Raw genomic sequence first — 57,671 nt, 5'->3', positions numbered from 1 at the left:
CCGTAGGTGTTTTTAGCCATGCCAGTAGAGAAACAGGCCTGACCGAACAGAGCCGCCTGCTGGTCTCCGGCAACACCACCGATCGGCACCTGCCGGCCGAAGAACAAATCCTCCTCGGTATGTCCGTATATCTTGCTGGAGGGTTGGACCTCCGGCAGCATGTTGCGAGGAATATCCAGTATACGGAGCAGTTCATCATCCCAATCCAATTTATGGATGTTATACATCAATGTCCGAGAGGCATTGGTGTAATCGGTCACATGCACCTTTCCACCGGTCAACTTCCAGATCAACCAGGTGTCGATGGTACCGAAAAGAAGTTCGCCCCGTTCGGCCTTTTCCCTGGCACCATCCACATGATCCAAGATCCATTTCACCTTGGTCCCGGAAAAATAAGCATCCATTAAAAGCCCGGTCTTCTGGCGGAAGGTATCTTCAAAGCCCTGGTTTTTCAACTCCTCGCAGATGTCGGCTGTCTGGCGGCTCTGCCAGACGATGGCGTTGTAGATCGGTTTTCCTGTCTGTTTATCCCAAACTACTGTCGTTTCCCGCTGGTTAGTGATTCCGATCCCCGCCACTTGATCCGGTTGCACATCGCTTTCTTGGAACACGCCTTTCAGCACGTTTTGCGTCGATTGCCAAATTTCCTCCGCATTGTGCTCCACCCAGCCCGGCTGCGGATACAACTGATGAAACTCCTGTTGACTGACCCCCTTGACCTGGCCTGAATGGTTAAACAACATCGCCCGGGTACTGGTAGTTCCCTGATCAATCGCCAACATATACGTTTCTCTGCTCACGGCTCTTCCCCCTTTACAATCCTCCGTGTTGATTATTCCGCCTTATACCCTAACATGAACGAAAAACATTCGGTTTTACGCTTTGTCAGCTTGCGGAGTTTCTCTCTTGTCCTTCGCCCGCCTGTCCTGCGGGAATCTCATCCTTGGACTGAAGGTAGCGGCGAACCAGCTTGTCGTAGATCACCCCACCCAGCAGCCCGCCGATGATCGGACCCAAAATCGGCACCCAGAAGTATCCACCGGGACCAGGTAGGGCGATAGAATCCCACCCCGCCACCCAGGCGAACAACCTGGGGCCGAAGTCCCGGGCCGGGTTGAGGGCAAAACCGGTCAAGGTACCAAAAGAACCTCCGATCATGGCAACAGTCAGCCCGATCACCAACGGACCCAGGTTACGCAGATCCGGCAACGAGGGATTTTTATCATCCACCACGGCCAGGATCACGATCAGGAGAATCGCGGTGATAAAAACCTCCACCAAAAAGGCATCAAAGTTGGACAAGTAAGCTGCTGGGTAAGTCGAGAAGATTCCAGCAGTCTCCACACTCTCCGCCGATCCCCTTACCATATTTTCCGCCTGGGCAAACTGGGCAAACCCACCCCGGTATAGCCAATAGACCAAACCAGCACCAGTAAAAGCACCGGCCAACTGAGCGACGATATAAGGCATCACATTTTTCCAGGGAAACCCCCTCAACATGGCCACGGTAATCGTAACGGCCGGGTTGATATGGGTCCTGGAGACGGCGCCCGTTACATATATGGCCATAGAAACAGCCAGTCCCCAAACAAAGGAGATTTCCCACTGACTCAATTCCGCATTGTTTAGAACCATCTGTGCGACACTTCCACATCCGATAAATATCAGGATAAAAGTGCCGACAAACTCAGACAGACACTGCCCCCACAATTTCCTGTCCATCGTACCATCCCCCCGATTCTCCTTTTTTCCAGATGACGCGGTAGAAAGGCGCAAAAAAGGCCGCACTGACCCAATGAACATCTGTCGAACTTGTACGATGTCTGGGACAGTACGACCTCTCTCCACGTCTCCGGTCGCTTGACAGCGTTTTCACGGTTATTATACTTGAGGGTTATCGGTCAGGCAAGACCTTAAAAAAATCCCTGCCTGAAAAATCTGCTTCTTTCTCGCGTCCTTTCCGCAATTTAGCGGGACTTCATGGCTGTGTTCTTGGGAACCAGCGAGGCCAGCGCCTGCTCGTACTCATCCCGTAACTCCCGTACCAAGTCGGATACCGGCATTTTGCGCTTCACCCGATTCACACCTTGCCCCGCCGACCAAATATCTTTCCATGCCTTCGCCCCGGATGCTTCCATCTTGGAAAAGTCTATTGTTTCCTTCTTTTGCAGTTGATCGGGGTCAAGACCTGCCCGCTGGATGCTGGGCAAAAGATAATTGGCATGAACGCCGCTAAAGGCGTCAGTATAAATCAAATCGTCCATGCTGGATGTCGTCAGCATGTCCTGGTAATCTTCACTGGCCATGCTTTCGGAAGTGGCGATAAAACGCGTTCCCATATAAGCCAGATCGGCACCCATCGCTCTAGCGGCCAAAATGTCCTCCCCGTCGGAAATACACCCGGCGAGGATGGTGATTCCATTCCAAAACTCCTTAACAGCCCCCATAAAAGCAAAAGGATTCAATGTCCCTGCATGTCCACCCGCTCCGTTACATACCAGAATCAACCCATCCACACCGGTGGCAGCCGCTTTTTTGGCATGTGACAAGTTGCTGACATCAGAGAAGACTAGCCCGCCGTACTGGTGAACAATCTCCACCACCCGATTCGGTTTTCCGAGGGAGGTGATCACGATCGGGGGACGATATTTTTTGATTAATTCCACATCTGCGTCATACCGCTGGTTGGTCCGATGGACGATCAGGTTGACCGCCCAGGGCGCAATGCGCTGATCGGGATGACGATCCCGGGCCGCAGCTAGATCCTCGGATATCCGTTTCATCCATTCTTCCAATTGTTCCGAAGTACGGGCATTCAACAGCGGGAAGGACCCAATCACCCCGGCTTTGCACCCTTCGATCACCAATTCAGGACTAGAAACGAGAAACATCGGCGCGGCAATGACAGGCAATTCCGTCTGATCCGCAATCATTGCAGGCAATCGACCAGCCATTTTTCCCATCCTTTCTTATGTTGCTTCGAGTCCATGATCCACCCACACACGATGAAATCCAACTTTAACTAGTTTGACAAGGTAGATTTTTGTAACGGAAGGGCACTTCCATTCTATCTTATAATTGTTCGACTTGCGAGAACTGCTTTTTTGAGCTGGTCCTCAAACCATGTATATCCCCTTAAACAATGGTTACACTTGCTTTAAAAACAACGGATGAGGTGATCCTTTGCAACGGGAAATAGCCGTCCAGGTTACCGGCATTCTACAGGACGGGCACATCGTCTTTTACGATGGCAGCCGCCGGATCGGAGAGATGGTCATGGATCCGGACCGAATTCAACTGGAGACCGGATATCAGCTCAGTCAAAATAAAATCTACTCCGTGGTCTCGAAACCAACCCGTGACCCTTTTCAGCAAGGATACGTCGACAGTTGTGATTTGGGATGGTGTTAGGCCCATGGAGAAAACCCCGGCGAACTGACATTCACCGGGGTTTATTATTTGTTTTCGGCCCAGAAGCTCAGCTTGGTCCATTTGAACGTAGTAATTCCTACCCGTCCTCAGGGACCGCTACTTCATGAACACACGATACATTCTAAATACAGTAATTCCAACATTCTTTTATATTTGCAAATAACCGTTTTTCTTTTAGACGTCCCGGCATACAAAAACTTGAATTAACATCTAATAATTCCGAATTTCACTCGTGATTTTCACCCCAAGATCTGTGGAACTCACAAAATAATGCACGACCTCCTTACATTTCCGGTAACAGTTAGTTGAGGGTTCTTAATCTGTTCAGCCATTCTCCTGAAAAGCAAATCGCTTGATCGTAAGAAGGGATTTGGGCTGATCTGTCGAAAAAGGCTTGTCGGAGATCCCCCATTGGAGGACTTCCTATTTGGACATCATCTGGAGTGTGATTTATGGATCCATTGACCCAAAACCATTGGAAACGCTGGATGGATTACTCGGATTTGGACTCGGATTTGAAGCAGGAGCTCCATTCTCTCCACGGGGAAGAGTTGGAGAGCGCCTTTTACCGTTATCTGGACTTCGGCACTGCCGGGATGCGAGGATTGATCGGCCCGGGCACCAACCGGATGAACCGGTATACTGTCCGCCGCACGACGGAGGGGCTGGCCCGGTATTTAGAATCAGGCACGAACAGGGAGCGGGAGCGAGGGGTGGTGATCGCCTTTGATTCCCGACTAAAATCCCCTCAATTTGCGGAGGAGGCAGCCGCTGTGCTGGCGACACACGGAATTCGCGTTCATCTGTTTCCTTCCCTCCGCCCGACACCCTTTCTCTCCTTTGCTGTTCGCCATCTGGAGGCGGCTGCCGGGATCATGATCACAGCCAGCCACAACCCTGCCGCCTACAACGGTTATAAAATGTACGGGGAGGACGGCGCTCAGATGCCCTCTCACAAAATGGAGGCGATTCTCCGGAATATCGAAGCGATCCAAGATGAATTGACCATCCCTGTGCTCTCCCCGGAGGAGGGACGGGCCCAGGGCTGGATTGAAACGCTAGGGGAAACCGTCGACCAGGCCTATATGGAGCATCTCCTCCGCCTCTCTTTAAGGGGAAAGCGGGAAGCAAACCAAGCGCTGCAGGTGGTCTTCACCCCCCTGCACGGCACGGGGAACCTCCCGGTCCGCCATGTATTGGAGAAACTGGGGTATACAGGACTGTACATCGTTCCGGAACAGGAACATCCGGATCCAGCCTTTTCCACGGTTGCTACCCCCAACCCGGAGGAGCCCGCCGCTTTTGCACGGGCACTGGAATACGCCCGCAAGCGGGAAGCTGACCTGGTGCTGGCCACCGATCCCGATGCCGACCGGTTGGGGATTCGGGTGAAAAGCCGCTCCGGAGATTACCTTCCGTTCAATGGAAACCAAATCGGGGCATTGCTCCTGTACTATTTGTTGACAGAGCGGAAACAACAGGGCACTCTTCCATCCAATGGCGTCATTGTCCAGTCCCTGGTCACCTCGGATCTGGGCCGTTCCATCGCCCATTCCTTCGGTGTTGCTGTGGATGAAGTATTGACCGGGTTTAAATATATCGCTGAAAAGATCGCGGAGTACGAAAGCGATCGCCGGTACCAATTCCTATTCGGCTATGAGGAAAGCGGCGGGTATCTTTTGGACGGTTTCGTCCGGGACAAGGATGCGATCCAGGCCGCGATGCTCATCTGTGAAGCAGCCGCCCACTATAAAGAACGAGGCCTCACCCTGGATGAGGTGTTGCACCGGCTTTATGAGGAGCACGGCTGGTATCGGGAAACCCTCGCCTCCTTCACCTTTTCCGGAAAAGCCGGTCAAGAGCGAATGACGGCGATCATGGACCGCCTCCGGCACCGCCCTCCGAAACGGATCGGAGGCCTGGCCGTCCGGAAACAAAAGGATTACATCCAGGGCCTGGACGGGTTCCCTCCGACGCAAATGCTGAAATATATCCTGGAGGATGGCAGCTGGATCGCTGTCCGGCCCTCCGGTACGGAACCTAAAATCAAACTCTACCTCAACACCGTCGGCCCCTCGGAAACCACAGCGCAAAACAAGCTGAACCGAATCCAGAAGGACATGCATGACTGGCTGGAAGCGTAAATCCATTCCCTTTCAAACGATGTTAGCCTCACCATCTTCTGTCCTAAGATTGGCCCGATAGCTGTATTTTAGGAAGTCTGGCCGGAACAGGAAGGAAGTAGAGGAAAGTGAGGAGGAAGGCTACCCCATGGCTATACAGCCACAAATGACGGTGACAGTTATCATCGAGGCATGACCGGAAACCAAGCTTTTTCAGCTGACCTTATCAAAGCCATTGGAGCAGATGATGTCAAAACAAATTGCCTCGTAAGGATTTGAATCAAAACGTAGGCAGTTCAGGGTTAACATGTATTGAGGCAGGGTGAAAGCTCAAACCAAGCCGGGAGTAGGTAACTCCCAACGAGAATATGAAAAATGCCGACCCTGCTTAAAGGATCGGCATTTTTCAATCCACTTCCGTACGCATGGTATATATGACACATATCTCGGATGACGCAACAAACTCCGCCTCTTCGGCAAATACGAACGGCGGCCTTTACCCGAAGCCGTTCCGACTGCACCCACAGTGCACAAATCTCGCCCCGCTCCGCTCCTCGGTCTCGCTTTGGCGGGACAGGACTGCTTTCTTTCAAAATAGGACCGAGATTTCCCCAAAGAGGCGCTATAGTCTATATAACCGGATAATACGGTTCATATCGTGGGTTAAAGTAATAGGGCGGTCTCTGACCGATTTTGGGCATGGACCATGTATAAGGATTTTCATCATATAACAACGGTACCTTTTCATCGGAGTGATGGATCAACAACAAAGTTACTCGGGGATCGAATGGACAGTATTGCAAAACGGGCAACCTCCTTGGTGTATTTATTTACATCATCCTATTCCATATCAGGAGAAATGAGCCCGTACTCGGGTTGGAAAATTCATTTAGACCATGCACGGCAAAGGCCCTGTGACATAAAGTAACTCAAAAATCGATGCCTCTGAGAGGAGATTGTCCATGTCACAGAATTATCGTCATCAGAAGAAACCCTCTGAGCAGCAAGGGTATCCGATGTATCCCCATTACGGAAAAATCACACGTTACCAAGATGTTCCCATCACGGTTCCAGAGCAACGCCAGCTTCGCCAACCCGGTGTAGAAAAATGTATGGTCCCCCCGCCTATCATCGAAAATCCCCATTATAAGGGAAGCGGAAAATTGAGGGGGAAGGTCGCTCTCATCACCGGTGGTGACAGCGGGATCGGAGCAGCAGTGGCCATTGCCTTCGCCAAAGAAGAGGCTGATGTCGCCATTTCCTATTTAGATGAGCATGAGGACGCAAATCGGACCAAAACGAGAATCGAAGAACTGGGTCAAAGCTGTTTATTGTTGCCCGGTGACTTAAGGGAAAAACAACAATGTATCCGCATCGTGGAAGAAACCATTCAAACTTTCGGGCAACTTCATGTTCTCTGTAACCATGTCGGAATCCAGTTTCAGCAATTAAACTTGCTTGATATTACTGATGAACAGTTCGATGATACCTTTAAAGTCAACATTTACTCTCATTTCTACACCACCCGGGCAGCCCTTCCGCACTTAAAAGCCGGCAGTTCCATTATCAATACGTCTTCCATTGTGACGTATGCCGGTAATAAACAATTGATTGACTACACCGCGACAAAAGGGGCGAACATCGGTTTCACCCGTGCATTGGCAAACAATCTCGTCGATCAAGGGATTCGAGTAAACGCCGTCGCACCTGGACGCGTATGGACCCCCCTGATCCCGTCCAGTTTTTCTGCAGACGAAGTGACCCTGGTCAATAATCCAATGGAGCGTCAAGGTCAACCATTTGAACTTGCCCCTACTTATGTTTATCTCGCCTCGGATGATTCCCGTTTTGTAACCGGTCAAACACTTCATGTGAACGGAGGGGAATGGACGTCCTCCTGATCCCATTCCCGTCCCAACCGCCCGCCACCCGCCTGAACCACTTAAATGGAAACATCCCCGCGCCAGATCTCGTTAGTGGTTAAGAGATCCATATCAAGGGGGTTATTCCGTGAAAAAAGGTACGCTTTTGGCACTGATCGGTTTATTTATGTTGGCAGCGGTCTTGCCGCAACCGGTTTCCGCTGATGCGGTCACCGGAGAGACCGTGGTCACTCTGGGCGCCGATTTGACACCGGCACAGGAGCAGTCCGTCCGTCAGGAGTTTGGTGTAGATGCTAACGTGGAGAGCATTGAAGTGGGGATTGAGGATATCCAGCAATATCTCCACGGCAAAAGCTCCACCACAAGTGGTTCCGCCGGCGGAGACAACAAAGCCTACTCCTCGGCCAAAATCACCCTGACCGATTCCGGAAACGGGATCAATGTACAGGCCAATAATGTGACCCAGGTGACGGAACAGATGTATGCCAACGCCTTGCTCACCGCCGGGGTTCAGGATGCCGACGTTCAGGTCACATCCCCGAAACCGGTCACCGGCACGGCCGCATTGACCGGCATCATGATGGCCTTTGAAAAAGCAGCCGATCAACAGATCAGTCAGGAACAGCGTCAAGTGGCCAATGAAGAGATGAAGCAAACCTCCCAGTTGGGGCAAAAGATCGGCGACAAGGAAAAAGCAGCACAGTTTATGACCCAGGTGAAAGACGAAATCGCCAACAAGCAACCTAAGAGTGAAGAAGAGGTGCGAGACATCATCGTCAACGTGGCCGGAGATCTGAACATCAACCTCAATGATCAGGATATCCAAAACATCACCCAAGTAATGTTCCAATTTTCCCAGCTGAATATCGACTGGGATTCCCTCGGTAACCAACTGGAAAAGCTGAAAGGCAGTTTGGGCGAGTTAGCCCAGTCGGAAGAAGCCCAGGGCTTTTTTGATAAAATCCTGGCCTGGCTCTCCGACCTGTTCAGCTCCCTCAAAAGCAGCTGAACCATTGAAAAAGACTCATAGGTCAAGTTAAATAGACGAAACTAATAAGAGGATATGATGTTCAATATATGAGCATATATCCTCTTTTCTCACACATATTAGAGGTGAAGTAAAGCATTTTTATTACTTGTAAATGGGGTGTGTCCATTATGGTTGGAGTAGAAATTGATATGGTTGTGAAAGATAGCTTAAAGGCATTGGAATTATACGAAAATATATTTGATATCGAGCGTGTGGAGGTTTCAAACTTACCTCGTGGTGAAAATGAGGTAGTTTTTATCCTATATGATGTTCGCTTTCATTTGTTAGATGAAAACCCAGAATTCCATTTGATCGCACCAAATCCTGACGACCCTAAAACTAGTTGGGTTAATGTTGCTGTCTCAGACATTAAGAAGACCTATGCAAAGGCGATGGATTTAGGTTGTACAGAGGTGCAACCGGTGACTGAGATTTCTGACTTCGGAGTATCGAACGCCATATTCATGGACCCCTTTGGTTATATATGGATGCTGCATCAAGTACATAAAGAGGTTAGTCATGAAGAACGTATACAGCTTTGGAAGGAAAAAAGGGAGAATTAACCATGGGTGTATTATAAGCTCAAAAATGGTATCCAGAAATCGGTTCTTTAACTAATGGGTGTCGTTAGTGAAAGAAAAAAGGACATAACATATTAGTCATATAAAATATGTTATGTCCTTTAATTTAGGTCTTTGCTTTAGTGGTTGTCTGTCGGACGGATCCAACCTCATTCAGATAGCCGGACCGGAATAAAACCATCTTCCGATAATTCCGTCGGAGAGATGGGATCAGTCCCCTTGGTCTTACTCCTTCAGCCGTTTGCGCAGCTGTTCCCCGTCTTCCTCAAAACCGGGTTTGCCCAACAGCGCGAACATATTCCGTTTATAAGCTTCCACTCCCGGTTGATCGAAGGGATTCACCCCCATCAGATGACCGCTGATGCCACAAGCCTTTTCAAAGAAGTAGACCAGTTCACCGAAATAGTAAGCATTCGCCTCCGGGACGCTTACCACCAAATTGGGCACACCCCCGTCGGTGTGGGCCAGCAGTGTCCCCTGGAAGGCGCTGTGATTCACTTCATCCATGGTCCGTCCAGCCAGATAGTTGAGTCCATCCAGGTTGTCAACATCTTCCCCAATGGTGATCGACTCCGCCGGTTGATCGATCCGTACCACCGTTTCAAACAGATCCCGGCGTCCTTCCTGAATATATTGGCCCATGGAATGCAGATCGGTGGTGAAGTTGACCGATGCCGGGTAGATACCCTTCTGATCCTTCCCTTCACTCTCCCCGAAGAGCTGTTTCCACCACTCGGAGAAAGTTTGCAGGGAGGGTTCATAATTAACCAGCAACTCTATCGTCTTCCCTTTGCGGTACAGGAGATTGCGCACGGCTGCATACTGGTAGGACGCATTCTGCTCTAAATCAGCTGTACCGTAGATTTGGGCCGCCTCCCCAGCCCCGGCCATCATCTGATCGATATCGATGCCGGCGGCAGCGATGGGCAACAGCCCGACCGCCGTTAGCACAGAGTAACGGCCCCCCACATCGTCGGGAATGACGAAGCTTTCGTAGCCTTCGGTATCCGCCAATTGCTTCAGGGCGCCTTTTTGTCGGTCCGTAGTGGTGTAAATTCGTTTTTTCGCCTCTTCCTTACCATATTGCTGCTCCAACCACTCTTTCAATATACGAAAAGCGATCGCCGGTTCCGTAGTGGTGCCGGATTTGGAGATCACATTGAGACTGACCCGCTTCCCTTCCAGTTGCTCCAGGAGATGGGTGAGGTAAGTGGAGCTGATGTGATGACCGGCAAAATAAATCTCCGGTCCCTGCCGCTTCTCCTTCGGCAGTTGGTTATAAAAGGTGTGGGTCAGCATCTCCAGCGCCGCTCGGGCCCCCAAGTAGGAACCCCCGATCCCGATCACCACCAACGCATCGGAATCGGAACGGATCTTTTCCGCCGCCTGCTTGATGCGGGCAAACTCTTCCTTGTCAAAATTCCGGGGCCACTCAATCCAACCCAGAAAATCGCTGCCGGCACCGGTTCCATGATGAAGCAGTTGATGGGCCGTTTGAACGGCCGGTTTCATCTGTTCGAGCTCATGCCCGCCGAAAAAATTGAGGGCATTGGAATAGTCGAATGTGAGTTGCTTGGCCATGTGGGTCCCTCCGTTTGTATGTATGATCCTATTTTAAGGACCTGGTCCGGATACCCATTCATTTTACTGAATCCGAGAGGCAAATTCAAAAAGATGGGCCCTGTATCATCGATGGGCGCCGGTTGCGAGACATGTTATAATCGAAATCGCATGCCGATACAGCTCCTAATCTGTCACCCATCGCCGTCTTCATCGAAGGAGGAACACCGAAAAGTGAATGAAGTCCAAACCATTGCTGTGATTTCCGCGATGCGGGAAGAATTGGCTCCTCTAAAACAACGCCTCAACATCGAGGAAGAAGGTATAAAGGGCGGCTTTCTTCTGTCGATCGCCCATTTCGAGGGTCTGCGCGTCATTTTGGCCGTCTCCGGCGTCGGTAAAGCCAATGCCGCCGCCTGTATGCAGCAGGTCATCACATTGTACCGGCCTTCTGAGGTCATCAATATCGGAGCCGCTGGTTCCTTAAACGATCGCCTGCAGGTGGGCGCGATGGTCCTGGTGAGCGAATCCCTTTATCACGATGTCGATTGTACCGGGGTCGGTGAAGCACCGAACACCCTGCCCCGCATTCCCCGAGTGATCCCTTCGGATTCGGGACTGATCCAGCAGCTAAGCCAAGTGGCGGCCAACCTGGACCTCTCCTGTCACACCGGACGGATCGCTACCGGAGACACCTTCGTCTCCGACGGGGAACGGCGAAAATCGATTCGTAAGCAAACTGATGCGGAGCTGGTGGAGATGGAGACCGCCGCCTTCGCCCAGATCGCCTATCTGAACGGCATCCCCTTTGTCTCCGTTCGCTCTGTCTCCGACAACGCCGACGGTGAAGCGGAAATTTCCTTTGAAACCTTTCTGGCAGAGACTTCGGAGCGGAACGCCCGCTTGCTAGATACCTATCTGTCTGTCCAAGCGCAACAATTGCAACCGGTCTCTTGATCCCATCCCGATATAAGGAGTGAACCTCGATGACCGATCGCTACAATGTAGAATCCTTTAATCTGGACCATACCCAAGTCGCTGCCCCCTATATTCGGGTGGCAGATGTCAAAGAGTTAAACGGAGAAACCATCACCAAATTTGACCTCCGTTTCACCCAACCCAACGAGCGGTTCATCCCTACGGATGCCCTGCACTCCCTGGAGCATCTGCTGGCGGAAAACAGCCGTAATCACAGCGATGATGTGGTGGACCTATCGCCGATGGGCTGCCGGACTGGCTTCTACCTGATCATGCACGGGAAAAAGTCACCGGAAGAAGTGGCTCGACTGATCACTCGCACCCTGAAAGACATCCTGGAAGCGGATCAGGTGCCAGGCTGTTCCCCCGTCCACTGCGGCAACTACCGGGATCATGATCTGGAAGGAGCCAAGCGGTGGGCCCGCCGCTTTCTGTCTGTGGCCGAGGAGGATCTCCTCAAGGTTTTCCGCTCCGATTATCCGGAAGAACGCTTACACCATCTGCCGGACTGGCCCCGTCGTTCCGACGTTTAACAAACCAGCCCTTTAAAGGGCCGGTTCTTTTGTCAGGGACAATCTGCATAGATTATCAAAGAGACTTTTGATAAGGGGGATGCGGATTGTTAACCCTGGAAGAAAGGCGCAAAGTGAAACGAATTCGTCGGAGCCTGACCAAACTGCAGCTACAGGTGGCTGCCCACGAAGGCGATTTGGATCCCTCTGACCTCCGCATAGCAGTAGACAATCTCTGCCGGGCGGCGGAAACCCTCGCCGATATGCATCTAGAAACCAGCCGCTTGGTCGACCCCATCCGCTATGTGGAGGAAAAGCTGAACACCGTCCGCAACACATTGGTGCATAAGCAATTGACCAAATAATCGCCGGCCCCTCACAGGGGGCTTTTTTGTATAACATAATTGGTGTCACCTGACCTGGCCTCATCTTTTAAAGATGATCGTCAAACCACAGACCGATGTCCGTGGCTTTATGGCCCATAATTTGAGAAAGAAGATTTCACCACATTTAAAAGGATGTGATAAATTGAGCGAAAATAAAAACAAAATTTTACTCAATAGTCTTGTTATTTTTTATATTTTAACATTAATTATCTTTTTCGTTGGTAAAAACAGGATAGTGAGCAAATATCACTTAGATAAAGGGCCATCGAAGGATAGTGGATTTCATGTATTACTAACCTGGGTAGACACCTTCGCTATATTGTTTATTATTCCTCTTGCAGTATGGGCTATATGGGGTTCTTATCGCCTGTTTCGCAAACTTAATCCCCAAAATCAAAGATTAACCACGACGTTTGTTATGATTGGTGTCGTTCCCGTAGTTGGTATAGCTTCTTACATACTTTACTGGGTTTTTATCTTAACCTTCTATGGGTTCGCTCCTTAAGTGATTCAGTAAACCACACCTTTACCCCCTAGTGTAAAGCCCCTTGAAGGAAGTTATAACTCGGTATGAGCGGATATAAAGAGCTTTAAACCCTTGTCCATGTTCGCTTAAAATAGCAGGGGATTATAGACTTTTCAAACAGTTTAACGCTTCTTCCTCGGAAATTTCACCACGCCAGTGTTGAATCGAAATATCGAGCACTTCCTTTGAGGGCTTTTGTCCTTCAGCTCCTACTGAAACGCGAGCATAGCGAATTCCTTTTTTAATTTTTGCTCTTGATCGTGGTTCTGCCCAGACGCCTTGACGGCGAGAATAAAACTGCTGGAGGAATATTTATGTCGTTTCTGTTGTCTCACCCGGTTTTTATATTTGTTTTCGGAGGATTGATAATCCTCTCCCTAACCTACACACTTTATCGGCTTTTTCCCTCTCGAAAAACTCCGAAATATATACCATCCTTTATCTGTTTGGTATTTGAAATTTACCTGGTCGTCCATGCGTTCCCCTTTATATCCCGGGGATGGGAAGGTATGGGTTACCTTATGTTAAGCATTGCTAACTTTTTTATTTTACTCGCAGGCTTTATTAGCGCTAAAGTCTTTGAGCACAAACAAGACTACAGTTAAAACAAACACCCCTCTATCAAGAGGGGCGTTTGTTTTTAACTGTCAGCATAAATCGTGTTTAGAAACAACCCAATCATCCCATAGATATCATTCAGTCTTAATCGCACCCGCCACAATCGGCCCATCCAAAGTTCACATAGGACGATCATGCCACCGGCAACATCTTATGGATGAATCAGAGGGTACACCATAATCGTCACCACCTCCCTTTTCATAATGCCTATATCCTAGAGATCCTATAGTTTTTCCTACGCAAATACCTTATTCACAAAATTACCTTGACAGACAAAGTAATTCGTCTTACCATGTATTTGGGAGGGAAAAATATGAAAACGGCGATTTCAACCGACCTCATTCGGGGGCATACCGATGCGATTATCTTAAACTTATTGCGTCAAGGTGACAGTTACGGCTACGATCTCTACAAAAAAATTGCGATGTTGAGCGACCATCAATATGAGTTAAAAGAGGCCACCCTTTATACCGCTTTTCGTCGATTGGAACAAGAGGGTTATATCGTTTCCTATTGGGGGGATGAAACCCAAGGCAGCCGGCGTAAATACTATCGAATCACCGATGAAGGAAAGGTTCACTATCAAAAGCGGGTCCAGGACTGGGATGTCGCCAAAGAGATCTTGGAAAAGTTGATCAAAGGAGGCCTTTGCGATGAGTAAAAAGAATCGTCGGATGGAAAAGAGAGTTGAGGAATATATTGAGAAACTATTTTCTCACGTGGGGGAGAGCCAACAGCTATTCGATCTGAAAGAAGAATTGGCCACCAATATGAAGGAGAAGATCGCCGATTACCTGTCCCAAGGAATGGATGAAGAACAAGCCTTCAAAGAGACGATCGCTTCGATGGGGGATTTGAGCGGGCTGGTGGAGGATATGCGTCAGCTGGGACAGGATCAAGCGAAACAAGCGGTCTATTCCACCATGACCGCACGTATTTCGACAGCCGGCATTGTGGCTGGGGTGTTATTGATTCTCTTCGGTGCTTTTACTGCCAGCATGTTGTATTTCATGGATCTGCCCGCCGTCGAAGTTACCTCAAACGGCATCTTTATAGTGGCTGGCGGTGCATTGCTCACCTACAGCCTGTTGACGAGAGAGACTGCCAAAAAATACGCGATGAATAAAATCCGGGCGGCCTTGTTTGCCCTTTCTGTGGGACTTCTTCTGTTCAGCCTTTTCACCGGAATGATCACCCGTTTCGCCACCGGTGAAACCTACGCGGCGATCGCGTCCACGATGGTGTTTTTTCTAACCGGGGCCGGATTATTTTTATACCTCACGCTCACCGGCACCCAACGTCGCAAGACATAACATCGGAGTGAGAAGATCATGATGCAAGCGGTAAAGGAACAATGGCCCCTTATTCTCGGTCTCAGTGCGCTGGCGATGGTGAGACCTTTGATGAGCATCCTCGGGTGGCTGGAGGCTATCGGACAACCGACCGCCAGTATCGCGGTGACCCTCATCATTTCCGCGGTATGGCTCGTCGTTGTGCTGTCTCTACGCGTCCACCGCCCCCTGGTCACGTTGACATGGGTGGGGGTCGGTTACGGACTCCTGGCCATCATCCTCAGCGCGGTGCTTTCCCCGTTGATCACCGGCCACCTGCAAGGTCCGATCACCAACCCCTTTGCCGTCGTCAGCGTCCTGATCACAAACGGGGGTTGGGGATTGCTGGTCGGCTCACTTGCCGCACTCATACGGCGCGGAAAAACAGAAGGTCAAGGAGAGCGCTAGAAAGAGAGAAGATCCACGTCGGTCTACACGCTCAGAAAGACGATCTCACGAAAAATGAAAGCCCGCTTCCCCGAGCATGGGCGAAGCGGGCTTTCAATCACTCGATTACCGAGCCAACCCGAACAAGGGTTGGACTTCCTTCAGCGCTAATGACCATCAAACTGAACTTGTCCATCAGCGATAAACTGGATCTCTTCCTGTTCCGGTCGGGGGAACATACGGGCCGTAAACACCTCTTCCCCTTTATTGACAATAATTTCGATGGAGGATGTGTCCAGAAAGATGTGCAGGCTTTGTACCGATCAAGCGTACAGATTCTCTCCTCCGGCTCCGGCCGGATGAAACTTTTCCCAAAATGATTTCTTGCGCCATTTTTTTGTGCTGTTTCTTTATTTCTCACCCTTTTTTCATTACTGTGGAATCGATTCCATAGTTGGCGAAAAAAGATGAAACCGCCTCCATTTTATAGAGTTTAAAGCCACAATACACTATCTCGTTCAATCAGTCTATATCTCATCACTTTTCTTACTGGCTTGCTTCCCGGATGTTGGATGTGGTGCAGAAGCAATCGAGCGGCCTCTCTTCCGGTATCGGCATTTTGAAAGTCGATAGTAGTCAACGCCGGGTCAAGGTATTGGCCGATGTTTGAATTCCCGGTCCCGACAAGGGCGATATCCTCTGGGATCGAAAAGTGCTGCTCTTTTAAATACTGCATCGCCCCGACGGCAATCGTATCCGTTGCGGCAAAAACCGCGGTCGGCAGGTGGACCGATTGTTCTCGGATCGATTTCATCGCCTGATAACCGGAATCAAAATCGAAATGGGCTTCCGCCGTCCATTCTTCTTTGATCTCCAATCGATGGGCTTTCAAGCTGTCCAGATAACCTTGCTTTCGCAAATAACCCACCGCATGATCCTCTTCTGTTACACCGATAAACCCGATCCGCTCGTGGCCTTGAGCAATCAGACGGTCCGTCATTTCTCTGGCTGCCCCGTAGTCATCATTGACGACGATGGATACATCGGGGATCTCTTGTCCGATGGCGATCAAAGGGATATTAAGCTGACGGATTTCATCTGTGAGACGGCGGTTTCGATTGGTAGCGAACAAAATCATTCCATCCACTTGCCGGCTCTTTAGTAGGTTAATATTTTCAATTTCCTTCTCTTGCTTCAGGTTTGTATTGGCCAAAATGATCTGGTAACCTTCTTTGGCTAATTCATCATTTAAGGCATTCACCGTGCGAATGGACGCTTCCGTGTTCAAGCGAGGCAGAACCACCCCGATCACATTGGTCCGCTTGGTTCGAAGGGATTTGGCGTGCTCACTAGGTACATACCCCGTCTCTTCTATAATTTTCAACACACGTCGACGCACTTCATCACTGACATAACCATCATTTAACACCCGCGAAACCGTGGAGCTGGATACATTGGCTAATTTGGCAATTTCTTTGATCGTGGTCATCTATTTGTTTCCTCCGACCATGATAACGTTTCCTCCATTTAAGTTAAGCCAAATCTAGCAAGCAAAGCAAGACCCCAAAGGGCTCATTCATTTTGATGTTCCCAATCCTCCCTCTGACCCCACCCATCCGATATAGATCAGTGGCATAAAAAAGTGGCCGTGTTGAGCCGCTTGACGCTAGAATAGTTATTCCGTGATATGGATAAAGTTGCTCACTTCCGAGGCGTTGATGGTCCGTTTGGAAAATCCGTAGTCTACTTCCCAGTTGTACTCTTCTACCGTCACCTGATCCCCGTTCACCTCGGTGACGTAGGCGACGTGACCGGCGCTGCCCACTCCCTGGGCTCCTGGGTTCCACTGAGCGACAGCTCCGACGGCGGGTTGATCATTGACGAGGAACCCGATCTTCCGAGCGTTGTCATCCCAGTTGCTGGCGTTACTAAACTTGCCGCCTTTCATCGTGTTGGAAAAATCAATCCCGTCCTGGTTGAGACGCCAAGCCACAAAAGAGGTGCATTGTCGGTTGTAGAAGCCCCAGGGATCGATGCCCGATGTACTGGCATCCTTGAAGGGATAAAGAGAGGCGGACACCTGAACCACTTTCTTGAGGGCCGCTTTCAATTGTTGTTCCCGCTCTCCCAAATGGTCTAATCGGGCTTCTTTTTTCTCCAGCTTGGTGTTGATTTTTTTATACTGTTTTTGGATGTCCTTCGCCTCATGCTGCTGTTTATCTTTCAGATTATGAAGCTTTTTGCTCATTTGAACCCGTTTCTGCCGAGCTTGTTCGAACTTGCGAAAGTCGGCTTCGTCTTCTTTGACCAGCAAGCGGAGAAGTTCCAGCCGACCTAAAAACTCTTTGATGGAGTCCGCTGCCAACAAACTCTCCAGGCCCGCATCTTCCTTACGGTAAACCAATTTGACACGGTCCTGGTATTGCTTTTGGTGATATTTTAACTTGCTTTCATTTTTCTTCATTTTTTTGCGGAGGGTGTCGATGCGATCACTGGTTTGGGAGATCTCTTTCTCCATCCGGATCGCTTTCTTTTTTAGCGGGTCAATCTCTTTTTTTAATTTTCGGGTCTCCTTTTCCACATCCTCCTGCTTTTGGCGCAGGTCTTTGATCTCGGCTTTGGTTTCCTCTTCCGCGTGAACCGATGTTACAGGAGTTGAGGTCCCAAGCACGGTGATAGCGGATAGGATCGCAATCCATTGATTCTTCACTGGTTTCCTCTCCCATATCAAGCAGTCTCTTTTTTCTCTCTTTATGTGTTCGATAGACGGATTTCTTTCCCATTTCTGGGTGAGATACTGCCATTTGAACGCCTGCCCGATTTTATAACATAGTTCTCCCGGTTTCGTCCAACCTGGAACAGCTTCCAATTTTTTCGTCAAACATGGTATGATGTCGACGGGAGGGAGAGCGATGAAACTATTTATATCCGCTGATATGGAAGGGATTTCCGGCATTCACGATCCTTCACACATCTTGCCGGGCACCGGTCACAATTATGAGCGGGGCCGGTCCTTTATGACCCGGGATGTCAACACCGTCGTCGAAGCGGCGCTGGATTTCGGAGTGAAGGAGGTCGTGGTAGCCGACAGCCATTTTGATGGCAACAATCTGTTGTCAGAGTCGCTTCATCCTGCGATCCGGCTGATTGCTGGATTTCCACGCCCCGACTTTATGATGCACGGGCTGGATGAAACATTCGACGCCGCTTTTTTTGTGGGATACCACACCCGTCACGGAGCCCCAGGCGTGCTCAGCCACACCATCTCCCCAGTGGTGCGCAACTTGTATCTCAATGGAAAAAAAGTCGGCGAGTTTGGGTTAAACAGCGCTTTTGCCGGCATTCTCGGGGTTCCGTCCTGCCTGGTGTCTGGAGATGATCGCATCGCTGAGGAAGCCCGGGACTGGGTCCCTGACATCCGGACCGCTATCGTTAAGACGGCGGTCTCCCGAACCTCCGCTGAACTGTTCTCCCCTGAAAAAAGCCGGGACGTGCTGCGGCAACAAACCATGGAAGCACTCTCCGCCGTCGGCAAAATCCCTCCGGTCCAGTTGTCGGAACCGATCGAGGTCAAAGTGGAGTTTGCCCACAGTGGACAGGCAGAGATGGCCGCTATGATGCCGGGTACAACTCTTCATCCCGGGGAGTCAGCCGTTTCTCTCACCCTGGACAACCCCCGCCATCTGCTCTCCTCGGTGCGCGCATTGCTGACCGCTTCCGGTGATCTGGAACTGTTTTGATCGGTGACCTTCTCACAAGGGACCAACAATAATGGGATCCATGCTTATCCAGCCCACCCATAAAAAGAGACTAAGGGTCCTCCTTAGTCTCTTTCACTCTAAAAGGTCCACTCTCTATTAAGCTCCCCAAAACCGCTGCACGATCTCCCGCTGTTCTACCTGATTCCGATGAGCCGTCAAGAGGCTGACCACGACATAAGCAATGAGAGAGAGCAGCACTGGGAGCACCACTCCGTGCATCCCCAAGGGATCAGGCCAGAAGCGGCCGAACAAGAGATAGGTACCGACGCCGATCACAATCGAGGCTAGAGCCCCGTTTGCATTCCCCTTTTTCCAATAAAGGCCCAGCACGATCGGCCACAGGAAGGCAGCTTCCAAGCCCCCGAAGGCGTAGAGGTTGAGCCAGATCAACAATTCCGGCGGACGGATCGCCATCACGAACATCAGCAGTCCCACCACAGCGGTCACGGTGATGCTGAGTCGTCGCAAGTTTTGTTCCGTCGCGCGGGGACGGAGATAGTTGAGATACAGATCTTTCACAATCGACGAGCTGACCATCAGCAGCAGCGAGTCGACGGTAGACATGATCGCCGCCATCGGCGCAGCCAGGACCAAGCCTGCCACCCAAGGCGGCAGCACCTCCAGGGCAAGCAAAGGCATCACCATATCCCCCACTTCTACTCCGGGGATCACCACCCGGGCGAACACCCCGATCAAGTGCATGCCCAACATAATGATGCCAACCACAACGGTGCCGATCACCATCGCCCGGTGCATGGCTCGGGAATCTCGATAAGACATGGCCCGGACCGCTACCTGGGGCAGACCGACCACACCGACTCCCACCAGGATCCAAAAAGAGGAAACATAGAGCGGAGTTAACGACCCATCAGCTCCGTAAGGAGTGATCAGCCTCGGATTTTCTTCCGCCAGCTGATTGATGATCTGTGACACCCCACCTCCAACCTGGATAGTGGCGACCAACAGCAGAATGGTTCCCCCGAGCATGATCAATCCCTGGATCGCATCAGTCATGGCCACGGCGCGAAATCCGCCGATCGCCACATAGACCAGCACCGTCACCGCAAAAATGAACAGGGCGGCCTCATAAGGGATCCCGGTGATGGACTGGATCAGCCGCCCTCCGCCCACCCATTGGGCCGCCATCGCTGAAAAGAGAAAAACGACGATGCTGATGGCGGATAGAATAACCACCCACTGATTCCGATACCGCTCTTTGAGAAAATCAACCAGAGTGACCGCGTTCATTTTGCGAGAGACGATGGCATACTTTTTACCCAGGACGGCCAGGGTAAAATAACCGGTCACCAGCTGGGACATGGCCAAAAGGACCCATCCCAGTCCCAGGGTATAAGCCGTCCCCGGGCCGCCTAGAAAGCTGCTGGCACTCCCGTAGGTGGCCACCATGGTCATCGCCAGCACAAACCCGCCCAGCTCCCTTCCACCGAGAAAATAAGCTTGCAAAAAATGAGGGGTCGACCGCAAGTGGCGGGAGGAAAGATAACCGATAATAAAGACGGCTAACAAATAGAGGGTCATTGGCAGAACCACCGACAGGTTCATGTGGACTCCCTCCCTTCTTCCTCTTCTTTCTCCGGAGTAGCCTCCAGGGGAAGTTCACGAAAGAAGAAGCGAACCACCAGTGCCACCAAGGGAATAAACAGGAGCAGTCCACCGATGCAACTATAGAAAAACCACTGAGGCAAACCAAAGATATATTGATACTCTTCCACCGGTTTGGAACCCAAGCCATAGGCGAAGGCATACCACCAGATAAAGTTGGCCAGGGCCAGTCCGACCCCGATCCACGCTTCCCGCCGTGCGATCCGGTAGCGCGGGTCTTCCCGCCACCGACTTTGGTTCGATTGTGAGTGTTGCACCATTCGTTACCTCCCCTTTATCTACGTTCAACTGGAATGAGAAAAGCGTAGCAGACCGGGCTCGTGGGGACAAGATCCCCCGTTGTTGTTCCTTTCCGCAAAAAAAGGCCGCATTCCTCCGATGGAAAGCGGCCCTAAGCACAGACTAGCGGACGTTTTTCGCTTCCTCGTGCCAATAACGCTCCCGCAACCGAAACTTTTGCAGTTTCCCGGTGGCAGTCCGGGGTAAATGGTCGACAAACTCTACCGATTTAGGCGCTTTGTAATGGGCGAGACGATTGCGGCAGAAGGTGATCAGCTCCGCTTCCGAAACCGGGATGTTCGGCTTGGGGATAACCAAGGCCTTGGGCACCTCTCCCCAGGTCTCATCAGGCACACCGATCACCGCCACATCCAGCACCGCAGGATGCTTATACAGCGCTCCCTCCACTTCGGTGGAAGAGATATTTTCCCCACCGGAGATGATGATATCCTTCAACCGGTCCAAAATTTCCACATATCCGTCAGGATGAATCACAGCCAGGTCTCCCGTGTGAAACCAGCCGTCCCGAATGGCCTGTGCGGTTTCTTCCGGTTGTTTGTAGTAACCCTTCATCACCACATTTCCTCGGGCGACGATCTCACCGATCTCCTGACCGTTCCATTCCACCTCCTGGCCGCTGTTATCCTGACGCATCACGGTGGTCTCCCCGTTAAAGAGGAGTTCCACCCCTTGACGGGCTTTCACTGTCGCCTGTTCCTCCGCGGACAACCTCTCCATCTTTCGGGGCCATTCACAGTAAAGGATGAAAGGAGAAACCTCGGTCAGGCCATAAACATGGTGCATCTCCAGGTTTAGGATTTGTTGAGCTTGCTGAATCACCGCGGCGGGTGGCGGAGAACCGGCCGTACCCATTCTGCGCTGGACAGGGGAAAGGTTTTTTCCCTCCGCCGCCTGCACCAGCATACTAACCACTTTCGGCGCTCCGCACAATAGAGAAACCTTCTCCTCCTCAAAGATCTGGAATATCACTTCTGGATCCACTTTCCGCAGACAAACATGGGTCCCGCCTACCGCGGTCAGCGACCACACCCCTCCCCAGCCGTTGGCGTGAAACATCGGCAGGGTATGCAGGTAAACATCATCATGCTGCACACGCAGGTGATACAAAAAGTTGGCCGCGTTGATATAGTTGTTCCGATGGGTCAGCATCACTCCTTTGGGACGGGAAGTGGTGCCGCTGGTATAATTGAGAGACAGCATGTCGTTTTCATCGATGTCCACAACAGGAGGTTCCGTCGTCTCCACCTGCTGCAAGAGGGATTCATAACGGGCATGGGAAACTCGGGTCGTCCCTTCCCCCACCAGGATCAGATGCTCCAACTTGGGAACCCGATCCAGAATCGGCTCCACGGCAGGAAGATATTCCGTATCCACAATCAGAACTCTGCTGTCACTGTGGTTGAGAATGTAGTCAAACTCTTCACTCTGCAGCCTGTAATTCAGCGGCACGATCACCGCGCCCAGCTGAGGGATGCCGTAAAAACACTCCAACATCTCGTGGATATTGGGCAGGATGACGGCTACATGGTCCCCCTTGCCAATCCCGAGTGCGCTTAAGGCGTTAGACAAGCGATTCACTCTTTCCCCAAATTCCCGGTAGGTAAACCGCTTCTTCCCGTCGACCACTGCGATCTGATTCGGATAGTACTTCACGGCCCGTCGCTTCCAGTCCATCGGTGTCAGAGGCTGAAGCACACCGATCACCGTCCTCTCTCCTGTGATTCTTATAAGTGATTCACTTTCTATCTTTACGAATTTCCCACAGATAATCAACAGATAATACGGAATTATCCGACTACTGAACCGAGAAAAGCACCGGCGAAAGTGCCGGTGCGGTCTACTTTAGATCAACAGGTTAAATAGATGGGGATCCTTGTTAATTTCCTTATAACGGAATCCTTTTTTATTCATCCGCTCGATCAGCGGCTGGTAATCCTCTCTCCGTTTCAGTTCAATTCCCACCAGGGCGGGGCCGTTTTCTTTGCTGTTCTTCTTCGTATATTCAAAGCGGGTGATATCGTCGTCGGGACCGAGCACTTCATCAAGAAATTCCCGGAGGGCGCCAGCCCGCTGCGGGAAGTCGACAGTGAAATAATGCTTCAACCCCTCGTAAATCAAGGAGCGCTCCTTGATCTCCTGCATCCGATCAATATCGTTATTGCCGCCGCTGACGATGCAGACCACGTTTTTCCCCCGGATCTCCTCCCGGTACGGATCCAGGGCGGCAATGGAGAGAGCGCCGGCCGGTTCGGCCACGATCGCATTTTCGTTGTAAAGGTTCAGGATGGTGGTACAAACTTTTCCTTCTGGAACGAGGGCGAAATCGTCCACCACTTCCCGGCAGATGTCGAGATTCAATTCTCCCACGTTGCTGACGGCGGTTCCGTCCACAAATTTGTCCATCTCCTTCAGGGGCACCACCCGACCCGCTTCTACCGAGCGTTTCATCGACGGGGCGCCGGTGGCCTCAACACCGACCACCCGGGTAGAGGGAGTAAGGCTTTTCACGTAGGTACCCACTCCGGCAGCGAGGCCCCCGCCTCCGATGCTGACGAAAAGATAATCCGCCGGATGGTGAAGATCGTTCAAAACCTCCAGCCCGACAGTTCCCTGACCGGCGATCGTTTTAGGATCCTCAAAAGGATGGATAAACGTCATCTCGTGTTCCTCGCAATGCTGAAGGGCTTCCGACAAAGAATCGTCAAAGGAATCCCCTGTGAGGACCACCTCCACAAAACGGCCCCCAAACCACTTGACTTGCGACACCTTTTGGTTCGGTGTGGTGCTCGGCATAAAAATCCGACCGGGAATCTGTAAACTGTGACAGGAGAAGGCGATACCTTGCGCATGGTTTCCCGCACTGGCACAGACGACTCCCTTTTTCAGTTTCTCTTGGGGGAGGTGGCGGATCACATTGTAAGCCCCCCGGATCTTGAAGGAGCGGACCACCTGCAAGTCCTCCCGCTTCAGATAGACGTTGCAATCATACTTGGCGGACAGCACAGGGTCCTTCTGTAAGGGGGTGTGGGTAATGGCATCTTTTAACACATGATTGGCGAAAATAATATCCTCCACCGTCACCTTATCTGTTTTTTTCGGTATTTTCACACTGGTTGAGGTTTGTGATGATGATTCCATAGACAGCCCCCCGTTGGATTTTCAGACCATTATACACCCGGACCCCCTCTGAAAAGCAATGCTTTCTCGTAAAAAAGCGAAAAATGTTTCAAAAATCCCCCTCTTCCGGAATCCCGGAGAGAATAAAAAAAGAGCAGACCGTGAAACGGGATCTGCTCCATCAGCAAAGAATGTCACATCAGGAATGGGAGATGACGATTTTCCCGAAAAACTTCTGGCTTTCCAGGTATGCATAGGCTTCTTTGGCTTCGTCAAAAGAGAAAACGTGATCGATGACGGGAACCATTTTTTTGTCTTCGATCAAGCGATTCATTTCTTCAAAATCCTGTCGGCTTCCGACGCTGATGGTTCGGGTGTTGGCGTTAAAGAAGAGATCGTGATAACCCACTTTCTCCCCGTCCTTGGTAAGGACACCGATCAGGGCGATCTCTTTTCCCCGGGCCACCGCTTGAATCGACTGATGGAGGGTGCCCGGCCCACCGACTTCAACCACGCGATCCACACCACGACCGCTGGTGAACGCTTTCACCTCTTCCCCCCAGTTGGGAGTTTTTTTGTAATTGATCACCTTTTCCGCACCCAGTTCCTTCAGCTTTTCCGCTTTGCGGTCACTCGATGTGGTGGCGATCACATGCAGTCCCAGCAGCTTCGCCAACTGGATGGCGAAGACGGAGACACCGCCGCTGCCTAAGGTTAAAATAGTATCGCCGGGTGAGAGGGGCTCCGGTCCGTGCAGGGCGGACCAGGCGGTGACCGCCGCGCAAGGCAAGGTCGCTCCCTGTTCATAGCTGAGGTGGTCGGGGATAGAAACGAGCAGCTCGGGGTTGATCACCTTGTACTCTGTCAACCACCCGTCACTGTGAGAACCGTAGGGTTCAATATAATCGGGGTATTCCCCTCCAAACCATTCCCGGTGAAAATTGCCGGCGACGCGGTCTCCCACTTGAAACCGCCGCACTCCTTCTCCCACGGCGACGATTTCTCCCGCACCATCGGATAAGGGGATGCGGTGGGGACGGATCTCTCCGGGGTATTCCCCCTTGATCAGCGCCAAATCTCGGTAGTTTAAAGAAGAGGCTTTGACTCGCACCAACACTTCGCCCCGCTGAACGGCAGGGATTTCTTCTGTCACCATCTGCAAATGGTCCAGGCTCCCAGTTTTCTTCATTCGATAGGAGCGCATCGTTCCCTGTGGATTGGCCAACATTGTTTCCTCCCTGTTATCTCATTTAAATAGACTCAAGAATGTCATTTCCCTTTTTCGATTGTTTAACACTTCAAAGTGGCAACGACACCCCCTGAAAGTCCCCTTCCCTCATTCGCCTTTACGATTCTTCCCCCATTGAAGGGCTTTCCGTTCCAGTTCTTTGACAAATCGATCCTTCCCCTTAGAATAAGCCTCTCGATCATTTGGGAATTGGTGAGCGGATCGTTCTTTCAATTCCCCGTATCGATGTGCCTCCTTCTGGTGCATTCGAAGATCGTCTTTCACTGCCAGGTGCCGGTCGATCTCTAGGTGATAGTCGTACTGAAAAATATGGACATGATGGGTTGGATTCGACCCTCGATGCCGTATTCACCCGAGGATTCATAACCGAAGGCCTTCATCGGCTCGTGAAAGGAATCCACACGGCTGATCTCTTTGACAAGCGGCATGATGGGCTTTGAAACCGGGAGCCGAGGTGCTGCCGAAATGATGGATGTCGACTCGTTCGTGACCGAAGGATCCGTCCCATCTCCTCTGTAATTGAAAAACCCTCTCCTGTTCATTCAGAAGAGGGCGTCACATGACGATATTACCGATCCCCGGCCCACTCGCCCTCAAACACCGTCTGTGCCGGGCCGGTCATGTAGACGCGGTTATCGGATTCGTCCCATTCGATCGTTAAACCCCCGCCCTTCAGATGGACGAGAACCTGGCGGCCGGTTTCTCCATTTAAAACAGCGGCTACGGCAGAAGCACAGGCGCCGGTGCCGCAAGCCAAGGTTTGCCCGACCCCCCGTTCCCAGACCCGCATCTCCAGCTCATCCTTCGCCCGAACGCTGACAAATTCCACGTTGGTATGATTGGGAAAGAAGGGATGCTTTTCGAGACGGGGACCCCAAGTTTCCACTGGATACCCGGCGGCATCCTCCACAAAGATGACCGCGTGGGGATTCCCCATGGAAACGGCGGTGATGGGAAAGGAGGTCCCCTCCACCTCTACCGGATGGTCCACCACCGGTCCGTCATCGAGGGAGACGGGAATCCTTTTTCCTTCCAGGATCGGCTCCCCCATATCGACGCGGACTCCGCTCACCTGCCCCGCCTTTGTCTCCAGCCAGACTTTTTGCAAACCGGCTTTTGTTTCCACGGACAATTCCCGGCGGGCACCGGAGATCCGTTCGTAATAATATGTGGCCACACAGCGAATGGCATTGCCGCACTGTTCCGCTTCACTGCCGTCACTGTTCAGGATGCGCATCTGGACATCCCCTGCATTGGAGGGAAGGAGGAAAACCAGACCATCGGCTCCCACTCCGAAGTGGCGATCGCACATGCGGCGAGCCAGATCCCTCGCCCCTTCCGGCGATTGGTCCGCCCAGATCACGACAAAATCGTTTCCCAACCCCTGCATCTTAGTAAAACGCATGTTCATATTCCTTTCCACCGCAGAATAAAAAAGCGACCGATGGCACCGGAGGCACCATCGGATCATCATCCTTCTCCTGTTTTGAGCATACCCCAAGCAAGGCCTCTTTTTCAATCCATTTCGCCGGCTCAACCATGTGCGGGACGGCGGGCGGGACGCAAAAGATCCACCACTCCGGCCAACAAGGTTGGCATCGACGCCGCCGCAATCACCAGCGCCCACTCCCTGACTCCCAGAGAAACGGTGTGGAAAATGGGCTGCAACGGTGGATAATACATCACCACCAACAGAAGCAACGCCGACGAAGCGACAGCCAGCACCAGGGGCAGATTGCTCAAAGGGTTCCGATGGAAAATGGACAGCTGGCTGCGACAATCAAACACATAGATCAGCTGGGCCAGCACCAGGGTGGAAAAGGCGATCGTCTGGGCCCGAACGAGGTCATCTGGGGCTTCGTTGTAGGAAACCCAGAAGGCGGCCAGGGTGAACAGACCGATCAAAAGACCTCGAGAAATGATTTTCCATCCGACCCCCCGGGCGAACACACTCTCCCGGCTGTTACGCGGCGGCCGGTCCATGGTATCCTCCTCCGCTGGATCCACCCCTAGTGCCATCGCCGGTAACCCGTCAGTCACCAAGTTGACCCACAAAATCTGGATCGGAACCAAAGGCAGCGGCATTCCCGCCAGCATGGCGAGAAACATCACCAGGATTTCCCCGACGTTACTGGCCAACAGATAACTGATAAATTTCCGGATGTTGTCGTAAATGCTTCGCCCCTCTTCAATGGCCGCCACAATGGTGGCAAAGTTGTCATCGGACAAAACCAGTGAGGAAGCCTCTTTGGAGACATCGGTACCGGTGATGCCCATAGCGATCCCGATATCCGACGCTTTGATCGCCGGGGCATCGTTGACACCGTCGCCGGTCATAGCCACGACATGCCCCTGTTTCTGGAGAGCTTTGACGATCTTTAATTTATGTTCCGGTGACACCCGAGCGTAGACACGAATCGTTTTGGCCCGCTTTTCAAACTCTTCATCGCTCATCCGGGAGATCTCGTTTCCGTTGATGGTATCGCCGTCATCTGTCAAAATACCCAGCTGCTTAGCGATGGCCACCGCCGTGGTCTGATGGTCGCCCGTGATCATCACGGTCTGGATCCCGGCGCGGCGACATTTACGGATGGCATCTTTCACCTCTTCCCGGGGCGGGTCGATCATGCCTGCCAGCCCCACGAAGATTAAGCCTTTCTCCATATCCGCTTCCTGTTTCGGCTGAACGCCGCTCCACTCCCGATAGGCCAGAGCCAGGTTGCGAAGGGCCATCGCCGCCAGTTGATTATTATTGGACAAGATTTTTTGCCGCATCGATGGGGTTAAGGGGGTCGGACGCCCTCCCTGCAGAATGTGTGTGCACCGGTTTAACAACACGTCCGGCGCTCCCTTGGCCATCACCATCTGCTGGCCCTGTCTGTTCTCGACCAGCACCGACATCATTTTGCGCTCAGAGTCAAAGGGGAACTCTTTGACCCGTTTCCATTGTTTCATCACGGACTCCCGGGTCACCTTCCCTTTGGCTCCTAATACCATCAGCGCCCCTTCTGTCGGGTCCCCGTCGACGCGCCAGCTTTCCTGTTTCCGCTTTAACATCCCTTCCCGGGTGTTTTCCCGGATCAGTTCCGCATTATTGCAGAGGACAGCGATTTCTAACAGCCGGTTTAACACCGGCTCCCGCTTCGGCACCAGCTTTCGCTTACCAGACGTAAACTCCCCCGTCGGCTCAAAACCGGAACCGGACACCTCTACCTGATGTCCATCCAGCCACAGATGGGTGACGGTCATCTTGTTCTGGGTTAAGGTTCCCGTTTTGTCGGAACAGATGACCGAAGCACAACCTAAGGTCTCCACCGACGGAAGCTTACGGACAATCGCCCGGCGCCGGATCATCCGCTGCACCCCGAGGGCGAGGGCGATGGTGACAATAGCAGGCAGCCCTTCCGGAATGGCGGCTACCGCCAGACTGACCCCCGCCAGGAACATTTTATAGGCGTCATGGCCGTGAACAATCCCCGTCAATACCACCACCGCTGTCAAGAAAAGGGCAACGATGATCAAAACTTTACCCAGCTGTTCCAGACGGTTTTGTAGCGGCGTCTGCATCGTTTCCGTCGTCTGAATCAGATGAGCGATTTTGCCCATCTCCGTCTGCATCCCCGTAGCTACCACCAGACCGGTTCCCGTTCCCCGGACGATCATGGTACCGAGAAAGCCCATGTTTTTCCGATCACCGAGAGGTACCTTCCCGCCCTGGATCGGTTGATCCGTCTTGCTGACCGGCACGGACTCCCCGGTCAGTGCCGACTCCTCGATATAGAGGTTATCCGCCTGAATCAACCGCAGATCGGCAGGGATTCGGTCTCCGCTCTCCAGGGATACCAAGTCCCCGGGCACCAGATCTGCCGCGGGGATCCTTTTCCACTCCCCGCCTCGTCTGACCCGGGCCATCGGAGCGGATAGTTCCTTCAAAGCGGTCAGGGATTTTTCCGCTCGGAATTCCTGCACAAACCCCAGGATGGCGTTTAAAACCACGATGGCGATGATGGCGATCGCATCGGTATACTCGCCCAACAAGCCAGAGACCAAGGTGGCCGCCAGCAGCACCAACACCATAAAATCCTTAAATTGATTGAGCAAAAGAACCGCGGGGGACAAGGAGCTGCCTTCAGTCAACCGGTTGGGTCCCACTTGGTTTCTTCGTTTTTTGGCTGCTGTTTCCGTCAGCCCTTCAGCAGGATCCACGCCGAAGTGATCGGCTAGCTGCTCCTTCCCCCAGTCCAGATAACGGCTGCCTTCCGCCACGTTCCCTCCCCCTTTGTCCAAACACATCTCAAGACAACCTTATTCAGACAGGCCGTAAAACATGCCACATTGTGGATGAGAGAGGCATAGCGGCGGTCCTGTGCTGGAGGAAGCGGATCATGATATACTGGAGGATGGCTTTTGCGGACGTCACCCTTATTTTTGGAAAGGAGGCCACGCCATGTCCCTGGATGGAATCGCACTCCGGGCCGTCATACATGAGTTGGAGCAAACCCTTACCGGCAGCCGTGTGGCCAAGATTTATCAACCGAGCGATACCGATCTGATCTTTCACCTCCGTTCTCGGGGAGGCAATCGGAAGCTGCTCCTCTCGGCCCATCCGACCTATTCCCGCCTTCACCTGACGGAGCAGCGGGCCGACAACCCGCTGACACCGCCCATGTTTTGCATGTTGCTCCGCAAACACTGCGAGGGCGGCAGCATCGAGGGAATCTATCAAGTCGAGATGGAACGGATCGTCCATCTAGACATCCGCAGCCGGAATGAGCTGGGCGATGAGGTGATCCGCCGGCTGGTGGTGGAAGTGATGGGGCGGCACAGCAATATTATCCTGATGGATCCCGCTTCCGGCAAGATCCTGGACGGCATTCGCCGGGTAACTCCCGACATCAGCCGTCACCGGCAGGTGCTGCCGGGACTGACGTACCGGAAACCACCGGAGCAACATAAAAAAAATCCTCTAACGGTGGACCGGGAGGATTTTCTCCGTTCTCTCGATTTTAACCAGGGGAAGCTGGACAAACAGATCGTCAACCGTCTGGAGGGAATCGGCCCCCGGACCGCCCGCGAAATCGTCCATCGCGGCGGCATCGGCGACCGGGAACAACTTTGGAGTGCCTTCCATGAACTGATGGAAAACGTGAAGGATCACATCTATCAGCCCCAAATCATCTATGCCCCACGCCAAACCCTCTTCACCGCCATCGACCTGACTCACCTGGAGGGGGAACGGGAAGCTTTCTCCTCGATCAGCCGTTGCCTCGATTCCTTCTATACCGGAAAAGCGGAGCGGGACCGAACCCGTCAACGAAACCTCGATCTGTTTCGCCATCTAAAAAATGCGATCGATAAAAATGAGAAGAAGATCGAGAAGTTGAAAGAGGAGCAATCCCAGACGGAGCAGGCGGAAACCTATCGCATCTACGGAGAACTGTTGACCTCCTTTATGCACCAGGTCAAGCGGGGAGATGAAGAGCTGAAGGTGATCAATTACTACCAGGAGGAGGCACCGGAGGAAACGATCCCCCTCGATCCTCGTCTCACTCCCTCGGAGAACGCCCAGCGCTACTTTCGCCTGTACAACAAAGCCAAATCCGCCCGGAAATGGAACGCAGAGCAGATGGAAAAAACGGAGAGGGAGAATCAATATTTGGAATCGGTGTTGGTCCAACTCCAGGATGCCGGTTCAAAAGAAGTAGAAGAGATCAAGGAAGAGCTGCGGGAAGAAGGGTGGCTGCGGACTCCGGGACCAGCCCGCCGGAAAAAACGTTCCCAAAAACCCCGACCCGACACCTATTTCTCTTCGGAAGGGGTTCCCATCCTGGTGGGACGGAACAACAAACAAAACGACTTCCTCACCCACCGGATCGCTTCCCCCACCGATACCTGGCTGCACACTAAAGAGATCCCGGGATCCCACGTGGTGATACGGGGCAAAGAGTTTGGTGAAACCACCCTGCATGAAGCAGCGATGCTGGCCGCCTGGCACAGCAAAGCCCGGGAGTCGGGCCAAGCCCCTGTTGATTACACCCTGATTAAGCACGTAAAAAAACCTTCCGGCACTCCGCCCGGTTTCGTCATCTACGAAGAACAGAAAACCCTCTTCGTCACCCCTGATGAACACCAGATTCGGAAGCTGGAGAAAAAAGAGGAATAATAAAAAGCCTTCCAACGCAGAATCTCCCCAGCTGTCGACCTCCGTCGACAGCTTTTTGATTCTCTTTTCCAAAAACCTCCTTTTATCGGCAGGATTTATGGATAATATACGGAATTTTATGTATAGTAATATTTTTCAACTCAAGATATGGGAGGAATGAGGGATGATGCTGAAAAGAGGCGTACTGTTGATGCTGGCATTGTTGTTGATGCTGCTTCCGCTCACGGTTCAGAAGGCAGATGCAAGGCAAAGTCCATCATCCTTGATGGAGTCTTTCCGACAAGCATCGGAAACTTATAAGGTCCCTCTGCCGTTGTTGATGGCGATCGGCTATGCGGAAACCCGCTGGAACCACCATGACGGTCAACCTAGCCAGCTGAACGGTTACGGGATCATGCACCTCGTGGACAATCCTCGCCACCACACCTTGCAGCAAGCAGCCCAGTTGACCAGATTTTCCGAGGAAAGACTGAAACAGGACAGCCACGCCAACATCATGGGAGCCGCAGCAGTTCTCGCCCACATCGCCAAGGAGCAAGGGGAAGGCCGCCTGCCGGATCGACTAGGTAAATGGTATCCCGTTGCCGCGGAATACGCCGGTTACCAAAGCCAAATGATCACCCGTCTCCACGTTGATGAGGTGTTTCGATTGATCCGTGAGGGCGTCAGCAAACAAGCGGAAGGAGAACGCTTAGAGCTGAAGGCAACCCGGGTTCTTCCCGACCGGGGAATTTATGAGCACGTCCAGCTCTCTAACACCCTCCCCGCTTACGATTATCCTAACGCCCGCTGGATTCCGGCAGATAGCAGCAATTATAACGCTGCCAACCGGGAAGGGGACGGAAACGATATCGATAAAGTGGTTATTCACACCACTCAGGGCTCCTACGCCGGAGCGATCAGCTGGTTTCAAAACCCTTCTTCCAATGTAAGTGCCCACTATGTGATCCGGTCCAGTGACGGCGAGATCACCCAGATGGTCCAAGACAGTGATATCGCCTGGCATGCGGGGAATTGGGATTACAACGTTCACAGCATCGGCATCGAACATGAAGGTTACGTGGAGGAGCCCGGCTGGTATACCGATTCCATGTATCGCTCCTCTGCCGCTCTCACCCGATGGTTGTGCGATCAGTACGAGATTCCCCGGGATCGCTCCCACATCATCGGCCACAGTGAAGTACCCGGGGCTACCCACACTGACCCCGGCAGTCAGTGGGACTGGAACTATTACATGAGTTTGGTCAATCAATAAAAGGGCAGAAAACAACGGACGGACCACTGGGCCCGTCCGTTGTGTTATTTCCGTATTATGCTGCTTTCTGAGCCTCATCGACCGCAACAGGCTCCCGGAAACGAGCCCACAGGGGCATCAGCAGGATGGACAACATCAGCGTACCAATCACCCCGAAGGTAAAAGCTCCCCCGCTCTGATCCATCAACCATCCCCCTAACAGCGGCCCGATAAAAAAACCCACCTGAATCAATCCGCTGCTGCCTAGATAAACCCCCTTCATCCCTCGATCTTGACCCAGCTTGGCCACACCGGCTTCCCAGATGGGAAAAAACAGTGTTTCCGCTAAGGTTACCACACCCATCGCCGTAAACAGGAACAACGGCTGCCCGCTTCCAAAAAGGGCCATCCCACCGGCAAATAGGAGACCGCTCGCAAGGATCACCCGGACAGGCGGCTGCCCGCTGGCCCAGTTGGATAGCGGGATTGCCAACAGCACCACTAAAACGGCATTGGTTGTCAATAAGAGCGGATAAATGGACAGGGAGGCTGCTTTTAGATGGAGGGGAAGAGTTGTTTCAATCTGGGCGTAACCGATCATAAAAAGAATCCCCATCAGGAGGGCAAACAGCAGGGACGAATCCCGAGCCGCCGACCCCAGCACAGTTGACAGGCTGGAACCCGATGCAGTGCCTGTGGGCAAGTCCCTCCGGTAGCGAAGATCCGCAACCCCCATGACGATGACCAGCAGACTCATCACCGTTCCGGTCACGGCAAAGACCAGCTCATAGGAAAAACGGGCCATGAGGCTACCGAGCAGGGGGCCGACGGCAAGAGCCAGATTGAGCATCAGGTAGCTGCGCCCCAGCACCCGCGTCTGGCCTTGCTGGGGTACCATATCCGTCAACATCGCTTTGGAAATAGTGTCATAAAAGGCTCGACAGATGCCGTTAAGGACACTGAGCAGCAGAAAGGCCCCAAAACGGTCCGCCCAGGCAAAACCGTAAAAGGTGAGGGCCCAAAGGATCAAGCTGGTCAACAGCACGGGCATCCGCCCCCACCGATCGGAGACAAAGCCTCCGATAAAACCGCAAAGGCTTCCCGCCAACCAGCCGGCACCAACCACCTGTCCCGCTTCAAAAGCAGTATATCCCCGCGCGGAGAGATAGAGTGCGAGAAATGGCAACACCATGAAGACCGCTGTCCTGCCCAGCCCGGTGGAGACCAGCAACAGCCAGACCATCGGGTGGTAGGATTTTTTCTCTCCCGACTTGATCAAGTTAGATCCTCCTCTGATGCCCCCGAACGGGGATCTCCCTTATTTCTGGCTCCCATCTTCCACGAAAAAAATAGCAAACCCTGCACAAACGACAAGACTTGCCAAGATCACAGCAACTCCGCGGCGATTCGAGGGGGTAGCATCATTGCCGTAAAAAATTGCCGTAAAAAGATAAACACCGCCATCCCTTACAGGATCGCGGTGAAAAAAGTTGGCCGTGATTACGCATCCCGTCGATTAACGCGGATTTTCCGCGCTTTTTCTGAGGGATTCTTGGGTACATAAATGTGTAGCACGCCATCTTTGCTGTCGGCGGTGATCCCGTCCACATCGGCATCTCCCGGAAGGGTGAAAGAACGCTGAAAGGTACCGTAGCGTCGTTCCACCAAGTGATACCGGTGTTCTTCCCGATGCTCCTGACGGCGTTCCCCCCGGATCGTCAACAGACGGCCGCTCACTTCCAAATCGATATCCTCTACGTCCATGCCCGGCATCTCCGCCTGAATCACATATTGGTCAGTCTGTTCCTCCACATCCAGCGCCGGAATCAAGGACGATCCCTCCTCGCTTTCCGCAAACAACGGTTCGTGGAAAAAACGACCAAAGGACCGATCCAACTCATGGCGCAAACCGGACCGGCGGGAATCCGGTTCTCGAAAACCTTCCATAGAACTCAACAACATCACACTCCTTCCGTCATCCCTCTTATGATGAAACGGGGACGGGGGAAGTATACCGATGAGGTAGCCACTACTCTGAACGATAAGCTGGAACCCCTATCAATTCGTCTACGGTGACAAAGGAGTACCCTTTCGCCTGTAGCTGATCGATCAAAAGCGGCAAAGTTTTCACCGTGGCGGAGCGATTCCCGCCTCCGGAATGGAGCAAGATAATGCTTCCCGGCTGCACCTGACTTTTCACTGTTTGCAAGATCTGTGCAGGTGTCCGTCTCCCTTTCCAATCGAGGGAGTCCACATCCCAGTTGATCATGCGGTAACCATTGTGAGCCACTTCCTTCTCCTGTCCGGCCACCGCTCCATAGGGGGGGCGCATCAGCTCCATCTCCCTGCCGGTCAGTTTTTCGACCACTTGGGCGGTTCGCACCAACTCCTCCTTCACCTCTTTTTTCTTCAGGTCGGGAAGATAAGCGTGATTCCATGTATGGTTCGCCAGCACATGCCCTTCCGCCGCAATCTGTACCGTGATCCCCGGATAAGCTTTGACCTCCCGTCCTACCACAAAAAAGGTTCCCGGAACTTTCTTTTTTCGCAAGATATCTAAAATCTTGGGGGTATAGACCGGATCGGGACCGTCGTCAAAGGTGAGTGCCACCTTTTTCTCTTGTTTAGGACCGTGATAGATCACCAGCGGAGCAGGATGTTTTCGCGACTTTTCCTCTTCCTGCTTCTGAGCGGCACGGGCCGGCTCGGGGGTGCTGGAAGCGCTCTCCCTCTGTGACTTTTCCTTCGGATGCGTCTCTGTTTCCGGATTGTCCTCCGTTTCTGCCCCTTCCTTTTGTTCCGATGGCGCTGACGGGGAGGGATCCGCCGGTTCGACCTGTGGAGCGTGGTTGTTTCCCTCCGCCTGTCGTTGCATTCGCTCTCCAGCATTATTGGCATAGGAGAGGTTGTACATGCTTGATCCGATCACCCAGATGCCTAGAAAGAAAAGAAGCCCCGCCCGCAGCCAGGTCTCCTGCATGCTTTCCACTCCCATTCTCTCTATCATTCTGTATTACCTGACAAGATTTTTACAAATGTCGAGCTTTTTTGCAAGATCGTTTTAAAATCGTATCCTCCAAATGATTAAAGGAATTATCAATTGATGGCAGGCACAAAAAGCCCGACGCTTTCCTTGATAAGCGTCGGGCAGGTAAACCCCTGTCAGGCTGTCCGTCGGCTGTCCTCACTGGGATCCATCACGAAGACCACCAAAGCCATCACCGCCAGATTCGCCCAAGTGGCCAGGCTGAAAAAAATTCCATCGGCAGAAAACATCACCGAGAGCGCATGTTCCATATAGGCGAAGACACCATGGACGTACAAAATCCCCACTTCATGAGAGTGAAGGGAGAGATCCAGACCCCACCAGCTGACTCCCGCTGCCACGATAACAGGAAATAAATAGAACAACCGCACCAATGACGGAGAACGGAGCGACCGGTTGACCGCATACAGAGCAAAAGCCGCCCCGGCTGCCACGTGGAGGGCGGTTTCCAGCCAAAGCCCGATCAACATCACCACAAAGAGTCCTGCCAACAGCACAAAGGCTGTCCGAAGCCACCGAATCATACCTTCAACCCCTTGAATCGCTTCGATCCTCTCCGCTATATTATACGGTGCTCCCGATGCGGACATACCAGTGAGACTAGAACGATTACACTCTTTTTATTACCTTTGCCGGATTTCCGCCGACGACAACCCCATCGGGAACGTCTTTGGTCACAAATAGTCGAGTCAATCTCCGAGCGTGGTTGCGATCCTTCACCAATTCCGGGTCGGACGGATCATAGGCTTCCCCGTTCAGCATTTTCATCTTTTCCGATATCCATTGCCTGTGCCTTCTCATTTATCCTCACTTTCGTTCGGGACCATCATAGCGAAAAACCGATGCTCACTCATCCCCTGGACTTGCCGGGTGACGGGCGTTTCCGTTTATATCTTTACCTGCTTGCGGCTTCCCGGTTTTTCCACCGGCACCCCTTGTGCGCAAAGGGGGCAATCCGCCGGATCATAGCTGTCGATGGTCTGCTCGATGAGGGAACGGAAGGGGACGGAAAAATCAGCTTCACCTCCGCTTCGATCCACGATGGCACCAATCCCAACGACACGTCCCCCCAGATTTTCTACTAAATCCGCCACTTCGCCGACGGAACCACCGGTGGTCACTACGTCCTCCACCAGCAGCACCGGTTCCCCAGGTTGAATGGTGAACCCTCGCCTGAGGCGCATCTCTCCTTCTTTCCGCTCAGCGAACAGACAACGGACGCCTAAAGCTCGGGCGGTCTCATGGGCGATAATCACCCCGCCGAGAGCGGGACCGATCACAGCATTCACCCTCTCCCCTCGAAACTGATCGGCGATCGCTGTCCCCGCCCCTTCGGCTTCCCCAGGGTGTTGCAACAACTGGGCGCACTGCATATAGCGTCGACTGTGGCGGCCGGAGGAGAGGATGAAATGTCCTTCTTTCACCACGCCGGTCCGTTCCATCGCTTCTTCCACCTGCCAATCACGTTGCTCGTTCATGATCGTCCCTCCCTGTTTCTTGAATGTCTGCGATCATCTTCTCCCACACGGCTACCGGTCCCGGGGCTTGGGTGATGGGGCGGCCCACTACCAAAAGGTCCGCTCCCTCCTGGATGGCAGCTTCAGGTGTCATTACCCGTTTCTGGTCTCTAGGATCCTGTCCTTTCAGGCGAATTCCCGGTGTCACGGTCAGGAGCTGTCGGTCGATCTTCTCCTTGATCCCACTCACCTCTTCACCGGAACAGACCACACCATCCATCCCGGACAGCTGAGCGAGATGGGCCAGGTTGAGCACCGAATCCCGCACCGCACCAGGTACTTCCAACTCGTCATTCAACACCTTCTGGTCGATATGGGTCAGTCGGGTCACCGCCAACAGTTGGAGGCGATTCGCTCCCCCTTTCGCTTCCAACCCTTCCCGAGCCGACTCCATCATCCGACGCCCTCCGGAAGCATGCAGGGTTAAAAGGTCAACGCCTAGTGAGGCAACAGAACGGACGGCTCCAGCCACGGTATGAGGAATATCGTGCAGTTTCAAGTCGAGAAAAACTTTATAGCCCGTCTCTACCAGTTTCGCCACCCAAGTTGGCCCCGCGGCGTAAAACAGCTGCATCCCCACTTTGACAAAGGGTTTATCCCGCCCGTCCCAATGACTGAGAAAACGGTCCGCCTCCGGCCCTGAGGGGAAATCGAGAGCGATGATCACCCGGTTTTTTGCCTCCAGCAAAGGGGATACCACCGGTCGGATCATACGGATCCCCCCCCTTGCACCGCTTCTACTGGACCTCCGATCGGTTCCGCAGTCATATAGATGGAATCTAGTGTGGACAGCAGCGCCTCGACGGTATCCAGGGAAGTGAGGCAGGCCACTCCGTGCTCCACCGCTTCCCGCCGGATCCGAAAACCGTCCCGTTCCGGCGTTTTTCCCCGGGTCCAGGTGTTGACCACTAGGTCCACCTCTCTTTGGCGAATCAGATCGAGGATATGGGGAGAGCCTTCAGTCAATTTGTTCACCCGCCGCACCGTCAGTCCCTCGGCTTCCAGGATTTCTGCGGTCCCGCTGGTGGCTACGATCCGGTATCCCAGATGATGGAATCGGCGGAAAAGGTGAACCGACTCGGCTTTATCCTTATCGCTGATAGTGGCAACCACTGTTCCAAATCGGGGCAGAGAGATTCCAGCAGCCAATAGTCCCTTGTACACCGCCCGGGCGTAATCCCGATCCCGCCCCATCACTTCCCCCGTCGATTTCATCTCCGGGCCGAGGGTAATATCCACCCGGCGCAGTTTGGCAAAGGAGAAGACCGGTACTTTGACCGCCGTCGACGGAGTCTCCGGCCACAACCCGCCAGATAGCCCCTGTGTCTCCAGAGGTTCGCCCAGCATCACTCGGGTGGCGGCCCGGGCCATCGGCACCCCTGTCACCTTGCTCAAGAAGGGGACCGTTCGGGAGGCGCGAGGGTTTACCTCCAGAACGTAAATCTCATCCTGATGCAGAACAAACTGGATGTTGATCAACCCTTTGATGTTTAGCGATTGGGCAATCTCCGTGGTCATCCGAACCAACCGTTCTTTTTGCTCCGTCGTCACTGAACGGGGAGGATAAACGGCGATGGAATCACCGGAGTGAACACCGGCCCGTTCCACATGCTCCATGATTCCTGGTACCAACACCTGTTCCCCGTCGGAGATCGCATCTACTTCGATCTCTTTTCCCATCAGATAGCGATCGATCAGCACAGGGTGTTTCGGATTCACTCTGGCCGCTTCATTGATATAAGCATTCAGTTCCTGTTCACTGTAAACGATCTCCATCGCCCGGCCACCCAGCACATAGGAAGGACGGACCAGGACGGGAAAGCCCAGTCTGCGGGCCGCGGTCAAAGCTTCTTCTTCCGAGGTGACCGCAGTGCCCGGCGGCTGTGAAATATCCACTTCAGCCAACAGTCGTTCAAACTTTTTCCTGTCCTCCGCCCGATCGATCGAATCCAACGTCGTCCCCAAGAGCGGAACGCCGTATTCCTTCAGATCCCGAGCCAGATGGAGGGCCGTCTGTCCCCCGAACTGAACCACCACCCCCACGGGTCGCTCTTTTTCCACGATATGGAGCACGTCTTCTGTAAAGAGAGGTTCAAAATAAAGGCGGTCGGAGACATTAAAGTCGGTGGAGACAGTCTCCGGATTGTTGTTGATGACCACCGCCTCCATACCGGCTTCACGAATCGCCTGGATGGCATGGACGGTGGCGTAGTCGAATTCCACCCCCTGGCCGATCCGGATCGGACCGGAGCCGAGCACCACCACCGTGGGCCGGTCGGTGGTCATCACCTCGTCTTCCTGTTCATAAGTGGAGTAGTAATAAGGTGTGGCCGCTTCAAACTCGGCGGCACAGGTGTCCACCATTTTGTAGACCGGTTGGATCCCGCATTCTTTCCGGCGTAAGCGAACCTCCCCTTCTTTCCTGCCTGTCAGTCGCGCGATAACGGCATCGCTGAAACCGGCCTGTTTAGCCTGGGCCAGTACTGTTGTGTCCAGTTCCTGCAGTTGGGACAAGCGCCTCTCCAGCTGGATCATCCCTTGGATTTTGTCCAGAAAAAAGGGGTCGATCCGGGTGATGGCGTGGGCCTTCTCCGTCGTCCCGCCACGACGGTACCACTCTGCCAACAGGTACAACCGTTCGTCATCGGGGGTGGACAGCCGTCGTTCCAGCTCCTCCTGCGAAATCGTTGCCGCTTCGGGAAGTTGGATATGATCCAGTCCGATCTCCAAAGAACGGACTGCTTTCAACAGGGACTCTTCCAGGCTTCTTCCGATCGCCATCACCTCCCCGGTGGCTTTCATCTGGGTGCCCATCTTCCGGTTAGCCCCGGCAAATTTGTCAAAGGGCCAACGGGGAATCTTGCTCACCACGTAGTCCAGAGTGGGTTCGAAACAAGCAGTCGTCTCTTTTGTCACCGGGTTGGTGATTTCGTCCAAGCTGTAACCGATGGCGATCTTGGCGGCGGTGCGGGCGATGGGATAGCCTGTCGCCTTGGAGGCCAGGGCGCTGGAGCGGCTGACGCGAGGATTGACTTCAATCACATAATATTGGAAACTATCCGGGTCCAAGGCGAATTGAACATTGCACCCACCCTGAATATCCAGAGCCCGGATGATATGGAGAGCAGAGCTGCGCAACCGTTGATGTTCCCGGTCCGACAGGGTCTGGGTTGGAGCGAATACGATGCTGTCGCCGGTATGAATACCGACGGGATCGAAGTTTTCCATATTGCAGACGACGATGGCATGATCCCGTCCATCCCGCATCACTTCATACTCCACTTCCTTGAAACCGGCGATGCTCTGTTCAATCAGGCACTGATGAATCGGGCTGTACCGAAGCCCGTTTTCCACCGTCTCCATCAGCTCGTCCCGGCTATGGGCGATACCGCCTCCGGTTCCCCCTAGGGTGTAAGCTGGACGGACGATGACCGGGTAACCGATCGTCTCACTAAAGGTGACGGCCTCACCCACCGTGTGAACAATCTCACTTTCAGGGACGGGTTCCCCCAATTTGCGCATCAACCCGCGGAACTGATCCCGGTCTTCCGCATAGGTAATCGCCTTCAGATCAGTGCCCAACAGGCGCACCCCTTCCCGTTCAAGAACACCGGATTCCGCCAGTTCCACTGCCAGGTTGAGCCCTGTCTGCCCGCCCAGGGTAGGCAGCACACCGTCAGGACGCTCCTTGCGGATCACCTGGGTCAAAAATTCGGGGGTCATCGGCTCCAGATACACTTGATCCGCCACATCGGTGTCGGTCATGATCGTGGCCGGGTTGCTGTTGACCAGCACCACCTCAATCCCTTCCTCTTTCAGAGATCGGCAGGCTTGGGTTCCGGCGTAGTCAAATTCCGCCGCCTGCCCGATCACGATGGGACCGGATCCGATCACCAGGATTTTTTTCAACGATGGGTCTTTAGGCATGTACGGTCCCCTCCTGTTCCTGTTTTCGCTCTTCCATCAACCCTATAAAGCGATCAAACAGATCACCGGTATCCAATGGCCCCGGTGCCGCCTCAGGGTGGTACTGAACGGAAAAAGCCGGCAGCCGTCGGTGTTTCAACCCTTCACAGGTCCCGTCATTCAGGGCAGTATGGGTCAAAATGAGTTCCGTTCCTTTCAGGGAATCCTTCCGGACGGAGTATCCGTGGTTCTGAGAGGTGATCACCGTGTGTCCCGTCTCCAAATCCTTCACCGGATGATTGGAACCCCGGTGGCCGAATGTCATCTTTTCCGTGTCCGCTCCGCAGGCCAGGGCAAACAGCTGATGGCCGAGACAGATGCCAAACAGGGGAACCTTCTCCACCAGACGTCTCACTGTTTCGATCGCCTCCGGTACATCCTTGGGATTGCCAGGTCCATTGGACAACATGATCCCGTCGGGAGCGAGCTGATCGATCTCGCCGGCCGAGGTGTCCCAGGGAACCACCACCACGTCACACCCCCGCCGGGTCAGTTCCCGCTGGATGCCGTACTTGGCGCCGAAATCCATCAGTACAACCCGGGGCCCATAACCGGGGGAGGCGTGAATGCTCCGGGTGCTGACCCGGGCCACCTGATCCCGCATCAACGTGTGGGACTGAAACCTCTCAGCCAAAGTCTCCCAGGAGGCCCCACCGGTGGTCAAAATCCCTTTCATCGTCCCGCGAGCCCGAATTTTCCGGGTCAGCATCCGGGTATCCACTCCGGCGATTCCCGGGATGCCGTACTCCTTCAGCCACCGGTCCAGCGTCTGCTCATTCCGCCAGTTGCTCGGTCCCTTCGCCTGTTCCCTCACCACCAAGCCGTGGACGAAGGGGCGTTGCGCTTCGATATCGTGACGGTTCATCCCGTAATTTCCGATCAGAGGGTAAGTCATGATGACGATCTGTCCGCAATAGGAAGGATCCGTCAATATCTCCTGGTAGCCGGTCATCCCGGTGTTGAATACCACTTCCCCCCATGTATCTGTCTCCGCGCCGAAGCCCTCACCCTCCAGCCGCGTACCATCGGCCAACAGCAATTTCGCCCGCATCAATGTTTCTCTCCCTCCTGGTTTTTTTCAGATTGGTTACACCTGACTCGCTGCTTCCCACACCACTTTTCCTTCCACCAGAGTGACCACCGGCCACCCCTTGGCTTTCCACCCGGCAAAGGGCGTGTTTTTCCCTTTCGATGCAAACCTTTCCGGTTCGACGGGCCGTTCCTCCTCCAGATCGATCACCGTCAGGTCGGCGATACCTCCCTCTTTCAGCACGCCCCCAGGCAGTTCGAAGCGCTCGGCGGGGATGCGGCTCATCCGGTCCACCAGCTGAGCCAGGGTTAACTCTCCAGTCTGAACCAGATGGGTATAAAGGAGGGGAAAGGCTGTTTCCAGCCCAACGATCCCGAAGGGTGCTTCCCGGATATCCTTTGCTTTATCGTTAGCTGTATGAGGGGCATGGTCGGTGGCGATCATATCAATGGTTCCGTCTTTCAACCCCTCGATCAGCGCTTCGCGGTCCTTGGCGGAGCGAAGGGGCGGGTTCATCTTGAACAGGGGGTCAGGACCTGGGATATCCTCCTCACACAACAACAAATGGTGAGGCGTCACCTCCGCTGTCACCCATTGCCCGCGGGACTTGGCCTCTCGCACCAGCCGGACAGAGGATTTCGCACTGATGTGGCACACATGATAATGAACCCCAGTGTCTTCTGCCAGCAGGATGTCCCGCCCGACGTGGATCGCCTCCGATTCCCCGGGGATCCCCGGCAAGCCGTGTTTGCGGGCGAAGGAGCCATCATGGACACAGGCACCTGGCACCAACAGATCCTCTTCTTCACAGTGGGCAACCACCGGCAGGCCCGCTTCGTGAGCCAGACGCATCGCATCCTTCATCATGCGGGGGCACTGCACCCCCACTCCATCATCGGAGATGGCGACCGCCCCCGCTTCCTTTAAACCGGCCATATCGGTCAACACTTCACCGGCGGAGTCCCGGGTGATCGCGGCGATGGGGAGCACCCGGACACCGCAACCCTCCGCTATGTTGATCTTCCAGACCTGGCGCACCTTATCCGGTGTATCGATCACCGGTCGGGTGTTGGGCATACAGGCGACGGTGGTATAACCGCCTCGGGCCGCAGCCCGGCTTCCCGTGGCGATGGTCTCTTTCTCTTCAAAGCCCGGTTCCCGCAGGTGAATATGCATATCAATCAGACCGGGGATCATCAACTTGCCTGCCAGATCCATTGTCTCCATACCCTTCACGGGCAGATCCTTCCCAATGCGTTCCACCCTTCCGTCTTGGATGATTAGATCGGCGGGGAAGATCTCGCCAGTGTGGGTATCCAGCATCCGACCGTTTTTTAACAGCAACTGGTTTTTCATTTAAACGCCTCCCTGAATCGCTCGCTCTAAGACCGCCATCCGGATCCAGACGCCGTTTTCCATCTGCGTAAAGATCTTGGAACGGGGATGTTCCACCAGATCACTGTCGATTTCCACTCCCCGGTTGACCGGACCGGGGTGCAGAATTACCGCATGGGGAGGCATCATCTCCAACCGCTCACCGGTCAGGCCATAAACCCGGCGGTACGCTTCTGCCGAATGGAACAGGGTCTCCCGGTGACGCTCCAGCTGCACCCGCAGCATCATCACCGCATCGGCTTCCCGGATCGCTTCCTCTAAGGGGAGGTAGGGAGCCAACTGTTCCAGCTCGGGATCCCGCATCGACTCCGGTCCGCTCAACACGGGCCGGGCTCCGAAGGTTTTGAGGGCCCACAGGTTGGACCGGGCCACCCGGCTGTGGCGAAGGTCCCCGACGATCGCGACCCGAAGGCCGGACAATTCCCCGAAGTGACGGTACAGGGTGTAGAGATCGAGCAACCCTTGGGTGGGGTGCCCCCCTTCCCCCTCACCGGCATTGATCAGTACCGGCCCCGGGGACCGGTCAGACATCTCTTGCAGGATACCGCCACCGGCGTGACGCACCACCGCCACCTCAATCCCGAGGAAAGCCAGTGTTCTCATGGTGTCGTAAAAGGACTCTCCCTTCACCATACTGGAGGTCTGTTCATCGAAGCGGATCACTTCCATCCCCAGCCTCCGTTCCGCCACCTCAAAGGAAAGCCTTGTCCGCGTACTCGGTTCGAAAAACAGATTGGCAACATACGTCCCTGGATAAGCGGGTGTTTCCGTCTTGGGCCGGTTTCTCCAAAATTCCGCCCGGCGGAACAATTCTTTCATCTCTTCGATGGACAACCGATCGGTATCGATCAGGTCTCCCCTTCGGATTCCGGTGTCGATCATGGCGCTCTTCCCCTCCTCAAGCGATATAAAAAACTCCTTCGACCGGGGAAGGAGTTGTCTCGGAAAACCGCCGGACCGCACACGGGTGCTTCCTTTTTGAAACATCCGCACCGGGACCGGACACAAGTTTCCAGCAGCTTCCTTCCACGGCCTCTCGGGACCGGATTAAAGGTTTGCCGGTAAGGGTTTGATTGTTATGCAGCCTGGTTGGAGGACTCCACACGCTGTCCTTCTTCCGTTGAGCGCGGAAGCACCAGATTTAACAGGATGCCTGCGATCGTCGCCAGGGCCATCCCTTCCAGTTCCAAATGGATCCCCACAAATTTGAGAGCAGCTCCACCTACACCGATTACCAGCACGACAGATGCAATCACCAGATTGCGCTTGTCGCTGAAATCGATCTGGTTGTCTACCAGCATACGAAGGCCCGCTGAGGCGATGATGCCAAAGAGAAGAATGGAGATGCCCCCTACCACAGCCGTCGGGATGGTGGAAATCAGCGCCGACAACTTGCCGATGAAGGCGAAAGCGATGGCGATGACGGCGGCTCCGCCGATAACGAATACGCTGAACACACGGGTGATGGCCAAGACCCCGATGTTTTCGCCGTAGGTGGTGTTAGGCGGTCCCCCAAACAGGGCAGCCAGACTGGTGGCTAAGCCGTCACCCAGTATCGACCGGTGCAACCCAGGATCTTTCGTTAAATCCCGTTCCATGATATTACCGGTCACTATCAGATGACCGATATGCTCCGTCAGGCTGACCAGGGCGACAGGCAGGATCACCAAGGCCGCCGTCCAGGAGACCTCCGGGGTGGTAAATTGCGGCAGGGACAACCAGCTTGCTTCCCGCACCTGGCTCAAGTCGACCAAGCCCGCCGCCATGGCGACCAGATAACCACCTACGATGCCTGAGAGAATTGGAATCAGGTTCAAGAATCCGCGGAAAAAGAGGTTAGCGATGATCGCGATGGCCAATGCAGCCAAAGCGATCCCAAAGTGTTTTAGCGAATAAACCTTCAAGGTAACCGTTCCCGCCGCTTCATCCACCTTTTCTACCGTTCCAGGCAATGCGTGAAATTCTTCCACCGTGTCCGGCAGAGGGCGGGTGACCTCATGGGTGCTGGCCATATCCACCGCTGTCCCGGCCAGAGCGAGGCCGATCACGATTACCACGGAACCAATCACCACCGGTGGCAGCAGATGATGAAGCCAATCGGAGCCAAACCGCCGGATCACTATCGCGACGACTCCGTAAACCACACCTGCCAGGAAACAGCCGAATAAAGCGGCACCCGTACCCTGGTTCTGGGATACGGTAATGATGGGAACGATGAATGCGAAGGAAGAACCCAGATAGGCCGGGATTTTCCCACGGGTGACCACCAGGTAAGCCAGGGTACCCACCCCGCTGGAGAGGAGAGCCACCGCCGGTTCCAAGCCGGTCAACAAGGGGACCAAAACCGTTGCTCCAAACATGGCGAACAGGTGTTGTAGACTTAAAGCAAACCATTTCCAAGCTTTCGGTCGATCATGGACATCCAGAACCATCTTTTCCATACTTTTTACCTCCCTTTTCCCCCATAAAAAAACCTCTCCGGCCGGCAGAGAGGTTTTTTGGCGCACAGAAACAACATCCGAGCGCACACAGGTACGCGAAGGGAATCGCGTCCTCCCTTGCCGGTCTCACAGGACCGCCTTAAAGGGGGGGATGATTTTATTTTCTTCCGATGCTCACTTCATCTCGTTGATCGTGTTCAGAAACTTCCACCCGGACGATTTCGTCTTTGGAGGTGGGTATGTTTTTCCCCACATAATCGGGACGGATTGGCAGTTCCCGATGGCCTCGGTCCACCAAGACCGCCAGTTGGATCATATGGGGCCGTCCCCGGTCAATTAAGGCATCCATCGCCGCCCGTACCGTCCGCCCGGTAAAGAGAACATCATCTACCAATACGACGGTCTTTCCGTGGATTTCCACCGGCAGATCCGAATCCCGCACCTCCGGTTGTTCCGTCTTCTCCGTCAGGTCATCCCGGTACAGCGTAATGTCCAACTCACCGACGGGAACCTGTACACCTTCAATCCGGTTGATCCGATCCGCCAGCCGCCGGGCCAGATAGATACCGCGAGTGCGGATCCCGACAAGGACACAGTTGTCCACCCCTTTGTTCCGTTCCAGGATCTCGTGGGCGATCCGGGTTAACGCCCGCCGCACCGCAGCTTCATCCAGGATGGTTTTATTCGGCGCCATATTCAAAGCCTCCCTTTTTGATCCAAAAAAGCGCTCCCTGCCCGGATTCGGCAAAGAGCGCACACGTCCCCTGATGTGTGGACTACCGTACCTTTGCCAGTCTCACCGGACTGATTTAAAAGGCTCCTCTCTTCAGTTCTTCATCATTATGAGGAATCACCAGGTGTTTGTCAAGGGTTAGATGATCAATCCTGGCGAAAAATTTGTACCAGCTTGCCTATATCTGAAGGAAGCTCAGACTCCAGCTGGATTCTCCCTCCCTTTTTCGGATGCTCAAATCCGAGGGATTTAGCGTGGAGGGCTTGTCCTTGAATGGCAAACTTGCGGTAATTGCTGCTATAGATGGGATCGCCAACCACCGGGTGACCGATATACTTCATGTGCACCCGAATCTGGTGCGTCCGCCCCGTTTCCAGCCGACACTGTACCAACGTAGCCCGCCGATACCGTTCCAACACTTCAAAGTGGGTGATCGCCGGTTTACCTTTTTGATGTTCCACCGCCATCCGCTTCCGATGGTGGGGATCTCGGCCGATCGGGGCATCGATCGTTCCCCGATCATGGGCGAGGCTCCCGTTGACCACAGCCACATAGTGGCGATCCACAGAATGAGCCTTCAGCTGAGCGACGAGGGACTGATGGGCGTGATCGTTCTTTGCCGCCATGATGAGGCCAGAGGTATCTTTGTCGATTCGGTGTACGATTCCAGGCCGCAGCTCCCCGCCGATCTTTGATAAATTCTTACAGTGAGCTAACAACGCGTTTACCAGCGTCCCGGAAAGATTCCCCGTCGCAGGGTGAACCACCATCCCCCGGGGTTTGTTGACCACAATCACGTCATCGTCCTCGTACACCACTTCCAGCGGAAGCGGCTCAGGCTCCACTGTCACTTCTTCCGGTGGGGGGACCGTCAGCTCCACCTGGTCTCCCTCTTTCAACCGATAATTGTTTTTCACGGCGCGGCCGTTCACCTGTACTCGTTGTTCATGAATCCAGGCCTGAATGCCCATACGGGTCCACTCGTCCTTTTGGGCAACCAGAAATTTATCCACCCGTTCTCCTCGGTCGGTCTCATCCACACGAAAACAGAAATGATCTTCGGCGGTCAGCGCGGATCCCCCGCTTTCCCAGTCAACCCATCCACTTTTCCTTCCGGCTGGCGGATGGTTAAAAAAATCATGATTCCAACCCCGATCACGATCACAGAATCAGCTACGTTAAAAATCGGGTAATTGATCAGTTTAAAATCGAGAAAATCGACCACTTCCCCGAGCCGGATGCGATCGATCAAATTGCCCACCGCTCCGCCGAGGATCAGGGCCAGCGCCCAAGACATGGGCGGTTCACTCCGTTTCAATCGGATGAGATACCAAGAAATCCCCGCCACGACGATGAGGGTGACCAGGATAAACAGCCACTGTTGATTTTGCAGGATCCCGAAAGCAGCGCCCCGATTGCGGTGGGAAGTGATGTGAAAAATCCCTTCCCACAAAGGGATCGATTCAAATAGATCCATCTTATGAACAACTAGCCATTTGGTCCACTGGTCCAAACCCAGGATGGCTAAAGCCGCTATAAAATATCTTCTGATGTTGGTTCCCCCCTCAACCGGTGTTCGGCACCCCAGCAAATATTTTTTACCAGTATTTTATTTTAGCACACCGGGAGAAGGCAGACAACTTGAAAGGATGTACCCAAAGCCGGCAACCGCACCTATAGGGCACAAACCTCTTCAGTCACTTCGTTTGGTCTCGTATGCTATCCAGCAGAGTAGGTTGGACTGGCTGCGGACAGCCTCCTCGGCCAGCAACTGATCTGCTGGGTAGGAGAGGTTCTCTCTTTACGGGCGTATTTGGTAATCGATTGCTGGACGGAAAATCCTTTTCTGGTGGCAACCAGGCAGATATTCTATCTTCCTAGCCCCAGTTCTGATCCTTTTCATCGTATTCTTCCGCCTCCAAGCGTTGGGTTGCATCGTTATGCGTCATTTCCGCCATGTCTTCCTGTGGACGTCCATCGGAACCCACCGTTGCAACGGCTTCCACATCCTCGACATACCCCGACCGCTCATCCTGATCGATGGTGAGTTCATCATAATCTTTTCCCTCCCGAAAAAAGTCGGGGGGATTGGAGGTTCCGTAACGTTCCACTGCCTGCCAGGAATCTTCTGCATCAAAAAAATTGCGGTCTGTCCGATCATGAAAATGGTCTCCATAAGGGGGAGAAATGATTTTTTCTTCCACCGGCCGCCGCCCGGACACATCCTTTTCCCGCTGATGGTCGATGCAGTAGGCGGTCTCCGGAACTGCTTCCAACCGCTCAAAGGGGATCTCTTGTCCGCAAACCACACACCTGCCGTAGTGTCCTGACTGGATGCGGAGCAACGCTAATTCCACTTCTTTCAGCCGCTCTTCATCCTCCTCATTCAAGACTTGATCCTTACCCCGCTCAAACAACTCGCTACCGATATCTGCAGGATGATTATCATAACCGGATAGCTCTCCGACAGAATCATTCATTCCCTCTTCCATCCCGTAGTGACGATTTTCATCCAATTTTTTTATCAGGCGGGCTTTTTCCGCCTCGAGTTGTTCCTTTAATTGAACCTGTTGTTCTTCGGTCACCCTCATTCCCCTTTCATCAATAAGTCATCCCGTCCAGTTCCAGTTGCGCCTGGACAATGCGGACGATTTCTGCAATATAGTCTCCCACAATCGGCAAATTTAACGCTCCCAGTTTTCGCAGCACATAAACGATAGTGGCCGTAAAGATCGTGAAACCGATAGCGATTCCCACCCCTCGAGCCACACCGGTCAGGATATTGATCAGAATCAGGCGTGTCGGGGAGTTGAGCAACTGAACATAGGCGGCAATCTGGCCCATTTCCATTTTCCGGCCCAACTCCTTTAACCGATCGTCCACGCGCTCCAACCACTCCCGAGTCTCTTCGGTTTCTTCGTTCATCGCTCGCCCTCCCGGTTGATGCTTGTGCTCCCTCCTCAAGGTGGAGAGGCATGCTGGAAACGTTATCTCTTTTGAAGCCTGTAACAGCACTCACAGATGGACAGATCCGGACCAATAGCATGAGTCCATCAGTGCCAAGGGTGCAACCATCTACTCTCGTGTCCTTAATCCAATCCAATCGATCCTCAGATATACCGACCATTTGTTTGGTCATTTCTCCCGATAGATCCATTGGCCCGAACCCAGTATAACATGGAACACTTCGGCAATATGATTTTTCCAAGAGGATTCTGTCAGGTGAATCAGATGTTCAGGAATCCTTCGGTTTGTATCTGCCATTTGTATCAGCCCTTTCCTTCCTAAGAAAAAGGGTTTGTCTCGTTTTCCCTTTTTATGCCATCGGGTGAATCGCGGATGCTTTGGAAGGCAATCATGGGCTAGTATGGAGGCTCAAATCGGTGACACTTATAGCCGATTTGAATAACCTGTAAGTACTAGTCCGAGAGAAAGGGAGATTAGGTGATTATCATGCACCAACCCCTCGATCGGTGCCGAAAATGTGGGATCCTGCTAAAAAGAGATCATCCTGCGGACTGTTGTGACCGCTGTCGCCCTGATGTAGATCACGGTCACCAGGAAGGAACAGAAAAAGAGACGCCCTCTGGTACCCATTTTTCAGAGGGGGAGTGGGTTTCGATTCACAGTTGGTCGTCTGATAAAGAGGAGATGCTAGGCTGGGTCGTGGAGAGCGATGCAGCGGTGATTCGAGTAAATGCCTATGATCCTCGCAAGCGGATAAGCCACGGCCTTCAGCGCATAACCCCCCATCGCCTCAAACGGATCGGCATCCGCCTCAATCAGGAAGACCGGCGGGAACTCCGCCGACTGATGATGGACCTGGCTCTTTTGACCAAAGATAAAGAGTGGTGGGAAGAATTGCTACGGGAAGAAGACGCCGGCTAACATCTTCTCATCCTATTCTCTCTCGATTTCAGCCGGTTTATAAACGAGATCTATTCTGGTTGATGCCGCAACGAAGGATTGCCACTCCCCATCCGGTCATGGTTTTTTTGCACAAAAAAGGATTGCCCGCATCGCGAGCAATCCTTTTTTGATCGTTTCAGCCTTACGCGTAGTGCTCTTCCACAATATCCGCACAACGGTCGCACAAGTCGGGATATTTTTCGTTTTGTCCCACTATAGGGCTGATCACCCAGCAGCGTTGACATTTCTCCCCTTCAGCCGGTTCCACTTTCACCCGCAGGCCATCCCCTTCGACGGTTTCACCTTCCGGTTGGTCACCGGGTTGCATCAGACGTACCTGGGAGACGATAAATAGCTCCTCCAGATGGTCCACACTGTTCAGCAGTTGGAACTTCTCCTCCGAGGGATACAGCTTGACCGAAGCTCCGAGGGAGTTACCGATCACTTTTTCATTGCGCGCCTCTTCCAGCGCTTTTAACACGGTATCCCGCTGTTCCATCAGAGCATCCCACTTGCTTTCCAGTTTTTCATCCAACACCGAGGAATCCACCTGTGGAAAATCGGTCAACTGGACACTTTCCGTTTCCCGGCCGGGGACATATTGCCAAACCTCTTCCGTGGTATGAGGCAGGATCGGATGGAACATCTTGACCAAGGCCAACAGCGTCTCCATCATCACCGTCTGGGCGGAGCGGCGCCGGCGATCCTCCTGGGGAAGGATGTAGAGCCGATCCTTCAGCACATCCAGATAAAACTGGCTGAGGAAGACGGTGCAATGGTAATGGATATTGGAATAGACGGAGTGAAAATCATAATCCTCATACCCCTGAGTCGTCCGTCCCACCAGCCGCTGCAGTTTGATCAACGCATACCGGTCGATCGGTTCCAGTTGATCCACCGCCACCTTGTCCCGGTCGGGATCAAAATCAGCCAGGTTGCCGAGAAGAAAACGGAGTGTGTTACGAACTTTGCGGTACACTTCGGCAATCTGTCTCAAAATCTCATCGGATACCCGGACATCAGCCTGGTAATCCACTGAGGAGACCCACAAGCGGAGGATATCCGCACCGTATTGTTTCATCACTTTCAAGGGGTCGATCGTGTTGCCGAGTGATTTGGACATCTTGCGTCCTTCCCCGTCGAGAGTAAAACCGTGAGACAGCACCTGTCGATAGGGGGCCGTCCCTTTGGTGGCCACTGCCGTGGACAACGAGGAGTTAAACCAGCCCCGATACTGATCGGAACCTTCCAGGTACATGTCGGCTGGCCACTGGGCATCCTCCCGCTGTTCCAGGACGGAGGCGTGACTGCTTCCGGAATCAAACCAGACATCCATGGTGTCGGTTTCTTTGCGGAAACTGTCATTTCCGCATTGGGAACAGACCGCCCCCTCGGGCAGCAACTCCTCGGTCTCCCTGGCAAACCACGCGTTGGAACCTTCCGCAGCAAAAAGGCGGGAAATCTTATCGATGGAATCGTCATTGATATAAGGCTCTCCGCAGGAGCGGCAATAGAAGATCGGAAGCGGCACACCCCAGACCCGCTGCCGGGAGATACACCAATCGCCCCGGTCCGCTACCATATTGGCCAGCCGAACCTCTCCCCAGGCAGGAGTCCACCTCACCTCTTTAATCGCTTCCAGCATATCCTTCCGAAAACCATCGATAGAGGCAAACCACTGCTCGGTCGCCCGGAAGATCACCGGTTTTTTGGTGCGCCAGTCATGAGGATATGGGTGGGTGATGAAGGTGAGCTTCAACAGCGCCCCCTTCTCTTCCAGGATCTCCGTCACCCGTTTGTTGGCCTTGTCGTAAAACATGCCTTCAAACCCAGGCGCCTCTGCAGTAAAGAAACCTTTTTCATCCACCGGGCACAATACGCCCAAGTCGTATTTCTTGCCCAGCTCAAAGTCTTCCGCTCCGTGGCCGGGTGCCGTATGGACACAACCGGTACCGGTCTCCAGAGTGACGTGATCCCCCAGGACCAAGCGACTCTCCCGATCATAGAAGGGATGGTGGCAGGTCAAACCTTCCAGTTGGGAACCTTGGAAGGTGGCTACTTTTTCATAAGATTTGATTCCGGCCAGTTCCATCACTTCATCGACCCGTTCCTCAGCCAGGAGGAAGCGGCGATCCCCTGCCTTCACCAGAGCGTAGGTGAAATCAGCATTCAGTGCGATGGCCAGGTTGGCCGGCAGCGTCCAAGGGGTGGTGGTCCAAATCACGACATCGGTATTCTCTTCCGGGAGCACCCCACCTCCATCCTTCACCGGAAAGGCTACGTAGATGGAGGGAGAGCGTTTATCCCGGTATTCCACTTCCGCATCCGCCAGTGCCGTTTCCGAAGAAGGAGACCAGTAAACGGAACGATATCCGCGATAGACGTAACCCTTCTTCACCATTTCGCCGAAAATGCGAATCTGACGGGCTTCATACTCCGGATACAACGTCACATAAGGGTGTTCCCAATCCCCGCGAACGCCGAGCCGCTTAAATTGTTCCCGTTGCCGGTCAATAAAGGACCAGGCATACTCGGCACACATTTCGCGAAAGCGAATCGGATTCTCTTTCTTGCGATCCACTCCCTTTTTGGTGACAATCGCATGTTCGATCGGGAGGCCATGGGTATCCCAACCGGGAATATACGGAGCGTCATACCCTTGTAACGAGTGATAGCGGACGATAAAGTCTTTCAGCACCTTATTTAAGGCATGGCCGATATGGATGTTTCCGTTGGCATAGGGGGGGCCATCATGCAGGACGAATTTCGGTTTTCCCTTCCGTTTTTCCTGAACTTGTTGGTAAATATCGATTTCATCCCACCACTTCTGCATTTCCGGCTCCCGGTTGGGGAGATTTCCCCGCATCGGAAACTGTGTCTTTGGCAGATTCAGGGTTTTTTTATAGTCCACTCAACTCTCACTCCTTGACACATCAGCAAATAAAAAAACTCCTCAATCCCAGTAGGGACGAGAAGTTACCCGCGGTACCACCCTAATAAGCCCTTCGTGGAAACGGAAGGACCCGCTTTACCGATCCGTAACGTGGATCCGACGGTCCACCCTACTCTAGTTCGGGTGACGGCTCCCGGGTGATCTTCAACAGGTGCACGGATTAGGCTTTCACCATCCCTAATTCGCTGAACCGTGGCAGCACTGCCTACTCTCCCGTTCTTCGCCATTACAGCGAAACCCTTTTTTGACCTTCTCAACAGGGTCCGTGACCGGCTTGTTCAGGGCCGGGTGTGATCTCGCCCCAACCCGTTTTCGCTCGCCTCGGTCGGCATTCACTGTGCCATCCGACGAAGGTTGCTAAATTATACCATTCGGGATATTTAAAAGCAAATCAGATTAGAACATAGCCTTTCGTTTCATTTTGCGCGAAGTCCGGCGCAGTTCATGGCGGGCTTCATCTTCCCCTTCCATGTAACCTTGATCATAACCCGGGTTGGTGCCTTCCAAGGATCCATGAGGGCTGTAACCTTGCTGTCCGTAGTCTTGGGGCTGTCCATATTCTTCGCCCGATTGTTGTAGGGTCAGGTTGTCCGTTCCATGTTCCTCAGCATACTGATCCAGTTGCTTTCCGACTTCATCCAGGCCTTCTTCCAGCTCCTCCAAGGACTCCCAATCGGTGTTGTCCAGGATATCCAGATGAGATTGCACCAAGGTACGGAAACGGGCCCGATAGACCGTTGATTTTTGCTTGAGATCCACCAGTTCGGAGTGGACTTCCCGAGCTTTTTGCAATGCCTCGTTGATAATCCGGTCCGCGTTTTTCTCCGCTTCCTGAACAATCAGCTCTGCTTCCTTCTTGGCATTCAAGCGAACCTCCTCGGCCACTTCCTGAGCGACGCGAATCGATTTGTGAATGCTCTGTTCCATGGAAGAGAGGGAAGATGTAGAAGGCTGCTGCTGAACCGGTGCAGGAGGTTCGGGTTGTTGGTAACGCGGTTGCGGTGATTGTTGTTGCGGCTGGGGCGGAACCGGCGGCTGCGTGTTCTGGGAAGGAGATACCATCTGTTCCTCCAGGGCATGCTCCAGCTCTTGCTGCAACTCTTCCACTTGCTGTTCTAGTTGTTGTTTCTCCCGAATCAGAAACTCAAAATCTTTAATGATCTGATCGAGGAAGTCGTTGACTTCATCTACATCATAGCCGCGAAAGGATCGTTTAAACTCTTTATTGTGTATATCCAAGGGACTAAGCGGCATGTTGGCACCTCCTCAGGACTTTGCTATGCCATTTTCTATTCTACAATGGTAGCAGAATTCCTCCCAATTGGCTATATGATCTTGTCCAATTGCAGGAGTTTTCCAGACTACAAGTATCGGATGAGCTGGATCTGGGTGCGGCCTTTCCTGCTTTCGCCCAGGAGAGGGCCGATCCGGGTCCGGCCGTAACCGCGAAGAGAGAGCATATCCCCCTCTTTGACGGGTTCAGCCGGATCATCCGAGGTCTTCCAGTTGACTCGACACTTTCCGCCTTTAATCAACGTCACCGCCTTATTGCGGGACAAACGGAAAGCCTCCGCCGCTACCGCATCGAGTCGCAAGGAAGCAACAGAGGCTGTCACCGTCCGGGTCGGTATCTCCGGCGGCTGAAGCTCATTCCGTGAGATCTCCCTCATTCGTACCGGTAATCCTCCGACATGGGTGAACTGCATCCGGATAAAATCCGCAACCTCTGTGGCGATCACCACCTGACAGCCGGCATCCCCAACCAGGATGTCCCCGACCACTTCCCGTTTTATACCCAATCCTAGTAACGAGCCGAGCACATCGGGATGTTTCAATTGAGAAATCCGATCCGCCGGCTCCAGGGAGAGGAAGGTCAAACCATGATCGCCTTCGGTCACATAGGGGGGAACAATTCGCCCCCGTTTCCGTTCTGCTTCCTGAAATCCCCCGTCGAAAAACGCGTTCAGATCGGGAACACTCCGAACCAAAATGCCAGCGATGGTCTGCTCCCTCGGGTTTAGAAAGGGTGTGAGCACGGAACGGTATTGCCGATTCGCCTGATCCGCCCAATCCAATACCCGTTCGGCAAACATCCGTTCATCGGGACGGAAGTGGCGAAGACGGTCGTCCTTCCGCGTCATCAAAAGACCCCCAGGAGCAGGTTGAGCACAAAGTAGACCCCTTGCTCAATAAATGACAAAGCGATCAGGGCGACGATCGGGGAAATATCGATCATCCCCAGGGGCGGGATAAAGCTGCGGAAAATCGTCAGGTACGGTTCCACCACACGCGCAAGAAAGAGCGCTACAGGAGATTCCCTTCCCTGGGGAAACCAGGATAACAGAATATAGCCGAATATTAAAACCCGGTAGATCGTAAAGAGTGTGTGTACAATTTCATAGATCATGGGGTCACCTCAACAAATCGTTCACTTCATCGGAAATCAGTTCACTGATGGATCCTTGAATATCGACATTGGCAGGGCTGCAGATGATCGTTACCGGACTCAGTTTACTGATGTTCCCGTTTAAAGCATAGACGGTTCCACTCAGGAAATCAATCACTTTCGTTGCTTCATCCTGGGGTAGACGCTGTAGACTAACCACCGTGGTCCGGTTGTTTTTGAGATAATCCGCGATATTTTGGACTTCATCATAAGAACGCGGCTCTGCAAGCATCACCCGAACCTGTTTTTGAGCGGCGTGCAGAGAGACCACGTTTTTCCGCTGCCGGGGATGGGTCTCTTCCGCATCGCTATCGGTATAACCTCCGGCTTGTCCCTCCTCATCATGAAGCCCGAAGAACACCATCACTCGCTCCATAAAACTCAACGGCGCCGCCTCCTTACCGCTGTTTAGGGTAAGCCTCGCCAACCAGCACCGAGCCCAAACGAACAAAGGTCGCCCCTTCTTCGACAGCCACCTGATAGTCCCGGGACATGCCCATGGACAGATGAGGAAGAGCCGTCCCGGAAGCCCCGGACTGCTGCAGTTCTCGCTGCAGCTCTTTCAACCGGCGAAAAACCGGTCGCGCTTCTTCCGGGTCTTCTGTAAAGGGGGCCATCGTCATCAATCCTTCCAACTGAAGATAAGGAAATTCCGCCGCCTGCTCGACGAACTCCTTCACCTCCACTGGATCGAGGCCGTGTTTGGACGCTTCTCCGGAAACATTCACCTGTACAAAACAGCGTGTCGGCCGGCCAGCCGCCTCCGAACGACGATTCAGTTCTTTAGCCAGAGAGAAGCGGTCCAAGGAATGAACATATGTAAAGCGTCCCGCCACCGCTTTCGCTTTATTGCTCTGAAGATGACCGATAAAATGCCAAATACCTCGATCCCCCAGCTGCTCCCATTTGGGTACCGCCTCTTGGGCCCGGCTCTCCCCGATGTGAGTCAGACCTGCATCCAGTGCCCGGCGGGTGGTTTCCAGATCGACATATTTGGTCACGGCGACAATTCGAACCTCATCGGGATTCCGTCCGGAACGCCGACATGCAGCAGCGATGTTTTCCTTTACCTGGTGCAGATTTTGCTCGATTTGATCCAATCATTCGTCATCCTTTCTCATTCCGATAAAGGCAACCATACGCCCGGTTTTCCCGTGATCACGGCGATGGGAATGGAAGAGATCCGGATGGCATGAGGTGCACCAGCCCGTCATCACAACCTGGTCTTCCTTCAGTCCTTCCTTTAACAGCAGCTGTCGATTGGCCTCCTTCAGGTCCAGCTTCCACTTTCCCCTGCCAGATGGCTGCACCACCGCCCGACCCGGGTTGGGCAATACGTCCTTGAGCGGCATCACCACTTTCTCATCCACCTCGTAACAACAACCACCGATCGATGGACCGATGGCGACATGGATCTGATCCCGGGCGGCTCCCCGACGGA

The 57,671-nt window shown here is 53.3% G+C and carries 55 protein-coding genes and 1 other annotated feature (2 of these 56 running past the window's edge); of the genes, 16 read left to right on the top strand and 39 right to left on the bottom strand.

Features of this window, described 5'->3' with window-relative positions; genetic code table 11:
* The 3 genes from glpK to BLP91_RS01200 form a co-directional block, all read right to left on the bottom strand.
* On the bottom strand, nt 1-782 hold the 5' portion of the coding sequence (glpK, locus tag BLP91_RS01210; protein ID WP_091565814.1) for a glycerol kinase GlpK. 709 nt of this gene lie to the left of the window's left edge; only the first 782 of its 1,491 coding nucleotides appear in the window; it begins with the start codon at nt 780-782; the stop codon falls past the left edge of the window.
* A gap of 103 nt (nt 783-885) precedes the next feature.
* Complete coding sequence (locus BLP91_RS01205) at nt 886-1,722, bottom strand: MIP/aquaporin family protein (RefSeq protein ID WP_091565705.1); 837 nt, start codon at nt 1,720-1,722, stop codon at nt 886-888.
* Nucleotides 1,723-1,967: 245 nt separating this feature from the next.
* Nucleotides 1,968-2,954, bottom strand: a complete 987-nt coding sequence (locus tag BLP91_RS01200; protein ID WP_091565704.1) for an NAD(P)H-dependent flavin oxidoreductase — start codon at nt 2,952-2,954, stop codon at nt 1,968-1,970.
* A 229-nt stretch (nt 2,955-3,183) separates the two neighbouring features.
* Between BLP91_RS01200 and BLP91_RS01195 the strand changes: the two genes are divergently transcribed.
* The 5 genes from BLP91_RS01195 to BLP91_RS01175 all read left to right on the top strand — a co-directional run bounded on the left by BLP91_RS01195 (nt 3,184) and on the right by BLP91_RS01175 (nt 9,031).
* The gene (locus BLP91_RS01195) at nt 3,184-3,411 is read left to right on the top strand and encodes a DUF2553 family protein (RefSeq protein ID WP_091565700.1); all 228 of its coding nucleotides are present in this window, start codon (nt 3,184-3,186) and stop codon (nt 3,409-3,411) included.
* Between the two features lie 473 nt (nt 3,412-3,884).
* Nucleotides 3,885-5,576 (top strand): phospho-sugar mutase, encoded by a 1,692-nt coding sequence (locus tag BLP91_RS01190; RefSeq protein WP_091565697.1) that lies wholly within the window; start codon nt 3,885-3,887, stop codon nt 5,574-5,576.
* A gap of 941 nt (nt 5,577-6,517) precedes the next feature.
* Nucleotides 6,518-7,456 carry an SDR family oxidoreductase gene (locus BLP91_RS01185; RefSeq protein WP_091565694.1) on the top strand — a complete coding sequence of 313 codons (939 nt, stop codon included), beginning with the start codon at nt 6,518-6,520 and terminating at the stop codon, nt 7,454-7,456.
* Between the two features lie 109 nt (nt 7,457-7,565).
* Nucleotides 7,566-8,447, top strand: a complete 882-nt coding sequence (locus BLP91_RS01180; RefSeq protein ID WP_245661972.1) for a DUF1002 domain-containing protein — start codon at nt 7,566-7,568, stop codon at nt 8,445-8,447.
* A 149-nt stretch (nt 8,448-8,596) separates the two neighbouring features.
* Nucleotides 8,597-9,031, top strand: a complete 435-nt coding sequence (locus BLP91_RS01175) for a VOC family protein (RefSeq protein WP_091565692.1) — start codon at nt 8,597-8,599, stop codon at nt 9,029-9,031.
* A gap of 243 nt (nt 9,032-9,274) precedes the next feature.
* Here the strand turns inward: BLP91_RS01175 and BLP91_RS01170 are convergent, their stop codons facing one another.
* Nucleotides 9,275-10,630: a glucose-6-phosphate isomerase gene (locus tag BLP91_RS01170; protein ID WP_091565689.1), complete on the bottom strand. Its 1,356-nt coding sequence runs from the start codon at nt 10,628-10,630 to the stop codon at nt 9,275-9,277.
* Between the two features lie 213 nt (nt 10,631-10,843).
* Here BLP91_RS01170 and BLP91_RS01165 point away from each other — a divergent pair, with 213 nt between their 5' ends.
* From BLP91_RS01165 to BLP91_RS01130, 7 genes are all read left to right on the top strand, one after another.
* Nucleotides 10,844-11,566 carry a 5'-methylthioadenosine/adenosylhomocysteine nucleosidase gene (locus BLP91_RS01165; RefSeq protein WP_176757743.1) on the top strand — a complete coding sequence of 241 codons (723 nt, stop codon included), beginning with the start codon at nt 10,844-10,846 and terminating at the stop codon, nt 11,564-11,566.
* 29 nt (nt 11,567-11,595) lie between these two features.
* Entirely contained in the window at nt 11,596-12,120 is a 525-nt protein-coding gene (locus tag BLP91_RS01160) for an S-ribosylhomocysteine lyase (protein WP_091565687.1), read from the top strand.
* Between the two features lie 86 nt (nt 12,121-12,206).
* Nucleotides 12,207-12,464, top strand: a complete 258-nt coding sequence (locus BLP91_RS01155) for a hypothetical protein (RefSeq protein ID WP_091565684.1) — start codon at nt 12,207-12,209, stop codon at nt 12,462-12,464.
* Nucleotides 12,465-12,627: 163 nt separating this feature from the next.
* Complete coding sequence (locus BLP91_RS01150) at nt 12,628-12,990, top strand: hypothetical protein (RefSeq protein WP_091565681.1); 363 nt, start codon at nt 12,628-12,630, stop codon at nt 12,988-12,990.
* A gap of 952 nt (nt 12,991-13,942) precedes the next feature.
* Entirely contained in the window at nt 13,943-14,290 is a 348-nt protein-coding gene (locus BLP91_RS01140; RefSeq protein ID WP_091565676.1) for a PadR family transcriptional regulator, read from the top strand.
* Nucleotides 14,283-14,942, top strand: coding sequence for a permease prefix domain 1-containing protein (locus tag BLP91_RS01135; protein WP_091565674.1), 660 nt, complete (start codon nt 14,283-14,285; stop codon nt 14,940-14,942). Before BLP91_RS01140 ends, BLP91_RS01135 begins: the two co-directional genes overlap by 8 nt.
* Nucleotides 14,943-14,960: 18 nt before the next feature.
* Nucleotides 14,961-15,368, top strand: a complete 408-nt coding sequence (locus BLP91_RS01130) for a hypothetical protein (RefSeq protein ID WP_245661971.1) — start codon at nt 14,961-14,963, stop codon at nt 15,366-15,368.
* A gap of 146 nt (nt 15,369-15,514) precedes the next feature.
* On the opposite strand, the gene BLP91_RS17220 is transcribed toward BLP91_RS01130, so the two are convergent.
* The 3 genes from BLP91_RS17220 to BLP91_RS01115 all read right to left on the bottom strand — a co-directional run bounded on the left by BLP91_RS17220 (nt 15,515) and on the right by BLP91_RS01115 (nt 18,057).
* The gene (locus tag BLP91_RS17220) at nt 15,515-15,652 is read right to left on the bottom strand and encodes a GH32 C-terminal domain-containing protein (protein WP_281220328.1); all 138 of its coding nucleotides are present in this window, start codon (nt 15,650-15,652) and stop codon (nt 15,515-15,517) included.
* Nucleotides 15,653-15,840: 188 nt separating this feature from the next.
* The gene (locus BLP91_RS01120) at nt 15,841-16,836 is read right to left on the bottom strand and encodes a LacI family DNA-binding transcriptional regulator (RefSeq protein WP_091565668.1); all 996 of its coding nucleotides are present in this window, start codon (nt 16,834-16,836) and stop codon (nt 15,841-15,843) included.
* A gap of 186 nt (nt 16,837-17,022) precedes the next feature.
* Nucleotides 17,023-18,057: a CHAP domain-containing protein gene (locus BLP91_RS01115; protein WP_176757742.1), complete on the bottom strand. Its 1,035-nt coding sequence runs from the start codon at nt 18,055-18,057 to the stop codon at nt 17,023-17,025.
* 202 nt (nt 18,058-18,259) lie between these two features.
* Here BLP91_RS01115 and BLP91_RS01110 point away from each other — a divergent pair, with 202 nt between their 5' ends.
* Nucleotides 18,260-19,087, top strand: a complete 828-nt coding sequence (locus BLP91_RS01110; protein WP_091565663.1) for a M55 family metallopeptidase — start codon at nt 18,260-18,262, stop codon at nt 19,085-19,087.
* A gap of 117 nt (nt 19,088-19,204) precedes the next feature.
* On the opposite strand, the gene panF is transcribed toward BLP91_RS01110, so the two are convergent.
* The 8 genes from panF to BLP91_RS01070 form a co-directional block, all read right to left on the bottom strand.
* Nucleotides 19,205-20,671, bottom strand: coding sequence for a sodium/pantothenate symporter (gene panF / locus BLP91_RS01105; RefSeq protein WP_091565660.1), 1,467 nt, complete (start codon nt 20,669-20,671; stop codon nt 19,205-19,207).
* Nucleotides 20,668-20,991: a YhdT family protein gene (locus BLP91_RS01100; protein WP_091565658.1), complete on the bottom strand. Its 324-nt coding sequence runs from the start codon at nt 20,989-20,991 to the stop codon at nt 20,668-20,670. Before BLP91_RS01100 ends, panF begins: the two co-directional genes overlap by 4 nt.
* Before the next feature lie 142 nt (nt 20,992-21,133).
* Entirely contained in the window at nt 21,134-22,726 is a 1,593-nt protein-coding gene (locus BLP91_RS01095; RefSeq protein WP_091565803.1) for a long-chain-fatty-acid--CoA ligase, read from the bottom strand.
* Nucleotides 22,727-22,873: 147 nt separating this feature from the next.
* A complete protein-coding gene (gene ilvA, locus BLP91_RS01090; protein WP_091565656.1) occupies nt 22,874-24,169 on the bottom strand; it encodes a threonine ammonia-lyase IlvA in 1,296 nt (431 codons plus the stop codon).
* A gap of 178 nt (nt 24,170-24,347) precedes the next feature.
* A complete protein-coding gene (locus BLP91_RS01085; protein WP_218119230.1) occupies nt 24,348-25,373 on the bottom strand; it encodes a zinc-dependent alcohol dehydrogenase family protein in 1,026 nt (341 codons plus the stop codon).
* Between the two features lie 111 nt (nt 25,374-25,484).
* Nucleotides 25,485-25,745, bottom strand: a complete 261-nt coding sequence (locus BLP91_RS16985; protein WP_281220327.1) for a GrpB family protein — start codon at nt 25,743-25,745, stop codon at nt 25,485-25,487.
* A 220-nt stretch (nt 25,746-25,965) separates the two neighbouring features.
* Complete coding sequence (gene dapF, locus BLP91_RS01075) at nt 25,966-26,802, bottom strand: diaminopimelate epimerase (RefSeq protein ID WP_091565798.1); 837 nt, start codon at nt 26,800-26,802, stop codon at nt 25,966-25,968.
* Nucleotides 26,803-26,930: 128 nt separating this feature from the next.
* Nucleotides 26,931-29,690, bottom strand: coding sequence for a calcium-translocating P-type ATPase, SERCA-type (locus BLP91_RS01070; RefSeq protein WP_091565651.1), 2,760 nt, complete (start codon nt 29,688-29,690; stop codon nt 26,931-26,933).
* Nucleotides 29,691-29,844: 154 nt separating this feature from the next.
* Between BLP91_RS01070 and BLP91_RS01065 the strand changes: the two genes are divergently transcribed.
* Together BLP91_RS01065 and BLP91_RS01060 are read left to right on the top strand one after the other, a co-directional pair.
* Entirely contained in the window at nt 29,845-31,560 is a 1,716-nt protein-coding gene (locus tag BLP91_RS01065) for an Rqc2 family fibronectin-binding protein (protein ID WP_091565648.1), read from the top strand.
* A gap of 163 nt (nt 31,561-31,723) precedes the next feature.
* Nucleotides 31,724-32,815: an N-acetylmuramoyl-L-alanine amidase gene (locus BLP91_RS01060; protein ID WP_091565646.1), complete on the top strand. Its 1,092-nt coding sequence runs from the start codon at nt 31,724-31,726 to the stop codon at nt 32,813-32,815.
* A 55-nt stretch (nt 32,816-32,870) separates the two neighbouring features.
* Here BLP91_RS01060 and BLP91_RS01055 read toward each other — a convergent pair whose 3' ends face one another.
* The 17 genes from BLP91_RS01055 to BLP91_RS00975 form a co-directional block, all read right to left on the bottom strand.
* Nucleotides 32,871-34,073, bottom strand: a complete 1,203-nt coding sequence (locus BLP91_RS01055; RefSeq protein WP_091565643.1) for an MFS transporter — start codon at nt 34,071-34,073, stop codon at nt 32,871-32,873.
* 221 nt (nt 34,074-34,294) lie between these two features.
* A complete protein-coding gene (locus tag BLP91_RS01050; RefSeq protein ID WP_245661976.1) occupies nt 34,295-34,741 on the bottom strand; it encodes an Hsp20/alpha crystallin family protein in 447 nt (148 codons plus the stop codon).
* Between the two features lie 82 nt (nt 34,742-34,823).
* Nucleotides 34,824-35,774, bottom strand: a complete 951-nt coding sequence (locus tag BLP91_RS01045) for a polysaccharide deacetylase family protein (RefSeq protein WP_176757740.1) — start codon at nt 35,772-35,774, stop codon at nt 34,824-34,826.
* A 182-nt stretch (nt 35,775-35,956) separates the two neighbouring features.
* The gene (locus BLP91_RS01040; RefSeq protein WP_091565636.1) at nt 35,957-36,364 is read right to left on the bottom strand and encodes a hypothetical protein; all 408 of its coding nucleotides are present in this window, start codon (nt 36,362-36,364) and stop codon (nt 35,957-35,959) included.
* 85 nt (nt 36,365-36,449) lie between these two features.
* Nucleotides 36,450-36,608, bottom strand: a complete 159-nt coding sequence (locus BLP91_RS01035; protein WP_245661969.1) for a maltose acetyltransferase domain-containing protein — start codon at nt 36,606-36,608, stop codon at nt 36,450-36,452.
* 119 nt (nt 36,609-36,727) lie between these two features.
* A complete protein-coding gene (gene pyrE / locus BLP91_RS01030; RefSeq protein ID WP_091565630.1) occupies nt 36,728-37,318 on the bottom strand; it encodes an orotate phosphoribosyltransferase in 591 nt (196 codons plus the stop codon).
* Nucleotides 37,302-38,069, bottom strand: a complete 768-nt coding sequence (gene pyrF / locus BLP91_RS01025) for an orotidine-5'-phosphate decarboxylase (protein WP_091565627.1) — start codon at nt 38,067-38,069, stop codon at nt 37,302-37,304. Before pyrF ends, pyrE begins: the two co-directional genes overlap by 17 nt.
* A complete protein-coding gene (gene carB, locus BLP91_RS01020) occupies nt 38,066-41,284 on the bottom strand; it encodes a carbamoyl-phosphate synthase large subunit (protein WP_091565624.1) in 3,219 nt (1,072 codons plus the stop codon). Before carB ends, pyrF begins: the two co-directional genes overlap by 4 nt.
* On the bottom strand, nt 41,277-42,374 hold the full coding sequence (carA, locus tag BLP91_RS01015) for a glutamine-hydrolyzing carbamoyl-phosphate synthase small subunit (RefSeq protein WP_091565622.1): 1,098 nt from the start codon (nt 42,372-42,374) through the stop codon (nt 41,277-41,279). Before carA ends, carB begins: the two co-directional genes overlap by 8 nt.
* A gap of 36 nt (nt 42,375-42,410) precedes the next feature.
* The gene (locus BLP91_RS01010) at nt 42,411-43,709 is read right to left on the bottom strand and encodes a dihydroorotase (protein WP_091565619.1); all 1,299 of its coding nucleotides are present in this window, start codon (nt 43,707-43,709) and stop codon (nt 42,411-42,413) included.
* Nucleotides 43,710-44,630: an aspartate carbamoyltransferase catalytic subunit gene (locus tag BLP91_RS01005; RefSeq protein ID WP_091565795.1), complete on the bottom strand. Its 921-nt coding sequence runs from the start codon at nt 44,628-44,630 to the stop codon at nt 43,710-43,712. It lies immediately after the preceding gene.
* 194 nt (nt 44,631-44,824) lie between these two features.
* Nucleotides 44,825-46,189, bottom strand: a complete 1,365-nt coding sequence (gene uraA / locus BLP91_RS01000; protein WP_091565792.1) for a uracil permease — start codon at nt 46,187-46,189, stop codon at nt 44,825-44,827.
* A 157-nt stretch (nt 46,190-46,346) separates the two neighbouring features.
* Nucleotides 46,347-46,883 carry a bifunctional pyr operon transcriptional regulator/uracil phosphoribosyltransferase PyrR gene (gene pyrR / locus BLP91_RS00995; protein WP_091565617.1) on the bottom strand — a complete coding sequence of 179 codons (537 nt, stop codon included), beginning with the start codon at nt 46,881-46,883 and terminating at the stop codon, nt 46,347-46,349.
* A gap of 185 nt (nt 46,884-47,068) precedes the next feature.
* On the bottom strand, nt 47,069-47,992 hold the full coding sequence (locus BLP91_RS00990) for an RluA family pseudouridine synthase (RefSeq protein WP_091565614.1): 924 nt from the start codon (nt 47,990-47,992) through the stop codon (nt 47,069-47,071).
* Entirely contained in the window at nt 47,989-48,459 is a 471-nt protein-coding gene (gene lspA, locus BLP91_RS00985) for a signal peptidase II (RefSeq protein ID WP_425412156.1), read from the bottom strand. The genes BLP91_RS00990 and lspA overlap by 4 nt, the downstream gene beginning before the upstream one ends.
* Nucleotides 48,460-48,799: 340 nt before the next feature.
* Nucleotides 48,800-49,507, bottom strand: coding sequence for a TraR/DksA C4-type zinc finger protein (locus tag BLP91_RS00980; RefSeq protein WP_176757739.1), 708 nt, complete (start codon nt 49,505-49,507; stop codon nt 48,800-48,802).
* Nucleotides 49,508-49,523: 16 nt separating this feature from the next.
* Entirely contained in the window at nt 49,524-49,847 is a 324-nt protein-coding gene (locus BLP91_RS00975; protein WP_091565607.1) for a DUF5665 domain-containing protein, read from the bottom strand.
* Nucleotides 49,848-50,375: 528 nt separating this feature from the next.
* Here BLP91_RS00975 and BLP91_RS00970 point away from each other — a divergent pair.
* Complete coding sequence (locus tag BLP91_RS00970) at nt 50,376-50,810, top strand: hypothetical protein (RefSeq protein ID WP_091565604.1); 435 nt, start codon at nt 50,376-50,378, stop codon at nt 50,808-50,810.
* Nucleotides 50,811-50,973: 163 nt separating this feature from the next.
* Here BLP91_RS00970 and ileS read toward each other — a convergent pair whose 3' ends face one another.
* The 7 genes from ileS to pgeF form a co-directional block, all read right to left on the bottom strand.
* Entirely contained in the window at nt 50,974-53,742 is a 2,769-nt protein-coding gene (gene ileS, locus BLP91_RS00965) for an isoleucine--tRNA ligase (RefSeq protein WP_091565603.1), read from the bottom strand.
* A gap of 50 nt (nt 53,743-53,792) precedes the next feature.
* Nucleotides 53,793-54,014: a binding site (T-box leader), on the bottom strand.
* 166 nt (nt 54,015-54,180) lie between these two features.
* Complete coding sequence (locus BLP91_RS00960) at nt 54,181-55,038, bottom strand: DivIVA domain-containing protein (protein WP_091565600.1); 858 nt, start codon at nt 55,036-55,038, stop codon at nt 54,181-54,183.
* Nucleotides 55,039-55,145: 107 nt separating this feature from the next.
* On the bottom strand, nt 55,146-55,925 hold the full coding sequence (locus BLP91_RS00955) for a YlmH family RNA-binding protein (protein WP_091565596.1): 780 nt from the start codon (nt 55,923-55,925) through the stop codon (nt 55,146-55,148).
* Nucleotides 55,925-56,191 (bottom strand): YggT family protein, encoded by a 267-nt coding sequence (locus tag BLP91_RS00950; RefSeq protein WP_091565593.1) that lies wholly within the window; start codon nt 56,189-56,191, stop codon nt 55,925-55,927. The genes BLP91_RS00955 and BLP91_RS00950 overlap by 1 nt, the downstream gene beginning before the upstream one ends.
* A 4-nt stretch (nt 56,192-56,195) precedes the next feature.
* Complete coding sequence (locus tag BLP91_RS00945; RefSeq protein ID WP_342670257.1) at nt 56,196-56,606, bottom strand: cell division protein SepF; 411 nt, start codon at nt 56,604-56,606, stop codon at nt 56,196-56,198.
* Between the two features lie 22 nt (nt 56,607-56,628).
* Nucleotides 56,629-57,330 (bottom strand): YggS family pyridoxal phosphate-dependent enzyme, encoded by a 702-nt coding sequence (locus tag BLP91_RS00940; RefSeq protein ID WP_091565588.1) that lies wholly within the window; start codon nt 57,328-57,330, stop codon nt 56,629-56,631.
* Nucleotides 57,331-57,671, bottom strand: partial view of a peptidoglycan editing factor PgeF gene (gene pgeF / locus BLP91_RS00935; RefSeq protein ID WP_091565584.1) — the 3' end only. 490 nt of this gene lie beyond the right edge of the window; only the last 341 of its 831 coding nucleotides appear in the window; the start codon falls outside the window, past its right edge — the gene reads right to left on this strand; its stop codon occupies nt 57,331-57,333. It abuts the gene before it with no gap.

The organism is Melghirimyces thermohalophilus, assembly GCF_900102685.1.
GTDB lineage: Bacteria > Bacillota > Bacilli > Thermoactinomycetales > DSM-45169 > Melghirimyces > Melghirimyces thermohalophilus.
This window is presented reverse-complemented; position numbering and strand designations above follow the sequence as displayed.

Excerpts from the sequence above, each read along its gene's own strand:
- BLP91_RS01205 (WP_091565705.1), bottom strand. The coding sequence starts at position 1,722 with ATGGACAGGAAATTGTGGGGGCAGTGTCTGTCTGAGTTTGTCGGCACT.
- BLP91_RS01200 (WP_091565704.1), bottom strand. The coding sequence starts at position 2,954 with ATGGCTGGTCGATTGCCTGCAATGATTGCGGATCAGACGGAATTGCCT.
- BLP91_RS01190 (WP_091565697.1), top strand. The coding sequence starts at position 3,885 with ATGGATCCATTGACCCAAAACCATTGGAAACGCTGGATGGATTACTCG.
- BLP91_RS01185 (WP_091565694.1), top strand. The coding sequence starts at position 6,518 with ATGTCACAGAATTATCGTCATCAGAAGAAACCCTCTGAGCAGCAAGGG.
- BLP91_RS01175 (WP_091565692.1), top strand. The coding sequence starts at position 8,597 with ATGGTTGGAGTAGAAATTGATATGGTTGTGAAAGATAGCTTAAAGGCA.
- BLP91_RS01170 (WP_091565689.1), bottom strand. The coding sequence starts at position 10,630 with ATGGCCAAGCAACTCACATTCGACTATTCCAATGCCCTCAATTTTTTC.
- BLP91_RS01160 (WP_091565687.1), top strand. The coding sequence starts at position 11,596 with ATGACCGATCGCTACAATGTAGAATCCTTTAATCTGGACCATACCCAA.
- BLP91_RS01140 (WP_091565676.1), top strand. The coding sequence starts at position 13,943 with ATGAAAACGGCGATTTCAACCGACCTCATTCGGGGGCATACCGATGCG.
- BLP91_RS01135 (WP_091565674.1), top strand. The coding sequence starts at position 14,283 with ATGAGTAAAAAGAATCGTCGGATGGAAAAGAGAGTTGAGGAATATATT.
- BLP91_RS01130 (WP_245661971.1), top strand. The coding sequence starts at position 14,961 with ATGATGCAAGCGGTAAAGGAACAATGGCCCCTTATTCTCGGTCTCAGT.
- BLP91_RS01120 (WP_091565668.1), bottom strand. The coding sequence starts at position 16,836 with ATGACCACGATCAAAGAAATTGCCAAATTAGCCAATGTATCCAGCTCC.
- BLP91_RS01110 (WP_091565663.1), top strand. The coding sequence starts at position 18,260 with ATGAAACTATTTATATCCGCTGATATGGAAGGGATTTCCGGCATTCAC.
- panF (WP_091565660.1), bottom strand. The coding sequence starts at position 20,671 with ATGAACCTGTCGGTGGTTCTGCCAATGACCCTCTATTTGTTAGCCGTC.
- BLP91_RS01100 (WP_091565658.1), bottom strand. The coding sequence starts at position 20,991 with ATGGTGCAACACTCACAATCGAACCAAAGTCGGTGGCGGGAAGACCCG.
- ilvA (WP_091565656.1), bottom strand. The coding sequence starts at position 24,169 with ATGGAATCATCATCACAAACCTCAACCAGTGTGAAAATACCGAAAAAA.
- dapF (WP_091565798.1), bottom strand. The coding sequence starts at position 26,802 with ATGCGTTTTACTAAGATGCAGGGGTTGGGAAACGATTTTGTCGTGATC.
- BLP91_RS01070 (WP_091565651.1), bottom strand. The coding sequence starts at position 29,690 with ATGTGTTTGGACAAAGGGGGAGGGAACGTGGCGGAAGGCAGCCGTTAT.
- BLP91_RS01065 (WP_091565648.1), top strand. The coding sequence starts at position 29,845 with ATGTCCCTGGATGGAATCGCACTCCGGGCCGTCATACATGAGTTGGAG.
- BLP91_RS01060 (WP_091565646.1), top strand. The coding sequence starts at position 31,724 with ATGATGCTGAAAAGAGGCGTACTGTTGATGCTGGCATTGTTGTTGATG.
- BLP91_RS01050 (WP_245661976.1), bottom strand. The coding sequence starts at position 34,741 with ATGGAAGGTTTTCGAGAACCGGATTCCCGCCGGTCCGGTTTGCGCCAT.
- BLP91_RS01045 (WP_176757740.1), bottom strand. The coding sequence starts at position 35,774 with ATGCAGGAGACCTGGCTGCGGGCGGGGCTTCTTTTCTTTCTAGGCATC.
- BLP91_RS01040 (WP_091565636.1), bottom strand. The coding sequence starts at position 36,364 with ATGATTCGGTGGCTTCGGACAGCCTTTGTGCTGTTGGCAGGACTCTTT.
- BLP91_RS01035 (WP_245661969.1), bottom strand. The coding sequence starts at position 36,608 with ATGAAAATGCTGAACGGGGAAGCCTATGATCCGTCCGACCCGGAATTG.
- pyrE (WP_091565630.1), bottom strand. The coding sequence starts at position 37,318 with ATGAACGAGCAACGTGATTGGCAGGTGGAAGAAGCGATGGAACGGACC.
- pyrF (WP_091565627.1), bottom strand. The coding sequence starts at position 38,069 with ATGATCCGACCGGTGGTATCCCCTTTGCTGGAGGCAAAAAACCGGGTG.
- carB (WP_091565624.1), bottom strand. The coding sequence starts at position 41,284 with ATGCCTAAAGACCCATCGTTGAAAAAAATCCTGGTGATCGGATCCGGT.
- carA (WP_091565622.1), bottom strand. The coding sequence starts at position 42,374 with ATGCGGGCGAAATTGCTGTTGGCCGATGGTACGCGGCTGGAGGGTGAG.
- BLP91_RS01010 (WP_091565619.1), bottom strand. The coding sequence starts at position 43,709 with ATGAAAAACCAGTTGCTGTTAAAAAACGGTCGGATGCTGGATACCCAC.
- BLP91_RS01005 (WP_091565795.1), bottom strand. The coding sequence starts at position 44,630 with ATGATCGACACCGGAATCCGAAGGGGAGACCTGATCGATACCGATCGG.
- uraA (WP_091565792.1), bottom strand. The coding sequence starts at position 46,189 with ATGGAAAAGATGGTTCTGGATGTCCATGATCGACCGAAAGCTTGGAAA.
- pyrR (WP_091565617.1), bottom strand. The coding sequence starts at position 46,883 with ATGGCGCCGAATAAAACCATCCTGGATGAAGCTGCGGTGCGGCGGGCG.
- BLP91_RS00975 (WP_091565607.1), bottom strand. The coding sequence starts at position 49,847 with ATGAACGAAGAAACCGAAGAGACTCGGGAGTGGTTGGAGCGCGTGGAC.
- BLP91_RS00970 (WP_091565604.1), top strand. The coding sequence starts at position 50,376 with ATGCACCAACCCCTCGATCGGTGCCGAAAATGTGGGATCCTGCTAAAA.
- BLP91_RS00960 (WP_091565600.1), bottom strand. The coding sequence starts at position 55,038 with ATGCCGCTTAGTCCCTTGGATATACACAATAAAGAGTTTAAACGATCC.
- BLP91_RS00955 (WP_091565596.1), bottom strand. The coding sequence starts at position 55,925 with ATGACGCGGAAGGACGACCGTCTTCGCCACTTCCGTCCCGATGAACGG.
- BLP91_RS00950 (WP_091565593.1), bottom strand. The coding sequence starts at position 56,191 with ATGATCTATGAAATTGTACACACACTCTTTACGATCTACCGGGTTTTA.
- BLP91_RS00945 (WP_342670257.1), bottom strand. The coding sequence starts at position 56,606 with ATGGAGCGAGTGATGGTGTTCTTCGGGCTTCATGATGAGGAGGGACAA.